Annotated in this window: 44 protein-coding genes and 1 pseudogene; 36 read left to right on the plus strand and 9 right to left on the minus strand. The window is 48.4% G+C overall.

Annotated elements, in window-relative coordinates:
• Window positions 1-240: 240 nt before the first annotated feature.
• Together AC6B99_RS32195 and AC6B99_RS32200 are read left to right on the plus strand one after the other, a co-directional pair.
• Window positions 241-1,155: a phosphotransferase gene (locus tag AC6B99_RS32195; protein WP_430164622.1), complete on the plus strand. Its 915-nt coding sequence runs from the start codon at window positions 241-243 to the stop codon at window positions 1,153-1,155.
• 557 nt (window positions 1,156-1,712) lie between these two features.
• A pseudogene (locus AC6B99_RS32200) lies at window positions 1,713-3,170 on the plus strand (IS110 family transposase).
• Between the two features lie 210 nt (window positions 3,171-3,380).
• Here AC6B99_RS32200 and AC6B99_RS32205 read toward each other — a convergent pair.
• Window positions 3,381-3,782 carry a VOC family protein gene (locus AC6B99_RS32205; RefSeq protein ID WP_056043101.1) on the minus strand — a complete coding sequence of 134 codons (402 nt, stop codon included), beginning with the start codon at window positions 3,780-3,782 and terminating at the stop codon, window positions 3,381-3,383.
• A gap of 358 nt (window positions 3,783-4,140) precedes the next feature.
• Between AC6B99_RS32205 and AC6B99_RS32210 the strand changes: the two genes are divergently transcribed.
• From AC6B99_RS32210 to AC6B99_RS32245, 8 genes are all read left to right on the plus strand, one after another.
• On the plus strand, window positions 4,141-5,058 hold the full coding sequence (locus tag AC6B99_RS32210) for a proline dehydrogenase family protein (RefSeq protein WP_056043105.1): 918 nt from the start codon (window positions 4,141-4,143) through the stop codon (window positions 5,056-5,058).
• 47 nt (window positions 5,059-5,105) lie between these two features.
• Window positions 5,106-6,302 (plus strand): ornithine--oxo-acid transaminase, encoded by a 1,197-nt coding sequence (locus AC6B99_RS32215; protein WP_056043107.1) that lies wholly within the window; start codon window positions 5,106-5,108, stop codon window positions 6,300-6,302.
• Window positions 6,303-6,353: 51 nt separating this feature from the next.
• Complete coding sequence (gene pruA / locus AC6B99_RS32220) at window positions 6,354-7,904, plus strand: L-glutamate gamma-semialdehyde dehydrogenase (RefSeq protein ID WP_496665078.1); 1,551 nt, start codon at window positions 6,354-6,356, stop codon at window positions 7,902-7,904.
• 50 nt (window positions 7,905-7,954) lie between these two features.
• Complete coding sequence (gene rocF / locus AC6B99_RS32225) at window positions 7,955-8,872, plus strand: arginase (protein ID WP_496665079.1); 918 nt, start codon at window positions 7,955-7,957, stop codon at window positions 8,870-8,872.
• A gap of 182 nt (window positions 8,873-9,054) precedes the next feature.
• Window positions 9,055-9,201, plus strand: coding sequence for a hypothetical protein (locus tag AC6B99_RS32230; protein ID WP_155973632.1), 147 nt, complete (start codon window positions 9,055-9,057; stop codon window positions 9,199-9,201).
• 123 nt (window positions 9,202-9,324) lie between these two features.
• A complete protein-coding gene (locus AC6B99_RS32235; protein WP_235533341.1) occupies window positions 9,325-10,023 on the plus strand; it encodes an MOSC domain-containing protein in 699 nt (232 codons plus the stop codon).
• Window positions 10,024-10,090: 67 nt separating this feature from the next.
• Complete coding sequence (locus tag AC6B99_RS32240) at window positions 10,091-10,687, plus strand: MSMEG_1061 family FMN-dependent PPOX-type flavoprotein (protein ID WP_496665080.1); 597 nt, start codon at window positions 10,091-10,093, stop codon at window positions 10,685-10,687.
• A 27-nt stretch (window positions 10,688-10,714) separates the two neighbouring features.
• Window positions 10,715-11,014, plus strand: a complete 300-nt coding sequence (locus AC6B99_RS32245; protein WP_430158676.1) for a MazG nucleotide pyrophosphohydrolase domain-containing protein — start codon at window positions 10,715-10,717, stop codon at window positions 11,012-11,014.
• Between the two features lie 16 nt (window positions 11,015-11,030).
• Here AC6B99_RS32245 and AC6B99_RS32250 read toward each other — a convergent pair whose 3' ends face one another.
• The 5 genes from AC6B99_RS32250 to mnmL all read right to left on the minus strand — a co-directional run bounded on the left by AC6B99_RS32250 (window position 11,031) and on the right by mnmL (window position 15,211).
• Complete coding sequence (locus AC6B99_RS32250; protein WP_496665081.1) at window positions 11,031-11,453, minus strand: DUF1801 domain-containing protein; 423 nt, start codon at window positions 11,451-11,453, stop codon at window positions 11,031-11,033.
• Window positions 11,454-11,476: 23 nt separating this feature from the next.
• Entirely contained in the window at window positions 11,477-12,007 is a 531-nt protein-coding gene (locus AC6B99_RS32255; protein ID WP_496665082.1) for a hypothetical protein, read from the minus strand.
• Between the two features lie 631 nt (window positions 12,008-12,638).
• Window positions 12,639-13,610, minus strand: coding sequence for a type I phosphomannose isomerase catalytic subunit (locus tag AC6B99_RS32260; RefSeq protein ID WP_430158667.1), 972 nt, complete (start codon window positions 13,608-13,610; stop codon window positions 12,639-12,641).
• Between the two features lie 37 nt (window positions 13,611-13,647).
• Complete coding sequence (gene mnmM, locus AC6B99_RS32265; protein WP_056043128.1) at window positions 13,648-14,238, minus strand: tRNA 5-(aminomethyl)-2-thiouridylate-methyltransferase MnmM; 591 nt, start codon at window positions 14,236-14,238, stop codon at window positions 13,648-13,650.
• Window position 14,239: 1 nt separating this feature from the next.
• Entirely contained in the window at window positions 14,240-15,211 is a 972-nt protein-coding gene (gene mnmL / locus AC6B99_RS32270) for a tRNA modification radical SAM protein MnmL/YtqA (RefSeq protein WP_056043131.1), read from the minus strand.
• Window positions 15,212-15,625: 414 nt separating this feature from the next.
• Between mnmL and AC6B99_RS32275 the strand changes: the two genes are divergently transcribed.
• Window positions 15,626-15,832 carry a hypothetical protein gene (locus AC6B99_RS32275; protein ID WP_056043134.1) on the plus strand — a complete coding sequence of 69 codons (207 nt, stop codon included), beginning with the start codon at window positions 15,626-15,628 and terminating at the stop codon, window positions 15,830-15,832.
• Window positions 15,833-16,001: 169 nt separating this feature from the next.
• Window positions 16,002-16,754 (plus strand): tRNA (guanosine(46)-N7)-methyltransferase TrmB, encoded by a 753-nt coding sequence (trmB, locus tag AC6B99_RS32280; RefSeq protein WP_056043137.1) that lies wholly within the window; start codon window positions 16,002-16,004, stop codon window positions 16,752-16,754.
• A gap of 65 nt (window positions 16,755-16,819) precedes the next feature.
• Here trmB and AC6B99_RS32285 read toward each other — a convergent pair whose 3' ends face one another.
• The gene (locus tag AC6B99_RS32285; RefSeq protein ID WP_494857646.1) at window positions 16,820-17,380 is read right to left on the minus strand and encodes a phosphatase PAP2 family protein; all 561 of its coding nucleotides are present in this window, start codon (window positions 17,378-17,380) and stop codon (window positions 16,820-16,822) included.
• 191 nt (window positions 17,381-17,571) lie between these two features.
• Here AC6B99_RS32285 and AC6B99_RS32290 point away from each other — a divergent pair, with 191 nt between their 5' ends.
• The 6 genes from AC6B99_RS32290 (at window position 17,572) to AC6B99_RS32315 (ending at window position 22,412) form a co-directional block, all read left to right on the plus strand.
• A complete protein-coding gene (locus tag AC6B99_RS32290; protein ID WP_496665083.1) occupies window positions 17,572-18,753 on the plus strand; it encodes a glycosyltransferase family 4 protein in 1,182 nt (393 codons plus the stop codon).
• Window positions 18,754-19,092: 339 nt separating this feature from the next.
• The gene (locus AC6B99_RS32295; protein ID WP_056043145.1) at window positions 19,093-20,331 is read left to right on the plus strand and encodes a glycosyltransferase family 2 protein; all 1,239 of its coding nucleotides are present in this window, start codon (window positions 19,093-19,095) and stop codon (window positions 20,329-20,331) included.
• A gap of 315 nt (window positions 20,332-20,646) precedes the next feature.
• Complete coding sequence (infC, locus tag AC6B99_RS32300; RefSeq protein ID WP_081419163.1) at window positions 20,647-21,228, plus strand: translation initiation factor IF-3; 582 nt, start codon at window positions 20,647-20,649, stop codon at window positions 21,226-21,228.
• A 20-nt stretch (window positions 21,229-21,248) separates the two neighbouring features.
• Window positions 21,249-21,449 (plus strand): 50S ribosomal protein L35, encoded by a 201-nt coding sequence (gene rpmI / locus AC6B99_RS32305; protein ID WP_046232963.1) that lies wholly within the window; start codon window positions 21,249-21,251, stop codon window positions 21,447-21,449.
• Between the two features lie 50 nt (window positions 21,450-21,499).
• Window positions 21,500-21,859 carry a 50S ribosomal protein L20 gene (gene rplT / locus AC6B99_RS32310; RefSeq protein ID WP_046232964.1) on the plus strand — a complete coding sequence of 120 codons (360 nt, stop codon included), beginning with the start codon at window positions 21,500-21,502 and terminating at the stop codon, window positions 21,857-21,859.
• Window positions 21,860-22,052: 193 nt separating this feature from the next.
• Window positions 22,053-22,412 carry a hypothetical protein gene (locus AC6B99_RS32315; protein ID WP_056043147.1) on the plus strand — a complete coding sequence of 120 codons (360 nt, stop codon included), beginning with the start codon at window positions 22,053-22,055 and terminating at the stop codon, window positions 22,410-22,412.
• Window positions 22,413-22,445: 33 nt separating this feature from the next.
• Here AC6B99_RS32315 and AC6B99_RS32320 read toward each other — a convergent pair whose 3' ends face one another.
• Window positions 22,446-22,892: a GNAT family N-acetyltransferase gene (locus AC6B99_RS32320; protein WP_056043150.1), complete on the minus strand. Its 447-nt coding sequence runs from the start codon at window positions 22,890-22,892 to the stop codon at window positions 22,446-22,448.
• 508 nt (window positions 22,893-23,400) lie between these two features.
• Between AC6B99_RS32320 and ilvB the strand changes: the two genes are divergently transcribed.
• The 18 genes from ilvB (at window position 23,401) to AC6B99_RS32410 (ending at window position 45,144) form a co-directional block, all read left to right on the plus strand.
• Window positions 23,401-25,146 carry a biosynthetic-type acetolactate synthase large subunit gene (gene ilvB, locus AC6B99_RS32325; protein ID WP_496665084.1) on the plus strand — a complete coding sequence of 582 codons (1,746 nt, stop codon included), beginning with the start codon at window positions 23,401-23,403 and terminating at the stop codon, window positions 25,144-25,146.
• On the plus strand, window positions 25,143-25,628 hold the full coding sequence (gene ilvN, locus AC6B99_RS32330; protein ID WP_056043157.1) for an acetolactate synthase small subunit: 486 nt from the start codon (window positions 25,143-25,145) through the stop codon (window positions 25,626-25,628). Before ilvB ends, ilvN begins: the two co-directional genes overlap by 4 nt.
• 339 nt (window positions 25,629-25,967) lie before the next feature.
• Window positions 25,968-26,960: a ketol-acid reductoisomerase gene (gene ilvC, locus AC6B99_RS32335; RefSeq protein ID WP_056043160.1), complete on the plus strand. Its 993-nt coding sequence runs from the start codon at window positions 25,968-25,970 to the stop codon at window positions 26,958-26,960.
• A gap of 176 nt (window positions 26,961-27,136) precedes the next feature.
• A complete protein-coding gene (locus AC6B99_RS32340; protein WP_496665085.1) occupies window positions 27,137-28,681 on the plus strand; it encodes a 2-isopropylmalate synthase in 1,545 nt (514 codons plus the stop codon).
• A 194-nt stretch (window positions 28,682-28,875) separates the two neighbouring features.
• On the plus strand, window positions 28,876-29,958 hold the full coding sequence (gene leuB / locus AC6B99_RS32345; protein ID WP_056043166.1) for a 3-isopropylmalate dehydrogenase: 1,083 nt from the start codon (window positions 28,876-28,878) through the stop codon (window positions 29,956-29,958).
• Window positions 29,959-30,101: 143 nt separating this feature from the next.
• A complete protein-coding gene (locus AC6B99_RS32350) occupies window positions 30,102-30,647 on the plus strand; it encodes a peroxiredoxin (protein WP_056043169.1) in 546 nt (181 codons plus the stop codon).
• Window positions 30,648-30,819: 172 nt separating this feature from the next.
• Window positions 30,820-31,236 (plus strand): hypothetical protein, encoded by a 417-nt coding sequence (locus AC6B99_RS32355; RefSeq protein ID WP_056043172.1) that lies wholly within the window; start codon window positions 30,820-30,822, stop codon window positions 31,234-31,236.
• Window positions 31,237-31,359: 123 nt separating this feature from the next.
• Window positions 31,360-32,208 (plus strand): RNA polymerase sigma factor SigI, encoded by an 849-nt coding sequence (gene sigI, locus AC6B99_RS32360; protein ID WP_496665086.1) that lies wholly within the window; start codon window positions 31,360-31,362, stop codon window positions 32,206-32,208.
• Entirely contained in the window at window positions 32,205-33,632 is a 1,428-nt protein-coding gene (locus tag AC6B99_RS32365; protein ID WP_496665087.1) for an anti-sigma factor domain-containing protein, read from the plus strand. The genes sigI and AC6B99_RS32365 overlap by 4 nt, the downstream gene beginning before the upstream one ends.
• A gap of 132 nt (window positions 33,633-33,764) precedes the next feature.
• Entirely contained in the window at window positions 33,765-35,144 is a 1,380-nt protein-coding gene (locus tag AC6B99_RS32370) for an ATP-binding protein (RefSeq protein WP_056043177.1), read from the plus strand.
• Window positions 35,145-35,225: 81 nt separating this feature from the next.
• Entirely contained in the window at window positions 35,226-36,746 is a 1,521-nt protein-coding gene (locus AC6B99_RS32375) for a leucyl aminopeptidase (protein WP_496665091.1), read from the plus strand.
• A gap of 210 nt (window positions 36,747-36,956) precedes the next feature.
• On the plus strand, window positions 36,957-38,312 hold the full coding sequence (locus AC6B99_RS32380; protein WP_496665088.1) for an MFS transporter: 1,356 nt from the start codon (window positions 36,957-36,959) through the stop codon (window positions 38,310-38,312).
• A 174-nt stretch (window positions 38,313-38,486) separates the two neighbouring features.
• Complete coding sequence (locus tag AC6B99_RS32385) at window positions 38,487-40,319, plus strand: PAS domain S-box protein (protein WP_494857668.1); 1,833 nt, start codon at window positions 38,487-38,489, stop codon at window positions 40,317-40,319.
• 203 nt (window positions 40,320-40,522) lie between these two features.
• A complete protein-coding gene (locus AC6B99_RS32390) occupies window positions 40,523-41,539 on the plus strand; it encodes an AraC family transcriptional regulator (RefSeq protein ID WP_496665089.1) in 1,017 nt (338 codons plus the stop codon).
• Window positions 41,540-41,726: 187 nt separating this feature from the next.
• A complete protein-coding gene (locus AC6B99_RS32395) occupies window positions 41,727-42,521 on the plus strand; it encodes an SDR family NAD(P)-dependent oxidoreductase (protein ID WP_494878621.1) in 795 nt (264 codons plus the stop codon).
• A gap of 166 nt (window positions 42,522-42,687) precedes the next feature.
• On the plus strand, window positions 42,688-43,560 hold the full coding sequence (locus AC6B99_RS32400) for a DMT family transporter (RefSeq protein WP_496665090.1): 873 nt from the start codon (window positions 42,688-42,690) through the stop codon (window positions 43,558-43,560).
• Between the two features lie 142 nt (window positions 43,561-43,702).
• Complete coding sequence (locus AC6B99_RS32405; protein WP_056043197.1) at window positions 43,703-44,683, plus strand: aldo/keto reductase; 981 nt, start codon at window positions 43,703-43,705, stop codon at window positions 44,681-44,683.
• Between the two features lie 74 nt (window positions 44,684-44,757).
• Window positions 44,758-45,144, plus strand: coding sequence for a MerR family transcriptional regulator (locus tag AC6B99_RS32410; protein WP_056043200.1), 387 nt, complete (start codon window positions 44,758-44,760; stop codon window positions 45,142-45,144).
• A 101-nt stretch (window positions 45,145-45,245) separates the two neighbouring features.
• On the opposite strand, the gene AC6B99_RS32415 is transcribed toward AC6B99_RS32410, so the two are convergent.
• On the minus strand, window positions 45,246-45,361 hold a 116-nt coding region (locus AC6B99_RS32415; protein WP_496665092.1), incomplete at its 5' end, for a hypothetical protein.

The raw sequence follows: 45,361 nt of genomic DNA on the forward strand, positions 1-45,361 counted from the left end.
AGAGCGACCTCCTTATGATGGCTAAAGGGCTATGACCCGTGACTACCCCATCTTACTGGAGGCGCTCGTTTTTATGCAAAACGCAAAATTAACGCTCTACAGGAATCCTAACGGGAAGGATAGAGGAACAGACGGTAAGGTTGTTCTCGAACAGAAGAACAAATTAATGATATGATGTTGTAAATGGAACAGGCTAGTCGAGCCTATTTTCTATTTTCGTGAGGGAGTCGATAAATGGGTATGGGAAGTACGAATCAATGGGATGCGGAATGGGAAGTATCAGAAGAATTAGCTCATAAATTAATAAGCAGTCAGTTTCCACAGTTAGCTTCACAAAGCGTACAAAAACTAGGATACGGCTGGGATAATACTGTTTTTCTTGTTGGGGCCGAATATGTATTTCGCTTTCCAAGAAGAGAAGTTGCAATTAATAGTTTAAGGATGGAAGGAAAGGTACTACCTAAGCTTAAAGATTATTGTTCCATTGCATATTCGATACCGCTATTTTTTGGGGAAGGGGATTATAATTATCCTGCGCCTTTCCTAGGCTACCCCTATTTATCAGGAAAGTTTCCAATCGGATTAACTGACAAGCAACGTGCGTTATCAGCAACAACGCTCGCGCAATTTTTAAAAAGCTTACATGCATTCCCTGTGCAAATTGCCCAAGAAAATGGAGTTCAACATGACCACAGAAATTTGATTGATATTGCAATGCGTAAAGAAAAGTTGCATAGATTCATTTCCAACCTTGCCCTTCATTTTAGTGAAGAAGAGTATCGTGAATTATCGAACTATTTGGAACAGCTTGGGACTGAAAAAGTGAACCCCAAAAACGTATTCCTCCATGGAGACCTTCATTTTAAAAATATGCTGGTAGACGAGAATGGAATAGTTTCAGGGATTATCGACTGGGGCGATATCAATATCGGACATCCTGCTTGCGACTTGAATGTCGCGTATAGCTTTTTGCCTCCGGATGCACGTTCAGACTTTTTCAAAGAATATGGGGATGTCGATGAAGAAACGAAGATATTAGCTCGATTAATAGCCATATACATTCCCATTTTGATCATGATGCAGGCAATTGATTATAAAGATGAAAAGTTGGTTGCTGAAGCAAAAGCGATCATAAAACGTGCTCTCGCTGATTAAGAAATGTCATTCCGCTAACGGATACGTTAGTACAATATATTGGCTTTTATTACTTTTGAGCAACATGCTAAAATATATTAGTACCAGTTAACCTCTGAGTCTAATGTGGAGCTTAGAAAGACTTCTATAAAGTATTTGTGGTAACTGGTACGATATTTAGAAGGAATTAGCCCCCTAATAGGCGTATATATAATTGTGCAGTGACCTCTCAGGGAACAACCGCCCAGAATAGGTTTGGAGCCGGCAGGACATCCTCCTGGACTTCTTTAACAGAAATGAGGCGCTCCAAGTTTTTGGCGCTGCACATTTGATGATTATTCAACCTGTCGAAATGACAGGTTTTTTTGCGTAGATTAACAAAGAACTTAACAGAGAAATAAGGAAATTGTTTCCTTATGTCGAAAGAACTTAACAGAAGCCCTTTAAAGTTATTGAGGCGGATTCTCGACCTCTCAGTTTATTTTGGGTATAGCACCGAATCTAAAACCTGACATGCTACATTGGGCCCATTACGGAGCTCTTAAGAAAACTTGGTTAATCTGGTGCAAATGATTCGAATAGGTGATCATAAGTTGGATAATTTTATGCTTACGGATATGAGCATTAATGAAGGTCAAGAAAACTCTAGAGCCTTCTATCCCTTCTATGTTGGAATTGATATCGGTTCGGATTTCCATGTTGCTGCTTGAATTCCTTTTGAAAAGTTCCGCAGTGAGAAGGAATGGAAACGCAGTAAAACAATGAAGTTCAACTCGGATAGCCAAGGAATTACAAAGTTTATCCATGCTTTAGAAGATATTCAGGCACAATTCGGGTATAAACCCCAGGATTTCTTTATATTACTGGAGCCAACTGGTGGACATTATTCATATCTTGTAGTTCGAGTTTTATTAGATCGAGGCTATTCTATATATCAGGTTGAAAATAAAGCTGTAAAAGATTTTCGTGAACGCCAGCTAGGACTTAATGAAAAATCCGATGAAATTAATGCTAGAATCATGGCCTATATGGGATGGCACAAAACCCTTCATCCTGATATGCGTTCGGTGCGAATTGTTCGTCCTGCAAGTGCAGAGCAGGTTTTGTACCGCACATTAACTAGGGATCGCTGGTTACTTACTACTCAATTAACGAGACGTAAGAATCAAGTCCAGCAATTATTTTCTGTAACCAATCCTGAACTTAAACGAGCTTTTAAAAAAACCGGGGCGTTAAGTGTCCTCAAATTGGCTCTGAAGTATCCTACATCGCAGGAAATGGCCAAGGTAACTCAGGATGAACTTAGGCAAACTCTAATAACTATTGGTGCAAAAACTACTGCTACGAAAGCCTCTACGACCTTGGCGGAATTGTTACCCAACACATTAGCCTTGAACATTCCACACCTAGCTGAACGGCAAACGTGGCTAATTGAAGAAGCTTTGCGTATAGATGAAGCGATAAAAAGCATGGATAAACAGATTTCCTCCCTGCTTTATGGTGATAAAGAAAAAGGATACAAACCGCATCCTTATACAAAAATACTTATGTCATTCCCTATCATGAGTGAATCTATGGCCTGTACATTTATCGGCGCTATTGGTGATATTGAACGCTTCTCAACATATTTAGAGCTTAAAAAATACCTTGGTGTAGCCGCTGAGAATAAAATCTCGGGCACATCTGTTTTTAAAAGTAGGCAGACATACGAGGGTGTTAGAGATACTCGTAGAGTTCTATTCTTAATGACTTTACTGTTAATATCTCCAAAAATAAGTGAAAATAGTTTTCGTGTTTACTATAAACGATTAGTTGATCGAGGGATGGCGAAGAGAAAAGCAATAGGTCATGTATGCGGTAAGATAGCCCAAGTTTTATACTCATGCCTTAAAAACAACGAACCGTATGATCCGTTCAAACACGCGAGCAAAATGGGAGTAATCCTTGATGGCGATAAAGTAAGATTAAAGATCCCAGCTAATTTAGAAGATTACGAACGCCAAGCGGATGAGTTAGCTGATGACGATGTCTTATAAACGACGTATCGTACACTGCCTTAGTATAGAACATAAATAGCCCATTGCCTTGTAAATTGGAAACTAAGGAACTTCCAGTTTACGGTGATGGGCCCACTGAATTTTTATAAGCACTACACTACATTAGACTCGCCGCAGTGATCGGAAGTCGGTCTATATGCGGTGCAAAAAAACGCCGGTGACCTTAAGCAGGTGACCGGCGTTTCCCTATTAGCTTTTTGGCATTTTGCTTTCATCCATGTACAGCAGGTTCCAGCGGTGGCCGTCCAGGTCGGCAAATGCTGCGCCGTACATCCAGCCGTCATTTTCACTAGGCTTGCTAAAGATGCTTCCTCCAGCTAACTCTACTTTTTGAATAAAGGCATCTACTTCGTCTCTGCTTTTAGCGCCAATGGAAAATATGACTTCTGCGCTTTGGGAAGTATCTGCTTTTTTTGAACCTGTAAATTTCTCAAACGCCGCATCCGGGAACAGCAAAATCGTTGTTTGGCCTATGGCAAGCTTGGCTCTCTCGTTACCAACGCTCGCCGCATGGAATCCAATCTCATTGAAAAAGGTAGTTGACCTCTCAACATCTTTGACCGGCAGGTTAATCCAAATCTCCTGTGACATGAGCGTAGCCTCCTGTAATATATTTTAAACTACTCCTACTATACTCTACCTCTGGCAGCAGAAGCGAATCAAGGCTACCGCTGTTTCTATTTTCAATCCAGTCTAATACAACATTTTCAATACACACCAATAAGCTTCGTTATGCTCGGCACAGCTCCGAGTTTTTTATTATATCCGGAAAGATTTTTCGAATAACGGAAAAACAAGGACGTTCATCAAGCTTTTGTTTTAATGATGGATTTATTGCCTGTCTGCATTCATACCTTATTTCATAAGCACATTTCGCCTATGCCACAGTCGGAGCCTGCTGCCATTCAAGAAAGAAGCGGCAGGACATTGCCTAGAAGGAGGGGAACGCATGGCGGTCATGCGTGACATGCTGTTGTATTTGTCCAAAAACCGATTAGCCAATCGGATGGCGCAGCGCTTTGGGCTTCGCCTTGGCGCAGAACGCTTCGTAGCGGGAGAGACGCTTGCCGCAGCGATGAAGAAGGTAGCCGCGCTTAACGAGAGCGGCCTCGTCGTGACGCTTGACCATCTTGGCGAATTTACCCGAAGCGAGCAGGAAGCGAAGGAATCCGCCGAAGAGGTTGTGAAAGGGCTGCAAGCTATTGCGAGCGCCGGGGCCGCCGCCAACGTTTCCGTGAAGCTGACGCAGCTCGGGCTGGATATTTCTTATCCGCTATGCCTTAGCCATATGCGAATGATCGTATCGGAGGCGAAACGGCTGGATAGCTTCGTGCGCATCGATATGGAGGATTACGCCCGCAATGAGCCGTCGATCCAAATGTATGAGCAGCTGCGCGCAGAGTTCGGCCATCATATCGGCATTGTCCTGCAGGCTTATTTATTCAAAACCGAAGCGGATATGGAGCGGCTGAGCATTTTGAAGCCGAACTACCGATTGGTAAAAGGCGCCTACAAAGAGCCGCCAGAGGTCGCTTTCCCTGACAAAGCGGATGTAGATCACAATTTTATCCATCTCATTAAAAAACAGCTGGAAAACGGCCATTATGCCGCTGTCGCAACCCATGATGATGCGATTATTGAATGGGTAAAGGGTTATGTCAAGGAGCAGGCAATACCGATGACGCGGTTTGAATTTCAAATGCTGTACGGCATTCGCACAGCGCTCCAGCAGCAGCTCGTTGAAGAGGGCTACAAGGTGCGGGTCTATGTGCCGTACGGAACAGATTGGTATGGCTACTTTATGCGGCGGCTGGCCGAACGGCCGGAAAATGTCTCTTTTGTGCTCAAATCCATGTTCAAACGATAGGCTGAGCTGAGAAAGAAATAGCCATCAGGCTGGAAAGAGGGATGGTCATGAAGGAGCAGGCTAATACGATTGAGCAGACCGAGCGGCTTGGCGCGCATAACTATCATCCGCTGCCGATTGTAATCGCCAAGGCGGAAGGCGTGTGGGTCGAGGACCCGGATGGAAAGCGTTACATGGATATGCTCAGCGGGTATTCGGCGCTCAATCAAGGGCATCGGCATCCGCGAATTATAGAAGCTTTGAAGAACCAAGCGGATCTGGTCACGCTGACGTCGCGAGCTTTTTATAATGAGCCGTTTGGGGAATTGCTTGCGCTGCTGACAGATTTAACGGGCAAAAATATGCTGCTGCCGATGAATACCGGTGTGGAAGCGGTAGAGACGGCGGTGAAGGCGGCCCGCAGATATGGCTACCGGGTAAAGGGCATTCCGTCGGGCCAAGCGGACATTATTGTGTGCGCCGGCAATTTTCACGGTCGGACGCTGACCGTTACGTCTTTCTCTTCCGAGCTTTCGTATCGGGAAGACTTTGGCCCGTTTACACCGGGCTTCACCATTATTCCCTATGGCGATATTGCGGCGCTGGAAGCGGCCATTACCCCGAATACGGCTGCGTTTCTCGTCGAGCCGATTCAAGGGGAAGCTGGCATCATTATTCCGCCGGAAGGTTATTTGCGCCAGGCTGCCGCTTTGTGCCATCAGCATCAGGTGCTGCTGATGGCAGACGAGATTCAGACGGGGTTTGGCCGTACGGGCAAGCGCTTCGCCTGTGATTGGGAAGCGGTCACGCCGGATGTTTACATTATGGGCAAAGCGCTTGGCGGCGGCGTGCTGCCTGTGTCAGCGGTAGCGGCGGACAGCAGCATTTTGGGCGTGTTTGAGCCGGGCTCGCATGGCTCAACTTTTGGCGGCAATCCGCTGGCGAGCGCCGTAGCAGTCGCAGCGCTCCGTGTAACCGAGGATGAGCGCCTCGCGGAAAGATCGCTGACACTGGGCGAGCGGCTGCTTACCAAGCTGCGCGAAATCAAGCATCACGACATTGTGGAGGTGCGCGGCAGGGGGCTTTTTATTGCGATCGAGCTGAAAGGAGCGGCGCGGCCCTACTGTGAGAAGCTAAAGGAAGCCGGCCTGCTATGCAAGGAAACGCATGAAAAGGTAATCCGGCTTGCGCCGCCGCTGATCATTTCCGAAGACGAGCTGGCATGGGCGGCTCAGCGTATAGCGGATGTTTTTCAAGCGATGTGACCCGACTTATCCAAATCATCTATTTTAAGAGGAGAAGGGTGGAGCTTTCCTATGATTACTTATGTACCGGAGCCATTTACCGATTTTACGATCGAGGCGAACAGCGAGGCGCTTGCAGCAGCCATTAGCCAAGTGCAGCAGCAGCTGGGCCATGTTTATCCGCTTATTATCGGCGGCAGCAGGGTCATGACAGAGGAAATGCAAAGCTCCATCAATCCTTCCAGCACGAGCGAGGTCGTGGGGCGGGTATCGAAGGCAAATGCAGAGCAAGCAGAGCAGGCGATCGCAAGCGCCTATGAGACGTTTAAGTCGTGGTCCAAGGTGCCTGTGGCGCATCGGGCGAGATTGCTGTTTAAGGCAGCAGCAATTTTGCGCCGCCGCAAGCATGAGTTTAACGCCTGGCTCATGATTGAGGCGGGCAAGACGCGCGGGGAAGCAGATGCTGATACGGCGGAAGCGATTGATTTTCTCGAATATTATGCGCGGCAAATGCTGGAGATGAGTGAAACGGCAGCGAAAAAGCTGGTCGTTCGGCGCGGCGAAGATAACGATCTGCAATATATTCCGCTTGGCGTCGGTGTCGTCATTCCGCCGTGGAACTTTCCGCTGGCGATTATGGCGGGCATGACGACGGCGGCGGTAGTGGCGGGCAACACGGTAGTGCTGAAGCCGGCAAGCACAACGCCTGTGATCGCGTACAAGTTCGTCGAGGTGCTGGAGCAGGCGGGCATGCCGGCTGGCGTCGTCCAGTTTTTACCTGGGAGCGGCGCGGAAATTGGCGATTTGCTCGTGACGCATCCGCTGACGCGCTTCATTTCCTTCACGGGTTCTCGGGAAGTCGGACTGCGAATATTCGAGCTGTCTGCCAAAACATCGCCGGGCCAAGTTTGGCTAAAACGGTTTGTCGGCGAGCTGGGCGGCAAAGATGCCATCGTTGTTGATAGCGAAGCGGATCTGGAAGCAGCGGCGCAGGCGATTGTCGCTTCGGCATTCAGCTTTTCCGGGCAAAAATGCTCTGCCTGCTCCCGGGCCATCGTCCACGAGGCTGTCTATGACGCGGTATTAAAACGCTGCACCGAGCTGACGGAGGCGCTGACCGTCGGCAATACGGTGGACTTTAGCAACTATACAGGGCCAGTCATTGATTCGAATGCGTACCGCAAAATTTGCGAATATATCGAAACGGGCAGCAAGGAAGGGAGGCTTGTGACCGGAGGGCAAAAGGCGGAAGGCGATGGCTATTTCATTCAGCCTACGATTATTGCTGATCTCAAGCCTGATGCTGTACTGATGCAGGAGGAGGTTTTTGGCCCGGTGCTCGGCTTCTGCAAAGCTTCATCTTATGAAGAGGCGCTTGAGATTGCCAACAACACGGAATATGGACTCACAGGTGCGGTATTTTCGACGAACCGCGTTAAGCTGGAGCTGGCGCGCGAGCAGTTCCATGTCGGCAATCTTTATTTTAATCGAAAATGTACAGGAGCCATCGTCGGTGTCCATCCTTTCGGCGGCTTCAATATGTCGGGAACGGATTCCAAAGCCGGGGGGCCGGATTATTTGCTGCAATTTACACAGCTTAAGCTGATTTCGGAGCAGCTGTAAATAGCTGAAGCAGGTGATAATCAAGCCCAGCAGGTAAAGGAGGATGGCTTATGCTGCCGATTAGCCAAACGGATATTTCAATTATCGGTGTCCCGATTGATCTGGGGGCAGACCGCCGCGGCGTCGATATGGGCCCAAGTGCCATTCGCTGCGCGGGTATTGAGCAGAAGCTGGAGCAGCTCGGCTATATGGTGCATGATTTGGGCGATGTGGCTGTGCGCCGCCCTGCATCGCGTCCCGAACCAGGCGAGAAGCTGAAATATGTAGATGAGCTCGTTAGAGTCAATAGCAAGCTGGCGGACAAAACGGCCGAGGAGCTGGGGAAAGGGCGGTTTCCGCTTATTTTGGGCGGCGACCACAGCATTGCCATTGGCACGATAAAAGGGGTGCAGCGCCATATTCCGCGCCTTGGCGTGTTATGGTTCGATGCGCATTGTGATGCCAACACAGCGGATACTACGCCGTCGGGCAATATTCACGGCATGTCGCTGGCGGTTAGTCTCGGCTATGGCAGCCGGCGCCTGCTTGGAGTAGGAGGCGGTGGTGGCAAACGCGAGCCGATCCGCCCGGAGGATGTCGTCATTATCGGGGCCCGCTCGATTGATCCGGGCGAGAAGGCTTTGCTGCGCAAGCTTGGCGTCCGCGTCTATACGATGCATGATATTGATCGGCGAGGCATGGACCAGGTAATGGAGGAAACGCTTGAGCGGCTTGCGGCAGCAGATGGCGTCCATTTGAGCTTCGATTTGGACGGTCTTGACCCGAATGATGCCCCGGGTGTCGGTACGCCAATTATCGGCGGAGTCAGCTATCGGGAAAGCCATCTTGCGATGGAGATGCTGGCCGAATCGAAGCGGCTTGTATCCGCGGAGTTTGTTGAGGTGAATCCGGTACTCGATTACCGCAACAAAACAGCTCATACAGCAGTCGAGCTGATCGGTTCTGTTTTCGGTGAGCAAATTATGTAGCTCGGCAGCAAGTCCGGCATAAACAGCAGAAACACAAGGAGGCTGCTTCCGTGTCCAGTAGCCATCTGGCAGCGGAAGCCGCCTCCTTGTGATGATTATCGTTATTCTTATAGACATTAAGTGTAGGGTCATACAATCATGTAGGCGCATCCGAGGTGTATGGATAGAGTACAATTAATGAGTTGAATGCCTCTTCCGCAGTGCTTGCTGCTGCGTATCCCGAGCTGGTGGAGCCAAGCATCGCCGGCCATTCCATTAATGGAATAAGCCGATTGGAGCTTCGGCACTTGCGTATTTTTGCTGGAAATTATGTGCTGAACCGTCCATAATAGAAGGACTGGATTATGCATTTTATATGATAAAGCGATAGATATCGATGGCTACAGGTGGAATGAAGGCTGGCTGGATGGTCGAAAGGGCGGCGTCTGATCAGCAGACAGGAGGGAAGCATAGTGGTAGCGGGTTCAATTAAATCGATCAATATTGGGATGCCTCAGCAGGTACCCTATTTGAAGAAAGAGGTTTTAACGGGCATTCATAAGCATCCTGTCCAGGATGCTGTTAAGCTTACTGCCGTCTGCTTCGAGGGAGACGGCCAAGCGGATTTGGTCCATCATGGCGGGGAGGATAAGGCGGTGTGCGTGTATCCTTTTGAGCATTATGCCTATTGGGAGACGCAGGGCTTGCCGATGAACTTCGGCGCCTTTGGCGAAAATCTTACGACGCAGGGCATCGTTGAGGAGAATATCCATATTGGCGATACTTTCCAGCTTGGGACGGCAATTGTGCAGGTAAGCCAGCCTCGTCAGCCCTGCTTCAAGCTGTCCGTCAAATACGGCTTGCCCGAGCTTCCGCTGCAGGTGCAGCAGACCGGCTATACCGGGTATTATTTTCGAGTGCTCAAGGAAGGTGTCGTTTCGCCTTCGGACTCTTTAATATGCATAAGCAAGCATCCGGCAGCGTTGTCGATTTCTTACGCGAATCAAATTATGCATGTGGAGAAAACGAATCAGGAGGGCATGGAGCGGCTGCTTGCCGCGCCAGAGCTGTCCAGCAGCTGGAGGGCGACTTTCACAAAACGTCTGGCCGGGCTGGAGACGGATACAACGGAGCGGCTATCGGGCCAAGCGGCGAATAAGCAAGCCGATTAAGTTGAACGATTGACTAGGGTATGCATGCTATATAGCAAAGCAATCAAAAACGAGGAGGTAGACCTGCATGACCCATTTATTGTGGCAGGAAGATAAAGTGACGACCGCGGAAGAGCTGAGAAGCATGATGACCGAGCCTTCCGAAGCTGTCGTGAAAAAAACGATTTCCATTATCGATTCGCATGCCGCCAATTACTTGTCGATGTCGCCGCTCTTTTTTCTAGCGACCTCGAATGCGGCTGGTGTAGGCGATGTTTCCCCGCGCGGGGATGAGGCCGGCTTTGTTAAGGTGCTTAATGAGAAGCAAATCGCATTCCCGGATCGTCCGGGCAATAGAAGAATGGACTCCTTGCTGAATGTGATTGAAAATCCGCAAATCGGCATGATTTTTATTATTCCGGGGCTTGATGAAGTGATGCGGGTGAATGGACGTGCGAGCATTACGCGTAATGTTGCATTTATCAGCAGCATGGATTGGAATGGCAAGACGAGCGGCCTTGCCGTTGTCGTTGAAGTCGAGGAATGCTTCATCCACTGCCCACGGGCGTTTAAGCAGGCCGGATTATGGTCGCATGAGCAGTGGCCTTCCAAGGAGCAGCTGCCATCCGTTCAAGATTTGTTCAAAGCCCATCTTGAAATTAACGGCTTCCCGGTTAAAAAATAATTTTAGACAACGAAGGCAGGTACAGTCATGCAATTATCTGAAATGCAAAAGCATGTGAAGGAATTCAGCACTGCTCATGGGTTTGACGAATCAACGATTGAGCAAAGGGCGCTTTATTTAGTTACAGAGGTGGGGGAGACGGTAAAAGAGCTGCTGCATCTTTCCTACCACCCCGACCATGAGAAGAAGGAAGAAATCAAAGACCGTTTGGGCCTGGAAATGTACGATATTGTGTGGAATATTTGCGACCTTGCCAATAAGCTGGATATAGATTTGGAGCAGGCTTTTTCGAAAAAGATCGAAATCAACAAAACTCGCACCTGGTAATGGCGATTCGCTATTTCTAAAAATTCGGATACGTCTCTTTAAGAAACTGGATGGACTGGTGGATCAACGCCTTTAAGACGTCCGTATCTATGTCGGCCACTTTATTGATGTAGACGCATGCCTTGCCCGCTGTATGTTTTCCGAGCTGTAGCAGCAGTACCTCTCGATGCGTGTCGCCTGTGGCAAAATACAGGCTGATCTTGGCTTTTCTTGGGGAAAAGCCAACTAGAGGTGCATCCCCGGCATGCCCTGATTCATATTGGTAATGATACGACCCGAAGCCGATAATGCTGGGCCCCCACATTTTTGCGGGAAGCCCTGTAGTTTCGGTGAAAAGGTCGAGCAGCTTATATGCGTCTTCCCGTTTTTTAATATTTTCGACTTCTTCAATAAATGCGATGACGCTGTTGTCGGTTTCCTTCGTTTTTAGCTCGTACATGTTAAATGCCTCCGATCGCTCATCTAGTGGTTGTAAATTCGTCTATAGGACTCGCGGAATGGGGTTCCGTCCCCTTCGATCACGCTAATCAAGTAGTCGCCAAATTCCTCCTGATACTGAAAATGCAAATTAGCTCCCGTATTTAAAAAGGCAATGATCATATCGTGGTCCTTGCAAATTTCGATGATCTGCAGGCCATTTTGCGGGGCATAAAGCTTAAAGCTTTCCCAAAAATGAATCTCATATTCCTTTATTATTTCCTCTTTGCTGATGCGTGAGCTGCGGTTAATAAATTTAAGATTTTCCCCGATCAATGCCAGACTGTCATCATAAAAAATTTCCAAAAGCCAGTTTTTAAACTCAAATCCTAAAATGGTGCCGGTTATGGCGCTGTGGCTTTCCTTGCTGCTGCATTTCATCAATAAATCATGGAAGCCGCTGTTTTTATGGGCGGGAAGGTTGAAAAAACCTTTGTGCTTCAAATAATCTTCGATCGAAAAATCGATACTCTCCATCTCCATATAAGAGGAGGGCGAGAGCGTAGAATTAATCATTCGTTTGTTCCCAAACCGACTTGTTAGTTCGCTTATAAGGAAATCATCATGGGCTTTGGAATAGTGAAAAATGAGGCGCAATCCGTTGTCGAGTATGGCTTTTCTGCTGTTTTTTGTTTGTGTGCATGTGTGGATAGCTAAACGATGCTGGGCCGCATAACGCTCAAAATCATGCCAAAAATGAATGTCGCATATGTTTGCTATTTTATGAGAGTTCTTGATTCGGGCCAGCCTCTTAAAGTCGATAAGCGAGCCATAATATTGGTCATGAACATAGATTAGGGATAAGTCGAAGTGGCGAAATTCAAAATCCAATACTGTACTTTGCCCGCTTCTTACGCTTGCCTGGCAGGCAATTAGCAGCTCATGAAAGGTTAAATGTCCGTTTTCGGGTATTTCGATAAATCCGCCATGTTTTATAAAGGCATGCAGTTCAGCGTACTTATGATTATTTTCTCCTAAGTGAATAGGTAACACCTCTCTTATATGTAAAGCGAGTCTCCCTATAAATTATACATGATCAAGGAATGTGAACGCATGCTCCGATATGCCCTATACAAATAAAACAGGGACGCGATTTGCTCGCATCCCTGTTGTCTATTCCTTTATGTCCTTGCCCCTGAAAAAATCCTTACGCAGGAACAACGCTGCGAATGACGGTCAGGCTGCCGTCCAGCTCATAGCCGCCAAGGCTTGCTGGAAGCAAGTAAGCTTGGCCTGCAGCGAGTGCGAGCTCGCCATCTGCCCATTTCAGCTTGCCGCTGCCTTCGGCAACGATCAGGATGACGAAGCTTGTAGCAGGCGTTTCATAAGCTGCTGCGGAGCGGATGATTCCTTTTTCCACAATAAAATAAGGAGATGAGGCAATGGTCAGCCACTGGCCATCAGCAACGCCTTCGGTAGTCATGCGGCTTGCTCCAGCGCCGTCATAAGCAATGACGTTCAGCGAGTCCTCGATATGCAGATCGCGCAGCTCGCCATCAAGACCAAGACGGTCATAATCATACAGGCGGTAAGTCGTATCGGAGTTTTGCTGAATTTCGGCAACGACTACGCCAGCGCACAGCGCATGGACGGTTCCTGCCGGTATGTAAAAGGCGTCGCCTGCTTGAACGGGAACCTCTTGCAGCGTATCCATAATGCGTCCTTCAGCAATTGCAGCTTCCATAGCGCCGCGGTCTACGCCGTCCTTCAAGCCGTAAATAATCGTTGCGCCTGGCTTGGCATCAAGGATGTACCACATTTCGGTTTTGCCAAGCTCGCCTTCAGGCAATCCTTCGTACGTGTCGGTCGGGTGAACCTGAATCGACAGGTCATCATTGCAATCGAGCAGCTTGATGAGAAGCGGGAAGCGGCCATTTTTTTCGGAGAAGCCTTTCGTGCCGAACCACTCGCGGCCATAAGCTTCGCGAATTTCGTCGAGGCCTTTGCCAGCAAGCTCGCCATTAATAACCTTCGTCGTGCCATTCGGATGGTCGCCGATCATCCAGCCTTCGCCAATCGAGCCTTCCGGCAGCGTAAGCCCAAACTGCTCAAGCGCACGGCCTCCCCAAATACGTTCCTTCATCTCTGGTTGAAATTGCAGTGGATATGGTTTAGTCATTACAGTATCTCTCCCTAAGTTAAGTAGTTTAAGCTTTTCATTTGGCTTTTTTCTCTACGCCAAGCAAATATGGTGCAGCTTTCTTATGAAGCTGACGGTACAGCATAGTGGAGGCAGCCTCATCAGGCAGTGCTTCAACCCATTGCTGTACGGCAGCCGCTTCCTCCGCGCCGCCCGGATGACCGGGATAGACGACGCATGTAATGATGCCGCCAGGACGAAGCAGAGCAAGCGCTGCTTCCAGCGCGGCAATTGTAGTCGATGGCTGCGTAATAAGCGACTCATCGCCTCCAGGCAAAAAGCCGAGATTAAACATCACTCCGGCAATATTGCCATGAAGTGCGGTTGGCAGGCCATCCGCCATATGCTCGTGGCTTTGGAGCAAAAGCTGCGTCTCCGCGAGCTTTTCCTTGCCGCTTGCACGTATTGCATCCAGCCGCTCCCGCGTCCGGTCGAGCGCCGCCTGCTGGATGTCGAAGGCAAATACGCTGCCGCGTTCGCCGACGAGACGGGCGAGGGCTAGCGTGTCAACGCCGCCGCCTGACGTGGCATCGATGACGGCATCACCGGGCTGTGCCCGTTCGGCCATCCAGCGATGCGCCATGCTGAGAACCGATAAAAATCCCATGCTAGCTGTTCACCCACAGCTTTCCTTGCCAAGTGCCACGCTTACGCAGCTCATCATCAATTGCATTGAGCACTTCCCATTTCTTGAGGCTCCACATTGGGCCGATGAGCAGGTCGCGCGGCGCATCTCCAGTGAGGCGATGGACGATCATCTCTGGCGGCAAAAACTCCAGCGTGTCGCCAATGAGCTTGACGTATTCGTCCTTCTCCAGAAAGCGCAGCAGTCCAGCCTCATATTGGCGAACCATTGGCGTCTTGCGCATGAGATGGAGCAGATGGATTTTGATGCCCTGTACATCCATGGCGGCAACTGCGCGTCCGGTGTCCAGCATCATTTCATGCGTTTCCTGCGGCAGTCCATAAATAATATGGGCGCAGACGCGGATGCCGCGCGCACGCAAGCGTTTTACCGCGTCAACATAGCAGGCGGTATCATGCGCCCGGTTAATCAGCTCTGAGGTCGATTCATGCACCGTCTGAAGTCCCATTTCGATCCAGAGGTAGGTGCGCTCATTGAGCTCTGCCAAATAATCGACGACATCGTCCGGCAGACAGTCGGGGCGGGTTGCAATCGACAGGCCGACAACGCCGGGCTGCTGTAAAATCACTTCGTAATATTCGCGAAGCTCCTCTACGGGTGCGTAAGTGTTCGTATAGGCCTGAAAGTAGCCGATATACTGGGCATCGGGCCATTTTTGATGCTGGCGGTCGCGAATGTTGTTGAACTGGGTAATGAGATCATCCCGCCGGCTCCCGGCAAAGTCGCCTGATCCGCGCGCGCTGCAGAAGGTGCAGCCGCCCTTGGCAATGGATCCATCGCGGTTCGGGCAAGTAAATCCGGCATCTAGCATGACCTTGAACACTTTGCCCCCGAATTGCTCGCGCATCTCGTAGTTCCATGTATGAAATCTTTTATCGCCCCATAGCTGGGGTTCATTGGCTGATTCTAATGCTGTTGCTTTTAATGAATTCATTCCGTTCTCCTTCTCTTATAAAAAGGGTGGTGAAAAAATCGGAGCGGAGTGAAAGGTTTGAATCGGAGAAGCATATACTTAAGCTTTCCGCAGGAAAGCCGCTTCATAAGCCAAACCTTTCACGCAGTGCAGATTCTTTTTGACCGCCATTTATTCGCTCCCTCTATTTTAACGAAAAAACAGGCGGAAAGCCACGCCCGATTATAGGTTGAATGTAAACGTTTCCACTATGCGGAAAACTGGAAATTATTTTTGAGAAAACAGAAAATAGGCTTGCTATACCTTACATGATCTGTTATATTAAAAGTGTGAAATGGCAACAAAAAAACCTAACATAGCTAATTCGTAGCGATTGTCATACAATGTCGTTTGTCTGGAAATAATGAGTTATATTAAACGATGAGGTGATGTCTAATGAGCCAGCAAACTAGAATTCCACATGGCGATGAGAAAGTAACGGTAGAATTGACAGTTAAAGAGCTGATGGCGCTGAGCGGTGTCAGATTCCACAATAATCATCATGTTGAAGTATCTGCGCGCAAGAAGTTGAATGAAGCGCTGGAAGAAACTTATGAAATCGATAAATCCAGTGCTCCGATTGATTATCGCTTGCTGATCTGAGCTGCTCTATAATTAGTAGAAGAACCGCGGGGGCGGCCACCCTGCGGTTCTTTTTTTTGGCTATCGGCTTTACAAGAAGGGCGATCTTAGGCACAATAAGGACTAGCTTATATGCGGGAGTTGCCCACAATTCGGGCGCGCCCGCAATTAAATGGAGGATTCAAATACAATGCGATTAAGAGGAAGAAAAGGAATTCGTGAAAGCCTGGAGGCACAGCCTGAGCTTGTTGTTTTGGATGCTGCCCCGCTTAAAGGGAAATGGCGCGATTTTTTCGGCAATGATAACCCGATTTATGTGGAGCTTGGCATGGGCAAGGGCCGTTTCATCAGCCATATGAGCGCGCGCAATCCGCATATTAATTTTATTGGCGTAGATATGTATGATGAGCTGATTCGCCGTGCAGGCGAGAAGGCACATGCGATTTGGGCAGAGCAGGGAGTTAGCCATCCGCCTAATTTGGCGCTGCTGCGCGCGAATATCGAGCAGATCGAGACGATGTTTGAGCCGGGCGAGCTTGAGCGCATTCATCTGAATTTCAGCGATCCTTGGCCAAAAGCGAAGCATGCCCGCCGCAGGCTGACGCATCCGCGTTTTCTGGCGAAGTATGGTCAATTGCTGAACGAGCGCGGAGAAATTCATTTTAAGACCGATTCGATGTCGCTGTTTGAGTTCTCATTGAACAGCTTTACGGAGATGGAGCTTCAGCTTCGGAACATTTCCTTGCATTTGCATAAGGATGAGCCGCGCGAGGAGCTTGTATTTACTGAATATGAGATGAAATTTATGGACAAGGGCCAGCCGATCTACCGTCTGGAAGCTGTAATCGGCTCAGCGGCGCTGGCGAAATTCCGCGAAAACAAGCTGGCGAATGCCCAGCGTGAAGCGGAGCAAAGCGATCAGGACGAAGAAACAGAAGACTAGCCTTTCAAACCATTAATCAACGATCCCCGCAGTAAAAAAACGGGCAAAAGCCAAATACAGCTAGGTTACATGGTAGTAACCCAGCTGTATTGTACGGCGAATGCCGTGACCGTGCCTATAAATGCGCCGACAATAACGTCGGAAGGATAATGCAGCCCCAAGTACATCCTCGACCAGCCTACCGAAACGCCTATAACCGCAGCAATTGGGACGGTAATAACCAGCAGGACGCCGCTCGTAAGCACAATTGGGATGAGCCAGGCGAATATCGCTGTCGTATGTCCAGATGGGAATGACGAATCGACAAGCGGCTTGCGACTGGTGGTCAACCCCTCCAGCGCTTGATACGGGCGCAGCCTTTTGAACCAGCGTTTGACCACAAAAACGGGGAAATGGCTAATGACGACGGTTATGAAGCATTGCCAGCCTGTTGCGTTCCATGGTGATGGAGCGATCAAAGCAAATAGCAGAGAACTGGTCAGGGTAAACGTCGCACCACCCATATGTGTAATGACGCTGAGCCATTTTCCAAGCCAGCGGTGCAGGCGCTTATGTCCACGCCGGCTGTTCGCCCAGACAATGAGCTGCTGCTCGCGCACTCTCAGCCATCCTAACAATTGTTTCATTCAAATCCTCCTGTATAAGTGTGGCGGTTTTCCACTCTAAAGATAGTACCATGTTTTGAGCCCCTGTACGCATACAATTTGTAAAAATCCAGATTAATGTTCCGTTCATACTGTGTTGATTACCCGATAACATACCTTCCTTACAATAATAGCCGATAGCATTCAAGAGTAAAGGCGAAGGAGGCGTATGAATGAGACTCGCGCTTTTTACCGATACCTATGAGCCGGAACGAAATGGCGTTGCCCGTTCTCTTGGCCGCTGGAAAGCCTATTTGCAGCGCAGGGGGGTGGAGTGTCTGGTGCTGGCGCCGGAGCGCTCGATATTTGACTCCAAGGCTGCTATGCAGGCAAGCTCTGTAGAACGTTTTGCCAGCCTGCCGTTTTTTCTATACCCCGAGTGCCGTCTGGCGCTGCCGAATCCGCTGCATCTCCGCCATGCCCTGCATGAATTTAATCCCACCCTCATCCATGTAGCTACCCCATTCAACCTTGGCTTATGTGGCATTCATTATGCCCGCAAGCATCAAATTCCACTGATCGCATCGTATCACACCAATTTTGATCAATATTTGCCGTTTTATAATTTGCAATGGATGGTAAAGATGTTAAGTAGGTATATGGAATGGTTTCATCACGACTGTAAAAAGATATTTGTGCCTTCCACATCTACACTGCAGGACTTGACTAGGAAAGGATGGGGTGCGGAGCGGCTTTCGGTGTGGAGCCGGGGTATAGACACAAGCTTGTTTCATCCCGGGGTTAACCGGGAGCAATTGCTGGCGCAGCATGGCATAAAACATGAATGTTTTGTCGTTTTTTATGCAGGAAGGCTTGCTCCAGAGAAAGATGTCGAAACAGCAATTGAGGCTTTCTCCTTATTCCAAAAACAAACAAATGCACAGGTTAAGCTGGTGCTGGCTGGTGACGGTCCTTCGTCAGAGGCGCTGCAGCAGCAATGCGCAAGAAGCGGCGTAGCTGCAACCTTCCTTGGCTTTCAAACGTCAGAGGAGCTGCAGAGGTGGTACGCTGCTGCTGATCTTTTCCTCTTTCCGTCGGCGACGGAAACGTTCGGCAATGTTGTGCTTGAGGCGATGGCATGCGGCACACCTGTCCTTTGTGCGAACAAGGGCGGCGTGCTTGATTCCGTCTCCCACGGACTAAACGGAGTGTTATGCGAGGCGGGAAGCCCGGCAAGCTTTGCTGCTGCACTTGCGCTTCTGCACGAGCATGAGGAATGCAGAAGAAGTTTGGGCATTAGCGCAAGATTGTTCAGTCTTCGTAAGTCTTGGGATGCAATTTTTGATGGGCTTCTCGCGGAATGCGAGCGGCAATCCGCAAAGGGGCGTTCACCAGTCAGTCACATTATGAGATAAATTTAACGGAAACATTTTCGCGTTTTTTATCGTAAGTAAGGACAGAAGTGCTAAAAATTCAGCAAATGGATGAAAATAAGGGTGACGCGCCGCAAAAGGAGGTAATGCAGTCATTGGTTAACCATGGTAGCGCTTTTCCGGCTGGAAAACGCTCAATTGAGCTTTTGACAAAAGGAAGCAATGTGTGGAGAATCAAGTAAGGTCAGGGACGCTTTCAGAAAAGCGCCCGTAAACAAGAGAGATATAAAATAACCGCCTGAACGATGAACGCATGCTTGGTCGGCTGCGCCAATCAATTTGGCAAATCAAAAAAAGGGGTCTCAAGGGGGCAGTACCTAAATGTTCAATTCGATTATGTTTGTTGTGCAAATTTTATTTGCAGTGCTTGGCCTGTATCAATTGTTTCTGACGTTTTTTGGATGGCATCGCAAAAAAGAGGATTTGTCGCATAAGCCGCAAAAGTCTTTCGCTTTGCTAATCGCCGCTCATAACGAAGAGCAAGTAGTTGGAGCTTTAATCGAGAATTTGCAAAAAATGAAATACCCGCGCGAGCTGTACGATATTTTCGTCATCTGCGACAACTGCACCGACGGAACAGTCGATGTTGTAAAAAGCTATGACGGCGTATATGCCTGCGTAAGAGAAAATCCGAACCAACGCGGTAAAGGCTTCGCGGTGGAATGGATGCTTAAAGAGCTGTGGCAAATGCCGCGCAGCTATGATGGCGTTGCGATTTTCGATGCTGACAATCTCGTGGCAACGGACTTCCTGCAATATATGAACAATGATCTGTGCAATGGCTTCCAGGTTGTACAAGGTTATCTGGATACGAAAAACCCGAATGACTCTTGGGTCAGCTCGGCGAATGCAATCAACTATTGGTTCTGTAACCGTCTATGGCAGCTGCCACGTACGAACCTGGGGCTTGCGAACTTCCTCGGCGGTACGGGCATGGTGTTCGATTCCAAGCTGCTGCAGGAAATGGGCTGGGGAGCTACGAGCCTTGTCGAGGATTTGGAATTTACCGTTCGCTGCATTAAGCGGGGCATTTACCCGAAATTCAACTTTGAAGCTAAAGTATTCGACGAAAAGCCGATTACGTTTCAGGCTTCTGCCCGCCAGCGCCTGCGCTGGATGCAAGGCCATTTTGATGTAACGCGCAAGCATATGCTACCGCTGTTGTGGCAGGGCATCAAGGATCGCAGCTGGACAAAGATCGACGCTGCGCTGTATGTCTTTAATGCTTACAATTATCTCGCGGGCTTCTGTATAGCCGCTATCGTTTGGGGCGACATCTTCCTGTCGGGAGGAGAACGGGTAACATCCGTGTACAATATGCTGCCGATTTGGGTGTCTATCCCTTATATGCTTTACATTTTCATTCAAATTCCGTTGTCTATGCATTTGGCTAAAGTCAACTGGAAGCTGTACCTGCGCATTCCGACGTTTTTGCTTTTCACCCTGTCATGGTGGCCAATTACGGTTCATGCCTTCTTTACACAAAACAACAAGAAGTGGAGCCATACGCAGCATACTCGCGTCATCCGCTTGGAGGAAGTACAGAGCAAGCAGCTTTAAAGATGAATTTGTGAATAAGCTGCCGCGACGCCGACGGATCATTGTTTCAGCTTTAGCTGCTCTTGAACAATGATTTCGTCTGCTGCGCGCGGTTACCCACATTTTGATTTTAAAAGTGTTGACACTGAACTTTCGGTTGTGATATAGTAAGTCGGTAGTGTTTAGGAAACAATTTATGAAATACTGTAACGCACAAGCAGAAGCACCCGCTTCTCACCTTTCGGCTCGCGCTGACCGGTTTGCGATAATCGACTAAGCTTATCTTTTGTGTCTCCTTGTGGGATGTAGGGAATAGCAGCAAACAACGGTTATGGGATGCGGGTTCAATTGAGCCTGTATCCCTTTTATTATGCAAGTATACTCTTTTGGAGGTGGCACGTTATTAGCAGAGAACATCAAATCAATGATGAAATCCGGGCCAGAGAAGTACGTTTAGTTGGTGCGGAAGGCGAGCAAATCGGTATTAAACCCATTCGTGATGCCTTGCAAATGGCCATAGACTTAAACCTGGATCTGGTGAACGTAGCGCCGACGGCTAAACCGCCGGTATGCCGGATTATGGATTACGGTAAATTCCGCTATGAGCAGCAAAAGAAAGAAAAAGAAGCCCGGAAAAACCAAAAGATCGTTGATCTTAAGGAAGTTTGGTTCCGTGCAAACATTGATGAGCACGATTATCAAACGAAATACCGCAATGTTGTAAAGTTTTTGGGTGAAGGCGATAAAGTTAAAGCTTCTGTCCGGTTCCGCGGTCGTGAAATTGCGCACGCGTCGCTTGGTCAAAAGATCTTGGATCGTCTCGCTCAAGAGGTTGCCGAAATATGCAGCGTAGAACGCGCTCCTAAGCTGGAAGGCCGGAGCATGATTATGATTTTGGCACCAAAAAGCAACACTTAATTTAAGGGAGGATAATTGACATGCCTAAAATGAAAACACACAGCAGTCTGAAAGACCGTTTCAAAATTACGGGTACTGGTAAAGTAAAGCGTTATAAAGCTTACAAAAACCACTTGCTTTCCCACAAATCCGGACGCCAGAAGCGCGTTCTTGCTGGTCAACCACTGATGGCTGCTGGCGACGTTAAACGCCTGCAACAAGGTCTTAACAATCTTAAATAAGCACATTTTGCAATAAATACTAATTAGAAACTTTCAGGAGGTCAACACTCATGGCAAGAGTTAAAGGCGGATTTGTCCGCACTCGTCGTCGCAAAAGAATTTTGAAACTGGCAAAAGGTTATTTCGGTTCGAAGCATCGCCTGTTTAAAACAGCGAAGGAGCAAGTAGGCAAGTCCTTAATGTATGCTTACCGCGACCGTCGCAACAAAAAACGTGACATCCGCAGACTGTGGATCGTTCGTATCAATGCAGCAGCTCGTATCAACGGACTGTCGTACAGCAAATTCATGTACGGTTTGAAACTTGCTGGCGTTGAAGTAAACCGCAAAATCCTTGCTGACTTGGCTGTTAACGATATTGCTTCGTTCAACTCCCTTGCTGGCGTGGCTAAACAAAAAATCAACGCTTAGTAACTGAAGCGTTATAGATGAGGCTGTCCCTTAGGGGGCAGCCTCATTATGATTTCTATGACTTTTTTCATTTCTGGTTCCGACTGGAGTGGCGTACATTTTAGCGTCCAATTCCGGCAGCAGAGGACAAACAAACAGGCGGCTACCTCTTTCCTGAATAAACTAAAGCACAACGGGAAAGGAGGGATTTTGCATGGGTAACATTACCAAAGAGCAGGCGCGTAAGCTCGCGGGCAAATCCATCTATGCAGTGCGCAAGGACGGCTCTGTCGTCACGGGCAAGCTCGTTCGCATCCAGGGCAACAAGCTGACGCTTGCACCAATTGGCAAGGACAAGGGCAAGTCGGTCAAAACAAAAGCGCTGCTGCCCCTAGTTTTGTTTGATTTGCTGGCAATCGGTACGCTTCCATTCTTCGGAGCTGGCTTCGGCGGCGGCTATGGAGGCGGCTACGGTGGAGGATATGGCGGTGGTTACGGAGGCGGATATGGTGGCGGCTACGGCGGAGGCCAATGCTGTCAGAACCAAGGCTACAACTACGGCGGCTACTACTAAGTATTTAGCGGCATAGGGCTGCTGATTTCAGCCTCAACTAAGCCCTTTAATCATTTCGTAGCAGCGAAGCTCGGGATAATATCGAATCGCTTGATATCCGAGCTTCGTATAAAAATGGCGGGCCTTGTCGTTGATTTGATCGACGAACAGGCGGCCCATCGTACAGGAAGCTGCCAAGCCATAGGCTTCGGCTGCTGCCATCAGCTTTGTGCCGCAATGGCGGTTGCGATGCTCGGGGTGTACGGCAAGCATGGAGAACATCAAAATGTCGTGGGCTTTTTCAAAATGAATAAAGCCATAGGGCGTGGCTGTTTTTCCTGCTGCCGCAACATAGGTTACGCCGCGGCGAAGGCGCAGGGGCAGCTCGCGTATAACTGTGGCATCATGTTGATGAGTCGTCCATGAGAGTGGCATAAGCTCTGACTTGATGAGCCTGATGATTTCTTCATCGTCGGTACGGGCGTTGCGCTCTCGTATCATTAGGATCATTCCTGACTGCATGAGTTTGCCGAATGCTGGCTATTCTAATATATGAAGCGGGGCTTTGCCGCGCGCCCTATTTTTGCTAAAATGCTGTTGCGGTTTCTTCTTGACTAACGAATGATGTCAGCTTATAATAAAGAAAGTCTTATTCAAACATATGTCATCAGCAATGATGAGGACGAAGTGTTAAGGGCTCTTTTGTTCAGAGAGCGGATGGATCAGCTGCAACCATCGCCAAAACCCCTTTTCTACGAGCTCACCTCGGAGCTGTTTTCCTGAAAAGCACGTCAAGTGGTTATTAGGGAAAATCGCAGGGCACGCGTTACAGTGCTAAAGGTATGGACGGTCAGTGCGCACACGTTCTTACCTGTGGAGGTTATACATCGCAAGATGTGTAACGAATTTGGGTGGTACCACGGAAGTTAAACCTTTCGTCCCTCGATGCTTCTTCTAGAAGCAGGAGGAGCGAAAGGTTTTTTTGTTGTTTTCGAGAGGAGGATGACCGATGGTCACGCAAAATGCAACACTGAAGTCAAAAGAAGAATTAATGGAGAAGCTGAGGCAGCCAGAAGTAATTACGGGTTCTGAAATTTTACTTCGCAGCTTGGTGCTGGAAGGCGTCGATTGCGTATTCGGGTATCCGGGTGGCGCAGTGTTGTACATTTACGATGCGATGCACGGTTTCTCTGATTTCAACCACGTGCTTACCCGCCATGAGCAAGGCGCAATTCACGCAGCCGATGGTTATGCTCGCGCAAGCGGCAAAGTAGGGGTTTGTATTGCAACCTCCGGCCCTGGTGCGACAAACCTGGTAACGGGCATTGCTACCGCTTATATGGATTCGGTTCCGTTGGTTGTCATTACCGGTAATGTCATCTCGAGCCTGATTGGAACCGATGCGTTCCAAGAAGCTGATATTACAGGCATTACAATGCCAATTACGAAGCACAGCTATCTGGTACGGGATGTCAATGATTTGGCCCGTACGATTCATGAAGCATTCCATATTGCTAATACAGGACGCAAGGGACCTGTTCTAATTGATATACCGAAAGACATTTCCGCTAACAAAACGCTGTTCAAGCCGGTAACGGAAGTCAGCATTCGCGGATATAACCCAACTGTATCGCCGAACAAGCTGCAGGTGGACAAAATGATTAAAGCGATCACGGAAGCGGAGCGTCCGCTAATTCTTGCAGGCGGCGGCGTTATTTACTCCGGCGCGCATGAAGAGCTGCATGAATTCGTGAAGAAAACCGATATTCCGATTACGACAACGCTGCTCGGTCTTGGGGCATTCCCAAGCGGAGATGACTTGTTCCTCGGCATGCCGGGTATGCACGGCACGTATACAGCGAACAAATCGATTCAGAAGGCAGATTTGCTGATCAATATCGGCGCGCGGTTTGATGACCGAGTAACGGGCAAGCTGTCTGGGTTTGCACCGCATGCGAAGATCATTCATATCGATATCGATCCTGCCGAAATCGGCAAAAACGTGCCAACTGACATTCCGATTGTAGGCGATGTGAAGACGGTGCTGCAAATTGCGAATTTGCAAGCCAAGCGTGCAGATAAAGCAGATGCATGGCGTGCGGAGCTGCTGGCTTCGAAAGCGCAATATCCGTTCAGATACAAGGATTCGGAAGATGAGCTGAAGCCGCAATGGGTCGTGGAAATGCTGCATGAGACGACGAATGGCGATGCCATTGTAACGACAGACGTTGGCCAGCATCAAATGTGGGCAGCGCAGTTCTACAAGTTCAACAAGCCGCGCTCGTGGGTAACCTCTGGCGGACTTGGAACGATGGGCTTTGGTTTCCCATCGGCAATCGGCGCTCAAATGGCGAACCCTGACCGCCTTGTTATTTCAATCAACGGCGATGGCGGCATGCAGATGTGTGCGCAGGAGCTGGCGATTTGTGCAATCAACAACATTCCGGTCAAGGTTGTTATTTTGAACAATCAGGTGCTAGGAATGGTGCGCCAGTGGCAGGAGCTGATTTACGATAATCGCTACAGCCACATTGACCTTTCGGGCAGCCCGGACTTTGTGAAGCTGGCGGAAGCATATGGTGTGAAAGGCTTCCGCGCGACGAACAAGGAAGAAGCAAAAGCAGTATGGGAAGAGGCAATGAATCACCCTGGTCCTGCAGTTGTGGAGTTTGTCGTTCGCAAAGAAGAAAATGTATACCCGATGGTCGCACAAGGTAGCACGATCGACGAAATGATCATGGGGGATGCGGAATGAAGAAACATACAATCGCAGTAATCGTTAACGACCAGCCTGGCGTTTTGCAGCGTGTGTCCGGTTTGTTCGGCCGCCGCGGCTTCAATATTGAGAGCATCACAGTGGGGACGAGCGAAGAGGTTGGCCTGTCCCGCATGGTCATCGTCACAACAGGCGATGAGCAGACGCTTGAGCAGATTACGAAGCAGCTTTATAAGCTTATTGATGTAATCAAAGTCATTCATCTTAGCTCGAACCCTATTGTTGCCCGCGAGCTGGCGCTTATTAAAGTAAGCGCCGAGCCAGCGGTGCGTCCGGAAATTTTCGGCGTAGTCGAAACATTCCGCGCAGCAGTTGTAGACATCGGCACTCATTCCGTTATGGTACAGGTTGTTGGCGATACCGAGAAAATCGACGCAATGGTTGAATTGCTGACGCCCTATGGTATTCGCGAGCTGTCCCGTACCGGTGTAACGGCGCTGAACCGCGGCAACAGCCGCTAACGTTCGATCGCAAGCTTTTTTTCGAATTCTAAGAAAGTATAAGTTTCATCCTTATATCCGCTTAGAATTCTAGGGCAAAGCTCTTCGCACGTTCCAGAAGGACGACGAAGTCGTTTTTGCTTGAAATATAGGAAAGTATATGATTTCGTCATACTTTCTCTATATTTCTCGGACTGAAACGCGCCGCGCCGCCAAAGGACGGCGACAGCCGTCTCACCTTGAAAATATGGATTTACCCCGCTTTGAGCGGGAGTTTAAGCGGAGAACCGCGGCTATTCGCGTCATTCTCTACTTAAACACCCGTTCAAAAGGGTCAAAATAAAGGAGGCAATTATTCACATGGCAGTTACATTGTATTATGAAAAAGACGCTGATCAAAGCGTACTTCAAGGTAAAACGATCGCAGTAATCGGTTACGGAAGCCAAGGCCACGCACAAGCGCAAAACCTTCGCGACAGCGGACTTAAAGTTATCATCGGTCTTCGACCTGGTAAATCCGCTGACACAGCTAAAAAAGACGGTTTCGAAGTATTGACCGTTGCTGAAGCAACTAAAGTAGCAGACGTTGTTCAAATCCTGCTGCCTGACGAAACACAAGCACAAGTATACAACGAGGAAATCGCACCGAACCTGAAAAAAGGCGCGGCTCTGATGTTCTCCCACGGCTTCAACATTCACTTTGGCCAAATCAAGCCAAGCAAAGATACAGACGTATTCCTGGTTGCTCCTAAATCGCCAGGCCACATGGTTCGCCGTACGTATGAAGAAGGCTTTGGCGTACCGGGCTTGATCGCAATCGAGCAAGATGCTTCCGGCAACGCAAAAGCAATCGGTCTTGCTTATGCTAAAGGTATCGGCTGTACTCGTGCAGGCGTTATCGAAACAACTTTCAAAGAAGAAACAGAAACCGATCTTTTCGGTGAGCAAGCAGTTCTTTGCGGCGGCGCATCCGCGCTTGTACAAGCTGGTTTTGAAACGCTTGTTGAAGCTGGCTATGCTCCAGAAATGGCTTACTTCGAGTGCTTGCACGAGCTGAAGCTGATCGTTGACATGATGTACGAAGGCGGCATCTCCTCGATGCGCGATTCCATCTCCAACACAGCTGAATACGGCGACTATGTAACGGGTCCTCGCATTGTAACAGCTGAAACGAAAAAAGAAATGAAGCGCGTATTGGAAGATATCCAATCCGGCCGTTTCGCTCGCGATTTCATCCTGGAAAACAAATCAGGACAAGCGATGATGAACGCTACTCGCCGCAACGAGGCAGCTCATCCAATCGAGCAAACAGGCAAGCAGCTTCGTGAGCTTATGCACTGGATCAAGAAGTAATATTTTTTAACTAGGGCGTATCTTCAAATAGGTGTTTAACCTTGCGGGGATGCGCCCCCATAGCATGAAGCGATGAAGAAATAATCCCGGTTCACCGGCGGATGAGCTGCGCGCAGGCGCAGTCTTAGAGCTGTCCGTGCGTACCGGGATCATTCTGTTCCCGGAGGTGCAAGGAAATGCGTAAAATTTATATTTTTGACACAACATTGCGTGATGGGGAGCAGTCTCCAGGCGTCAACCTGAACACGAAGGAAAAGGTGGAAATCGCCCTCCAACTGGAAAAGCTGGGTGTGGATCGGATTGAAGCTGGTTTTCCTGCGGCATCTCCCGGCGATTTGGCAGCGGTTAATGCGGTAGCGACAGCTATCAAAAATGCAACGATTATCGGCCTGTCGCGCTCGCGCGAGCAGGATATTGACGCGGTGCGTGAAGCGCTTAAAGGCGCGCAGGACCCGTGCATCCATCTATTCCTGGCGACAAGCCCAATTCACCGCAAGCACAAGCTGCGGATGGAGAAGGAGCAAGTGCTGGAAACAGCAGAGCGCGCTATTCGTTATGCGAAGAAATATTTTGATAAAGTCGAATTCTCGCCTGAAGATGCTGGGCGCACAGAGCTTGATTTCCTTTGCGAAGTAACGGATATGGCGATTCGCGCGGGAGCGACAGTCGTTAATATTCCGGATACCGTCGGTTATTTGAATCCGCAGGAATTCGGCAACATCTTCAAAACGCTGAAGCAAAACGTTCCGAACATCGAAACGATCCAGCTCAGCGCGCATTGCCATGATGATCTGGGCATGGCAACAGCCAATGCACTGTCTGCTATACTTAACGGCGCAGATCAAGTAGAGGGTACGATTAACGGTATCGGCGAACGCGCCGGAAACACGGCAATCGAGGAAATTGCCCTTGCGCTTGCGACGCGTGCCGATTATTTCGGCGCAACGACGACGCTGAACCTGAAAGAAATTGCCAAGACGAGCCGCCTGGTCAGCAAGCTGACAGGCATGGTGGTGCCAGGCAATAAAGCGATTGTGGGCGCCAACGCCTTCGCGCATGAGTCCGGCATTCATCAGGATGGCATGCTCAAGGAAAAAACGACGTATGAAATCATTTCGCCCGATACCATCGGTTTGAAAGAGTCTTCGCTCGTACTTGGCAAGCACTCCGGTCGTCACGCATTCCGCGAGAAGCTGATCGACATGGGCTATGAGCTGGATGAAGAAGCGGTTAACGTGGCCTTCTCCAAGTTCAAAAACTTGGCTGACCGCAAAAAGAATGTCACCGACGAAGATATTCGTGCCTTTCTGGAAGAAAAGCTCGTGGACACGCCGGAAGTATTTACGCTTGAGACAATTCAAGTGAGCTACGGTAACCAATCAACGCCTAGCGCTTCGGTTATTATCCGCCAAGCGGATGGAAGCGTTAGCGAAGGAACAGCGGAAGGCAATGGCTCTGTTGACGCGATTTACAATGCGATCGATAAAGTGACTTCTGAAGCTGTAGAGCTTGAGGATTATTCGATTAAATCAGTATCCCAAGGCAAGGATGCGCTTGGCGAGGTGCATGTTGTACTGAACCAAAATGAAGTATCTGCGCAGGGCCGCGGCCTTAGCACCGATATTTTGGAAGCGAGCGCACGCGCCTACATCGATGCGCTCAACCGCCTAATTGAGAAACGCAAATCGCCAGGACGTCGCGATAAAATGAGCTTGATTTAGTTAGCTTAGGGGGAGCGGAAGCTCCTCCTTTATTACGTTCTGCCGAGCCATATGCGTATTCAATAGCCTTTATAAGCATTGCCTATAAAGACCATAGATTTTATATCTTTGTTTTCAGCTCTGAAATATGGTACAAATGATAACAGAATGAGAATAGCTCATCCGAGCTCAAAAATAAGGAGTGTTACACAACAATGTCAGAAGTTAAAAAAATTGCAGTAGTTGCCGGCGACGGTATTGGTCCAGAGGTCGTAGGCGAAGCGCTTAAAGTATTGAAAAAAGTAGAAGAGCTTTACGGCTATCAGTTCGAAACCGAGCACGGCCTGTTCGGCGGTATTGCAATCGATCAAAAAGGAACACCATTGCCGCAAGAGACGCTTGATCTTTGTAAAAATGCTGACGCTGTATTGCTCGGTGCTGTTGGCGGTCCGAAATGGGACAACAACTCGAAGGAGCTTCGCCCTGAGACTGGCCTTCTCGGCATTCGCAAAGCGCTGGGCCTGTTCTCCAACATTCGTCCGGCAACTGTATTTGACTGCTTGAAGGAAGCTTCTACGCTTAAACCAGAAGTGCTGGAAGGCACTGACCTGATCGTTGTGCGCGAGCTGACAGGCGGCATTTACTTCGGCGAGAAATTCCGTCGTGAAGGTGCTGGCGGCGAAGAAGCGGTTGATACTTGCGTATACAATGTACAAGAGATTGAGCGTATCGTTCGCCAAGCGTTTGATATTGCGATGACTCGCAGCAAGCGTCTGGCTTCCGTAGATAAAGCAAACGTGCTGGAAACTTCCCGCCTGTGGCGCGAAGTCGTTAACCGGATTGCTCCTGAATACCCAGAGGTTGAGCTGGAGCATGTGCTTGTCGACAACTGCGCAATGCAATTGCTGCGCCGTCCATCGAGCTTTGACGTTATCGTAACGGAAAATATGTTTGGCGATATTTTGAGCGATGAAGCAGCGATGCTGACAGGTTCCATTGGCATGCTTTCCTCCGCTTCCCTAGGCGAAGGCAGCTTCGGCCTTTACGAGCCGGTACACGGTTCCGCTCCTGACATTGCTGGACAAGGCATCTCGAACCCAATCGCAACGATTTTGTCGGTTGCACTGATGTTCCGTCTGACTTTCGGCTACCACGATGCAGCGCAAGCGATTGAAGATGCTGTTAAAGAAGTGCTGGATGCAGGACACCGTACAGGCGATATCGCGGTAGACAAGAGCAAAGCTATCGGCACATCGGCAATGGGCGATTTGATCATTGCAGCGCTGAAAAAAGCTTAATTATAATAATTATAAAAAAATATTGAATACAATCTTGACTTCAATATAATCTAGTGATAATATTTATCAATAGATAGCGATAGTCACCGATGTTCACGCATCGATACATGCTCATCATTAAAACTCAAGGAGGATTTCAAATTATGGCAGAACGTTTGGTAGGTTACCCAGCTCCAGATTTCACAGCAGAAACAGCAATCGGTGATGGTTCCGGTTTCGGCAAAGCATCCCTTGCAGACTACAAAGGCAAATGGTTGGTTTTGTTCTTCTATCCACTTGACTTCACTTTTGTTTGCCCAACTGAAATTACAGCTTTGAGCCTTGCTGCTGATGAGTTCAAGAAGCTTAATACTGAAATTCTTGGTGTGAGCGTAGACAGCCAGCACAGCCACAAAGCATGGATTAATACATCCGTTAACGATAATGGTCTTGGCAAGCTTGAGTTCCCTCTTGCTGCTGATATTACGAAAAAAATCGCTAAAGATTATGGCGTTCTGATTGAAGAAGAAGGTATCGCGCTTCGCGGTCTGTTCATCATCGATCCAGAAGGCGAAGTGAAATACCAAGTCGTTAACCATAACGATGTTGGCCGCAGCGTAGACGAAACGCTTCGCGTATTGCAAGCTTTGCAATCCGGCGGACTTTGCCCAATGAACTGGAAGCCAGGTCAGCAAACGCTGTCTGTTTAATCCAAATTTGCTTCTCTTTAGCAGAAGCTAAGACAAAGAGCCCGTGCCAAATATTGGCATGGGCTTTTCTATTACGAAAAAAGCAGGAATTGTACGTGTGTAAAGCGAATAAGTTTATGTCAAACGAAACGTGCTTGCTGCGAACTGGCAACAGCTAAGGAGGTCGTCGTCGATGAGTTTTTGTTGTGGAGCTAGTATGATTGGTACCAAAGGGACATTAAAGCATTTTCGGACACATATCCATAACGTGCCTATTTTGTTCTGCCCGGTATGCAACCGTGTGGAGATTCACCACTTGGTAGAAAATGAGTATGAAATATTGGCTGAATACGCACATGGAGACGGCGCCGCTGAGGTTGATTTTCAGGAGTATGTGGAGCAAGAAGGCAAGGACCTTCGGGAAAATTGCGTAAATCATGAAAGTGAAGATCCGATGGATGTCGTACTGAGCCAAATTGACATATCACTTGATTTGCTCAGCTTTGCGAACCAAATTAACGACATCGCATGGCAAGGTGAATTAAAGAAGCGTCTGGTTATTTTAAGCAGCCGGCGCAATAAGCTTAAAGAGCGGCGAACATCAGTCTAAAATGAATCATTTTATGAAATGTGGCCTCCGTTTGGGGGCTTTTTCATTTTTCTCATAAATTTCGGGGCCTACCCCCTCAAGCGACACAGATTGACCGAAACCTATGAATGAGAGGTGGAACGGTTGCTACTTGTATTATTCAAGCGTTTCTTGCGGAAAACCGTGCCCACCGACACCGTAGAAACGAAAGCGAAGGAATCATTATTAAAAAATACGAAATCCATGCAATCCCTGACGCCGGAGCAGACGGTTCTGCAAATTCAGCAAGGAGACGAGCTGCTGCGGGAGAGGTTCATTGCAAGCTATAAGCCATACATTGCAAAAGTGACAAGCCGCTTCTGCAAACGTTATGTCAATGCGAGCAGGGATGATGAATATAGCGTGGCCTTAATCGCCTTTAACGAGGCCATTAGCCAATTTTCGCCGGAATCCGGGAGATCGTTTCTTGGTTTTGCCGAGACGGTCATCAGACGCCGTCTAATTGACTATGTGCGCCGTGAGCAGCGTCATCTATCCTCGGTTCCATATAGCACGTTCGAGCGTTTAGACGATGAGGAGCAGCTTTACAATCCTGTTGAGCTGAAGCAGGCGCTGGCTGCATATGAATTGAACAGTACGGCGGATGAACGCCGGCTGGAGATGGGCGAATTTAATCAGGAGCTGCTGAAATATGGCGTTTCGTTCGCTGAACTGGTCGACGCGTCGCCGAAGCATGCGGATTCACGCAAAATGCTGATGCGAACAGCAGCGATATTAGCAGAGGATGCGGCGATGTTTGGCCAATTAAAGCTGACAGGCAAGCTGCCGGTCAAAGCATTGACGGAGGCGAGCGGCTTGTCCCGCAAGACGATTGAACGCAATCGTAAATATATGATTGCTATTGCATGTATTTTACGGGGCACGTACCCGTTTTTGAAAGATTACCTGGACCTGGATGATTGGCAGCGAGAAGCGAGCAAGGAGGCAGAATGATGAACCGTGGCGTCGTAATGCAGATACAAAAGAATAGGGCAATTGTGCTGACGGCGGATGGCAGATTCATCAATTCCGTGCTTCCTCGCAACGTTAAAGTTGGCGATGAAATTGTGATTCAGCAGGAGGAGAGGCCGAGGCGCAGGAGGCCAAAAGCACTGCTGTGGAGAACCGGAGTGGCTGCGGCTATCGTACTGCTTATTTTGCCAGTGCTGCTGTATGTTCAGAGCGGCAAGCATCCAGTAGTCGCTTATTTCAGCATGGACATCAATCCAAGCATTGAAATCGGCATTGACAGCCGCGAGCAGGTGCAGGAGCTGCATGCGTTCAATGAGGCGGGCAAGCAGGTCATCGCTGGAGTGTCCTACAAAAATAAATCGCTTGCGCTGGTCACATCGGCTATTATGCAAAAAATTGCGGGCATGCACTATTTTGACGATAAGATGCAGGATATTGTAGTGACGAGCGTAGTCGTTGGCGGTGATGACCCGCAGATGGACGTATTATTTTCGACTAAGCTTAATAAGGCTTTGACAGATATGGTGGCGGACGGATATATGCAGGCGGCTGTAGAAATTATGACGCTGTCTGCGCCGGTAGAGCTGCGGGATGCAGCGGAAGCGTACGGGCTGTCGTCGGGCAAGATGGCGGTTTATTTGATGGCCAAGGATGAAGGTTATGATCTTGAGCTGGAAAACTTCCAGCAGCATTCCATCAGCAGGATAACCGAGCCGCTTGGCGGAGTGAAAACGATTATGAAGCATGCTGATAAAACGACCAAAGAAAGCCTGAGAAGCTTGCTTGAGGCGGAAGCAAAGCAAGAAGCTGTGCAATCCTCCGCTCCGGTTGTGGACAATGCGCCTGCTAAGCCTGCAGCCTCTCCGACTTCTGCGCCTGTTCTTATAAGCTCAGTGACGGATGGCGCGGCTTCTCCGAAGCCCGAGGAAACGGTATCGACGAAGCCTACATCAACTACTGGGGCGACTGTCCAAGAGACGCCAGCCAAACAGGAGGATAACGGAAAAAGCGGGCATCACGACAAGGACAAAGATAAGAATAAGGACAAGGATAAGAACAAGAACAAGGACAAGGACAAGGACAAAGACAAAGACAAAGACAAGAACAAGAACAAGAACAAGAACAAGAACAAGCATAAAAACGGACAAGAAAATAACGATAAGCAAGAAAATAACCAGGGAAACAAAAACGAAAATAAAGACAAAAGCAGTGGTAATAATAAAAAAGATGGCAGAAACAATAACCATAAAGATGGTGAAAACAAGGATTCGGGCAAAAATAAAGATAAAAGTAACGGGGGGAAGGCTGGCGATAAAAATAAATGGAAGACCATTTGGGAAGGTCAGCTCCATTTTAACTATCGAACAAACGTGGAAAATACATACGGCTGGCAGCGGTCAGCTTAGGATTCGTCCAATTCGTTGTAAAAATACCATTTTTCGACAAATATTCTCATTGACATGAAGGACATCCAAAATCTATGATGAGTATAGCTTGAATTAGCGTTGTCCATTGATGCTGCCGGGGGGGAGTAGAGGATGCAGATGATGCGAAAGCGTTATTTCCCGGCACTTGCCGAATACATACGAAGTGATAAGGAAAGTTCTCTTTATCAAGCAGCAGAGCTAGGCAAAGAGTTAACGGGAATCCAACTTGATGATGTCATTGCGATCCATGAGGATTGCATGCAGACATTAGTATCGAATGTGGACTCGGAAGAAGCAGTCAAATTGTACAATCGTTCGTTCATTTTTTTAATCGAATTTATGGTTGCTTATCGTTTTCATTTGCTGGCGAATCAAACCAATGATCAGAAGTTTACGGAAATGAGGGAAATGCTGCTCCGTTCCAATCGTTCATTTGAAATGGTCAAAAATAAGTATGAAAATGTGCTGCAGCATATGGACAGCGGCATCGCATTGTTTGACAGTGAAGGCATTTTGTCATTCATTAATTTGCAAATGGCGAAGCACCTAGACATTCCCCGCAAAACGCTGGTGGGCTGCAATTTGCCTGAAATTTTGCGGCATCCGCAGCTTAGCCGGTATACCCGGAAAATGATTTTAAGGCTGTACAAGGAAATGCTGCTTAGGCGCATGCGGAGTTATGAGTTTCAGGATAGGGATGGCAATCATTTGCTCGTAACGGTCACCTACGGCGATCAGCTTGAAGGTGATTTTCTATTCAGCGTCAAAGATGTGTCGGAGTATAAGCAGATTGAACAAACGGCATTACAAAATGACAAGCTAGCCATGCTTGGCCGAATTGCGGCTGCCATCGCACATGAAATTCGCAATCCGCTGACGTCGATACGCGGATTTATCCAGCTGCTGCGCCCGTATTTGCTGCAAATGGGCAAGGAGGAATATGCCCGAATCATTTTAGCCGAAATTGATCGTGCGAATGATATTATTTACGAGTTTCTAAACTCGTCCAAGCCGTCAGCTCCATTAAAGAAAGCGTTTTCCATTAATTTACTACTTAAAGAAGTTGCGCTGCTTACGGAGAGCGAGGCGCTTATGCGCAATTGCCAGATCGAGCTGCAGCTCGAAGGGGATGAATATGCGCTCGTCGCTTCGATCGACATGAAGCAGATTAAGCAGGTCATTCTCAACATTGTGAAAAATTCGCTCGATGCGGTAGCGGAGCGGGAAAGCGATGATATCGGCATTATTGAGCTGTCAACGAGAGCTGATGGCTCTTATGTGGAGATTACGATGAAGGATAATGGGAAGGGAATGGATAAGGCGACATTAGCTCGATTATTTGATCCTTTTTTTACGACCAAGGAAGAAGGGACAGGCCTTGGCTTATCCGTCAGTTATCGGATCATCCGCAATCATGGCGGCTCTATTCGCGTCGAAAGCGTCGTAGGAAGCGGCACATCATTCATTATTTATTTGCCATTAGCGGAATAAATGATTAAAATCGGGGGTATGCCCCCCGATTTTTTTTCATCTTTATGGCGGGAGGCGCTAAAAGGAGAGGAATGATTGACCATGAGTACATTATTTACATATGGAACGCCAGGTGCTGAACCAATAGATGCAGTCGTTCGTTTCATTAGCCCGCGTGAGCTTAGCGATGCTTCAGCCGAATGGCTGCTGCCGCAAATTGACCAGGCTATTCGCAGCCTGTCTCTCAAAGGGCTGTTCAAGGGAGAGGCGGAGCAGGCTCACGTCATTCAGACGCTCGGCTTGTATCCTGCTGCCGAGCATGTAATAGTGGTTGGCTATGAGGAGCAATCCGGCGCAGACGGCTTGCGTCTAGCGGCTGCAACAGCGGCCAAAGCCTTGAAGCGCATAAAAGCGCAGTCCGTACATGTTTTGCTGCCGCTATCTGCGGTGGAAGCAGAAGGGCTTTCCCAGCAGCAAGCGGCTCAGGCGCTTACTGAAGGGCTGAAGCTGGCGGTGCATGACCGCCTGCCAGAGAAACGCGAAGCGAAGACGCGTTATGCGATCGGTAAAGTGTATTTCTCCATCGCAGGAAATGAAGCGCAAGGTGCTGCATCTAATTCCAGCGAGCAATGGATCGCTGGAATTACACGCGGCGTTGCCTGTGCCGATGGCGTAATCAGCGCCCGTGATTTGACGAATATAGCGGGCAATAAGCTCGTGCCTGAAGGTCTGGCTACGTATGCCGAGGAGCTTGCCCGCCAGTATGATTTTGACATTGAAATAATTGATGAGTGGACAGCAGCCGAGCAGGGCATGGGCGGCTTGCTTGGGGTCGGTCAAGGCAGCATCAACCCGCCGCGTATGATTGTGCTGCATTATAAGGGTGCGCCAGGCGAGCAAGCGGCTTGGGGCTTAATTGGCAAAGGCATCACCTTTGATACAGGCGGCATTTCGCTCAAGCGGGCGCCTGGCATGGAGGAGATGATTGCCGATATGGGCGGCGCTGCGGCAGTGCTTGGCGCAATGCAGGCTGTTGGCGAGCTTAAGCCGGCGGTGAACATTATTGCGGTCATTCCATCGGCGGAAAACATGCCATCGGATCGCGCACTGAAGCCGGGCGATGTCATTACGATGATGAACGGCCTGACGGTGGAAGTGGTGAATACGGATGCCGAAGGCAGGCTGGTGCTTGGCGACGGACTCACGACAGCGATTCGCCGCGGGGCAACGAAGCTGATTGATGTCGCGACGCTGACAGGAGCGGTGTCGGTAGCGCTCGGCTCGCAAGCGACGGGAGCGGTGACGAATCATGATGGGCTCATGCAGCAGGTGCGTGAGGCATCTGAGCGTGCTGGCGAGCGAGTATGGCAGCTTCCGGCTTATCCGGAATACAAGAAGCAAATTCGGAGTGAAGCGGCAGATTTGAAAAACAGCGGCGGCCGTGAAGCGGGCACCATTACGGGCGGATTGTTCATCGGCGCATTCGCTGAGGATCTGCCTTGGGTTCATCTCGATATTGCGGGCGTGTCGTTCCGCGAGTCGGCGAAGGCACTGGAGCCGAAAGGCGGCACAGGCGTTATGGTACGTACGCTTGTCGAGCTCATGTACGCAGCAAAGGCGTAAAACATAGCGAAGCTGGTATCGGCTGATAGATGACCAGCAAGTAATGCTTTTAATCAAAGCAACGACCGCAGCAGAGGGCTATCCTCGGCTGCGGTCGTTGCTTCTCTTTTTCCATCTTTCTACATACCAAAAAAATAAATAGCATAACCAACTACGTAAATGTTACTATATATAAAAAATAAAGCAGTGGATGAGGAGTTTTGAAGCAGCATGAATAACGGAGAAGCGGGCCTTAAAAAAGAAGGTCTGGTCATATTAATACTTAGCTTTGCTTTAACGTTGGTCGTTATGAATACAATGATGTTTAATCTGGCGCTGCCGGATGTGGAGAAGCAATTTTCCCTCACAGCGATTGCGACCTCATGGATTGTTACGGGTTATTCCATTATGTTCGCGATTGCTTCGATTACGTACAGCAGGCTTTCGGATTTTATACCGATGAAGCTACTGTTTCTCATTGCCCTTTCTTCCCTTGGCGTGGCGTCGATTTTAGGCTTTTTCAGCAACAGCTTTATATTGCTAATGGCTGCACGTCTTATTCAAGCAACGGGAGCAGGAGCGATTGCCGCGCTTGGCATCGTGCTCGTTACACGGTTTATTCCCGCTGACCGCCGCGGCCGGGCGATGGCGCTTATTATGTCCGCAACCTCGCTAGGGCTTGGACTTGGTCCGGTTATCGGCGGTGTGATCGTCGAATATTTGGGCTGGCATTATTTATTTGCGGTTACTGCAATAATGATTTTGCTCATTCCTATGTTCTATAAAATGATTCCGGCTGAAAGCCGCAAAAGCGGCTCGTTCGACGTAGCGGGCGCGCTGCTGATTGGCATTGGAACGACAGGCCTGCTGCTCGCCTTGACGAGCAAAAGCCTGATCGCCTTAATCGTCGGTGTGGTCGCGGTTGCCTTGTTCTGGTGGCGAATTCACAAGGCGAAGGACCCCTTCGTCCAGCCGGATTTGTTCCGCAATAAGCCATACATGCTGCTTGGCATGCTGGGCGTTACTTCGTATATGAACAACTTTGCCGCATTATTTCTCGTTCCACAGGTGCTCGCTGGCGTGTATCATTTAACGCCTGCCCAGTCCGGCTTAATCGTATTTCCCGGCTCGCTGGCAACGATGGTTGCCTCAAGATATATTGGCAGTACCATTGACCGGCTAGGCAATCGTTTCTTTATCCGTCTGGCTCCGGTCGGCCTATTTGCCGCCTCACTCGCGCTCGCATTCAGCGCTGTACATTCCTATTGGGCAATTCTCATGATCTATATGCTGCTTAGTGTTAGTTTCTCTGCCTTAACGAGCAGCGTGTCTAATGAAATGTCGAGGCTGCTGCCGCAAAAGGAAATTGGAGCGGGAATGGGATTATTCCAGCTTGCCCAGTTTTTCAGTGGCGCATTGACTGCCGCCTTGATAGGCACCGCCATTGTATGGCAGGCACAGCTGGCTAAATCTGAGGCGTTCAATCATATTTTATGGGGCATGTCCGTTATTGTGCTGGGCACGGTCATCAGTTCGCTACTATACACACGCAGTGCTGCTCGCCAAGCTTCCCGCCAAGCTGCGTAATACGTGTCGTGAAACCTGTCGCGGATTTCTAATTTTTTATAAAAGAGTTAACGTCTTACAGGGATGAATATATTTATTTTCCAATAAATCTGGATGCGCTAGCAGGGAAGTTAACAACCCATGTTGAATTTACAACTCATGAGGACGGAATAGGGCTGAAAGTGGAGGGTTCGGATGAGCGACTATGTAAGTGCGGACTTGTATCATACCTATATGAACTCCATTTGGGAAGAGACAACAGATGGTATTGTTATTGTCGATTTGCAGCGTATCGTGCTGGATGTTAATCCAGCTTTTGAGCAGATGTACGGCTGGACGAAGGAGGAGCTGGTAGGCAGGAAGCTCCCCGTTGGCCCGGCCCATCTCTATAAGGAGTTTGCCAGGCTTTACGATCAGGTGATTGAGGGCAAGAAGGTAGCCGCAGCGGAATACCCAAAGCTGTGCAAGAACGGCAAGCATCTGCATGTGAGCATTACCTTATCCGCTGTTCGCGACAGCAGCGGCAAGACGACCGGAATCGTTGCTATTGAGCGGGATATTACGAAACGCAAGCAGACCGAGAAGGCGCTTCGGGAGACGGAGCAGCTATACAGCCACCTGACGCAAAATGTGCTAGCCGGCGTTTTTGTGAGGCAGGATCGTAAAATCGTTTATATTAACTCGTATATGTCCGCCATGCTCGGCTACACGAGAGAGGAATTTGTTACGCTGCGTACCGCCGACTACATTGATGCGATTGAGCTGTTCACCATTAAGCGGCAGGTGGCGGAAATTTTGATCAAAAAGCGTGAGCCCCGCTATACCGTTACCGTACGCGGCAAGAAGAAGGATGGCGGCTTCGTCTATTTGGAAGTCAATCTCTCGCTCATTATGTACAAAGGCAGAACGGCGATGCTAGGCTCAGCCAAGGATGTGACCTCATCGGTTGCACTTGAGCGTTCCTTGCGGGAAAGTGCCGAGATGTACCAGCGTGTCATGAAGCTGCTGCCCGAGCCGATTGTGCTTAGCGACCATGGGAAAATTATTTACGCCAACAATTCGGCAATCAAGCTCGTTCAGGCCGATGACAAAAACGAAGTAATTGGACATTCGGTATTTGAATATATTCATTCTGACCATCATGAGGATTCGCTTAGGAAGATGGATCTGATTATGTTTGATGAAGAGCCGAGCCAGTTTGAGGAGCGGCAAATTATTTGCAGGGATGGGCAGACGATAGATGTTGAAATGTCGAGCATCCGCATTAACAACTATATGGGCAAGCGGGTTATTTTAACGGTAATCCGGGATTTGACCGATCGCAAGCGATCTGAGGATATGCTGGTGCGTTCCGAGAAGCTGTCGGTTATTGGCCAGCTTGCTGCGGGCGTTGCCCATGAAATTCGCAATCCGCTAACGGCGCTCAAAGGTTTCACGCAATTGCTCAAAACCAAAAACGAAGGTTATGGCTCCTATCTCGATATTATGTCCAACGAGCTGGATCGAATTAATTTAATCGTAAATGAATTTATGACTTTGGCGAAGCCGCATTTTACCAGATTCAACGATGAGAATTTGGTACATATTTTGCGCGGCGTTATTTCGGTGCTGGAAACACAGGCGATAATGACGAACGTGGATATTGAGACGCAGGTGGAAGACTGCTTAATGATCATTCATGCAGATGCCAATCAGCTCAAGCAGGTATTCATTAATGTCATCAAAAATGCGATCGAGGCAATGCCTGACGGCGGTCGCGTTACGATTGCGATTCGCTCAAACTTTCCTGATAGCGTTTGCTTGACGATTCGCGATGAGGGGATCGGAATGACCGACTCCATTATCGGGAAAATCGGGCAGCCCTTTATTACGACAAAGGAAAAAGGCACGGGCCTTGGGCTGATGATCAGCTCCAGAATTATTGAGGCCCATCATGGTACTCTACATATCGTTAGTCGACATGGCGAAGGCACGGAAGTGCAAATTACGCTGCCGCTGGCTAAGCCTGCAATGACAGAATTAAATTAATTTTGCCCTGTTCCCTCATTTACCTTCATCCCAGTAGCGTATCCATTTTAGAGTGAAAAGCCTTCAGTTTCGCGCCTACCCGCGAAGTGCTGAAGGTTTTTATCTATTTGTGTGCGAAACGGGCAAATTAGACTGATCAGACTTAAATGTTGTTAAATGTACTTAAGATAGAATGAATAAGCAGCAAAAGGAGTGTCACATAGATGAAGGCTCATTTCGCAGATCGCATTAAAATCCCGCCTGGATTTTGGGAAGGATTGCGTCAACTAGGGATCGCCGCCCACGACGCAGCTCGCAAAGCACGGCTGCCGCTCACCATTATTACTGAGCCAGCAGTCACTACCGCCCAATACTTCGCGATTTGGCAGGCTTATTCCGAACTTATTGGTGAAACCGCCATAGGGATCATCAAGCTTGCGACTGTCTTTGACACAGCGAAGTATCCACCAACTGTCTTAGCCACTTACCACGCTCGTAATTACCGTGACGCTCTGAACCGCATGGCCCGCTACAAACAGCTATGTCCCCCAGAAAGCTTACAGATTACGGAGGAGGGCGAGCACTGTACAATCGAACTAGGATGGCTGAATACCGAACAACCTGGCCCTTCGATGCTGGTTGGTATTACGCTGGCCTTTCTTCTGGAGCTTGGGCGCCGGGGCACGGGCCAGCCTTTGACGGCGAAGTTCGTCGAATTTTCACACCCAATGGGCGATTTACAAGCCCTTGAAGCTTATTTCGGATGCCCGGTACAGATAGGGGCAAAAGGCAACCGATTGATACTGCATCGAAGCGATCTGGAGCTCCCTTTTGTCACATACAACGAAGAGCTGCTGGAAATTCTGACGCCTGCTTTGGACCGATCGCTCAATGACCAGCAGCGCAGCCGTTCAATGGCCGATACGGTCAAATGGATCATAAAACGCAGCCTCACAGGAGGGCAGGTCGACATTCAGGCAGTGGCGAAGGAAATAAGCATGAGCGATCGTACGCTGCAGCGCCGGCTTACTGAAGAAAACACGAGCTTCAAGCATCTATTGACACAAGCTAGACATGAGCAGGCACGACAGTACTTGGCAAACCCCTCGCTCGTTATTAAAGAAGTGGCTTTCTTGATTGGCTATGAGGACCAGAACTCGTTCTACCGCGCCTTTCGACATTGGGAAGGAGATACGCCCTCCAATTGGCGCAAGAAACAGTTAGGTGCAAACTCGCTATAAGATGGACGGCAACGATGTACTGCGTTTTATGATTTGGCGTATGAAACAAGACCTTTGGCGCAACAGGCTAGTTACTGAGCAGGCCGGACAAGGTAATATAAGTACTATTCCGAGCAATGGACTGTTGGATAAATGACTGCTAATAATCTTGCCAATACGTTAAGTAAATGAAACGGAGAAATGTATGATGGAAATGGGATTAACCAATAAAACAGCTTTAGTTACAGGATCAACGAAAGGCATAGGCAAAGCCATTGCCATGGAACTTGCCAAAGAAGGCGTTCATGTCCTTATTAATGGACGAAATCATGATGAGGTAGAACAAACAGTACGCGAAATAAAGTCGGAATTTCCTGCTACCTCTCCTCAAAATGCTGCAGCTGATATTGTGGATAGTGGGCAAAGGGAAGCTTTATTTGAAAAATATCCCGAAATTGATATTCTGGTTAATAATACGGGCATATATGAAATCATGAAATATGAGGATGTCGACGACGACGTATGGGAAAAATATTTCCGTACGAATGTTCTTGCCGCAAACGGCTTAACAAAATTTTATTTGCCTAAAATGTTGAAAAATAATGATGGCCGCATTATTTTTATTGCAAGTGAAGAAGCCATGATGCCATCTGGACTAATGCCACAGTATGGAATGACAAAGTCCATGCTGTTATCCTTGGCAAAAAGCTTATCTAAATTAACGATAGGAACAGAGGTTACAGTCAATACGATTATGCCCGGACCGACACTTTCTGAAAAAGTGCATCAAATCATCGAGGGCATGTACTCCGATGAAGACATGGCTTTTTCAGAAAAAGAGCAAAAATTTATGGCTGCAAACCTGCCTCAATCGGAAATACAGCGATTTATCAGGCCTGTTGAAATAGGAAGACTAGCCGCATTTGTATGCAGTCCTTATGCATCCGCATTTAAAGGCTCTCCCATCCGTATGGATGGAGGTATGGTGCCGACTATTTTTTAATCTTGTTTTCGTGTAAAATAAAACTATTCTTTTGAAAGTGAGCTGAAGATGGATGATGTGGTCGCCACTTTTTGAAAATGATGTACCTGTAGTTATTCTCCCTTAACGGCAGAAAACTACAACTCCGTTAAGGGCAGGAATGTTCTGGATAAACGGAGGGTACTCAATGAAAAACACTTGGTTAGGTTCTTTGTATTTAGCGCTCGCAGCTAGCATTTGGGGCGGGATGTATGTTGTAGTGAAACATGTGGTAGACATTGTGCCACCACTTGAATTAGTATGGATTCGCTATGTCATTGCTTTTTTTGCATTGCTGATTATTGGCGTTGCAACCAAACAATCATGGCATATTGAAAGACGAGACTTGCTGTTAATCTTCCTAATTGGACTTATTGGAAATACAATTTCCATCCTGACTCAAGAAGTGGGTACGATGCTTTCTACAGCCCAAATGGGTGCGATTATTACGTCAACGACACCTGCATTCATGGTACTGTTTGCGCGTATCCTCTTAAAAGAAAAAATAACGTTTAAAAAGGCAAGCTCGATTATTTTAGCATCCATCGGTGTCGGCATTATTGTCGGAAAATCCGAAATTGATCCATCTATTCAACTTGGTGGGGTATCCCTGCTTATTGCAGCGCTTACATGGGCGCTTATGTCTGTTCTTATTAAACGGGTACCCGGGCAATATTCACAAATTGTCATAACGTGCTATACAACACTAGCAGCCATAGTTTTACTTACACCTTTTACAATAAGCCGGTTGCCTGAGCTTGATTTTCAAGCCATGCTGCATCCATCGATTTGGGGCGGCCTTTTGTACTTGGGGGTTATTTCGACAGCATGCGCCTTTTTATTATGGAATCGTGGACTGCAAATGCTCAATGCTTCAAGTGGCGGATTGTTTTTCTTTTTCCAACCTATTGTCGGCACTTTTTTAGGGTGGTTATTGCTAGGCGAGCAAATTGGTTTGTCTTTTTGGATAGGTACGATATTGATTTTTATCGGTGTACTATTCGTTATTCGAGATGAATGAGCATTGAAAAAAAGTTGGTCGGCGTCATTTGCCGATCAGCTTTTTTTATACATGTCATTTGATCGCTTGACTTGGAGTTAACTCCAGAGGGTAAACTACATTCGAAGGCAATCGTACTTAACCGAAAGCGAGGAACGATCTAATGGAATATGTGAAACTTGGAAATACGGGCTTGGATGTATCTCGGCTTTGTCTTGGCTGTATGAGCTTTGGTGTAGCAGAACGTTGGGTTCATCCATGGGTGCTTGATGAAGAGCGCAGTCGTCCTATTATAAAAAAAGCGCTGGAGCTGGGAATTAATTTTTTTGATACAGCAAATGTGTATGCAGATGGAACAAGCGAGGAAATCGTTGGACGGGCTCTAAAGGATTATGCGAACCGTGATGAAATTGTGCTCGCAACCAAGGTGCATTTCCGCATGCATGAAGGGCCGAATGGTGCGGGGCTTTCCCGGAAAGCCATTATGAGCGAAATAGACAAGAGCCTTAAGCGATTGGGAACGGATTATGTAGACCTTTATCAAATTCATCGTTGGGACTATAATACCCCTATTGAAGAAACGATGGAAGCTTTGCATGATGTCGTGAAGGCTGGAAAAGCAAGATACATTGGCGCTTCCGCTATGTATGCATGGCAGTTCCAGAAGGCGCTGTATACAGCTGAGAAAAATGGATGGACCAAATTTGTGTCCATGCAAAATCATATGAATCTCATCTACCGTGAAGAGGAAAGGGAGATGCTGCCGCTTTGCAAGGAAGAAAAAATCGGTGTCATTCCTTACAGTCCGCTGGCATCAGGAAGATTGACGCGTGATTGGTCGGAAACGACGCACCGCTCCGAAACCGATCAAGTGCAGAAATCGAAATACGATGCGACTGCGGATACGGATCGAGTGATTGTGGAGCGCGTTGCAGCAATCGCTGAAAAACGTGGCGTTCCCCGTGCTCAAATCGCACTTGCCTGGGTAGCGCAGAAGGAAACGGTAACAGGTCCAATTGTCGGTGCTTCGAAAATATCCCATCTCGAGGACGCTGCAGCTTCGCTTTCAATTAAGCTAACACCTGAAGAAGTAGCATCGCTGGAGGAGCCGTATGTTCCTCATCCGGTAATTGGCGCCGTATAATAGGAAGATAGGACAAGAACGCCCTGACCATTTCCTTGGGCGTTCTTTATTTTAAATGTGGTGGTGACACGAGCATGTTTATAGCAGAAGTAAGTGAAAAATATGATTTGTCACAGGATACGCTTCGCTACTATGAACGAATTGGGCTTATTCCGCGAGTGAACCGCAATAAAAGCGGGCTCAGAGACTACACCGAAGAAGATTGCCGGTGGGTTGAATTTGTTAAGTGTATGCGAGGCGTCGGTCTGCCTGTTGAGGTATTGATTGAGTACGTTGGGCTGTTTCAACAGGGTGATGAAACGAAAGAGGCCAGAAAAGAACTCCTAATCGAGCAGCGGAAGCTGCTTAGAGCAAGAATGGAAGATATGCATAAGGTGCTTGAACGCATGGATGATAAGATCGAAAGATATGAGCAGACCATCGTGAAAAAAGAAAAAACACTAAATCGAGCTCAAGATTAGAGCATATAGGCAAACGAGAGTCGGCCTGCTGCTGCTTCTTACTTAGCCCCTTATGCGGGGCCAATCTCTTCAGATGATTTAAGGCAGGGGGAGCACAGCATTCAATTGTTGCAGAGACCGCTGTTGCAGAGACCGCTGTTGCAGAGACCGCTGTTGCAGAGACCGCTGTTGCAGAGACCGCTGTTGCAGAGACCGCTGTTGCAGAGACCGCTGTTGC

This window comes from Paenibacillus liaoningensis (assembly GCF_059609455.1).

Bases quoted from the DNA above. Each gene is read 5' to 3' on its own strand.
- AC6B99_RS32195 (WP_430164622.1), top strand. From the start codon at position 241: ATGGGAAGTACGAATCAATGGGATGCGGAATGGGAAGTATCAGAAGAA.
- AC6B99_RS32205 (WP_056043101.1), bottom strand. From the start codon at position 3,782: ATGTCACAGGAGATTTGGATTAACCTGCCGGTCAAAGATGTTGAGAGG.
- AC6B99_RS32210 (WP_056043105.1), top strand. From the start codon at position 4,141: ATGGCGGTCATGCGTGACATGCTGTTGTATTTGTCCAAAAACCGATTA.
- AC6B99_RS32215 (WP_056043107.1), top strand. From the start codon at position 5,106: ATGAAGGAGCAGGCTAATACGATTGAGCAGACCGAGCGGCTTGGCGCG.
- pruA (WP_496665078.1), top strand. From the start codon at position 6,354: ATGATTACTTATGTACCGGAGCCATTTACCGATTTTACGATCGAGGCG.
- rocF (WP_496665079.1), top strand. From the start codon at position 7,955: ATGCTGCCGATTAGCCAAACGGATATTTCAATTATCGGTGTCCCGATT.
- AC6B99_RS32240 (WP_496665080.1), top strand. From the start codon at position 10,091: ATGACCCATTTATTGTGGCAGGAAGATAAAGTGACGACCGCGGAAGAG.
- AC6B99_RS32245 (WP_430158676.1), top strand. From the start codon at position 10,715: ATGCAATTATCTGAAATGCAAAAGCATGTGAAGGAATTCAGCACTGCT.
- AC6B99_RS32250 (WP_496665081.1), bottom strand. From the start codon at position 11,453: ATGTACGAGCTAAAAACGAAGGAAACCGACAACAGCGTCATCGCATTT.
- AC6B99_RS32255 (WP_496665082.1), bottom strand. From the start codon at position 12,007: ATGATTAATTCTACGCTCTCGCCCTCCTCTTATATGGAGATGGAGAGT.
- AC6B99_RS32260 (WP_430158667.1), bottom strand. From the start codon at position 13,610: ATGACTAAACCATATCCACTGCAATTTCAACCAGAGATGAAGGAACGT.
- mnmM (WP_056043128.1), bottom strand. From the start codon at position 14,238: ATGGGATTTTTATCGGTTCTCAGCATGGCGCATCGCTGGATGGCCGAA.
- mnmL (WP_056043131.1), bottom strand. From the start codon at position 15,211: ATGAATTCATTAAAAGCAACAGCATTAGAATCAGCCAATGAACCCCAG.
- AC6B99_RS32275 (WP_056043134.1), top strand. From the start codon at position 15,626: ATGAGCCAGCAAACTAGAATTCCACATGGCGATGAGAAAGTAACGGTA.
- trmB (WP_056043137.1), top strand. From the start codon at position 16,002: ATGCGATTAAGAGGAAGAAAAGGAATTCGTGAAAGCCTGGAGGCACAG.
- AC6B99_RS32285 (WP_494857646.1), bottom strand. From the start codon at position 17,380: ATGAAACAATTGTTAGGATGGCTGAGAGTGCGCGAGCAGCAGCTCATT.
- AC6B99_RS32290 (WP_496665083.1), top strand. From the start codon at position 17,572: ATGAGACTCGCGCTTTTTACCGATACCTATGAGCCGGAACGAAATGGC.
- AC6B99_RS32295 (WP_056043145.1), top strand. From the start codon at position 19,093: ATGTTCAATTCGATTATGTTTGTTGTGCAAATTTTATTTGCAGTGCTT.
- infC (WP_081419163.1), top strand. From the start codon at position 20,647: ATGCGGGTTCAATTGAGCCTGTATCCCTTTTATTATGCAAGTATACTC.
- rpmI (WP_046232963.1), top strand. From the start codon at position 21,249: ATGCCTAAAATGAAAACACACAGCAGTCTGAAAGACCGTTTCAAAATT.
- rplT (WP_046232964.1), top strand. From the start codon at position 21,500: ATGGCAAGAGTTAAAGGCGGATTTGTCCGCACTCGTCGTCGCAAAAGA.
- AC6B99_RS32315 (WP_056043147.1), top strand. From the start codon at position 22,053: ATGGGTAACATTACCAAAGAGCAGGCGCGTAAGCTCGCGGGCAAATCC.
- AC6B99_RS32320 (WP_056043150.1), bottom strand. From the start codon at position 22,892: ATGATACGAGAGCGCAACGCCCGTACCGACGATGAAGAAATCATCAGG.
- ilvB (WP_496665084.1), top strand. From the start codon at position 23,401: ATGGTCACGCAAAATGCAACACTGAAGTCAAAAGAAGAATTAATGGAG.
- ilvN (WP_056043157.1), top strand. From the start codon at position 25,143: ATGAAGAAACATACAATCGCAGTAATCGTTAACGACCAGCCTGGCGTT.
- ilvC (WP_056043160.1), top strand. From the start codon at position 25,968: ATGGCAGTTACATTGTATTATGAAAAAGACGCTGATCAAAGCGTACTT.
- AC6B99_RS32340 (WP_496665085.1), top strand. From the start codon at position 27,137: ATGCGTAAAATTTATATTTTTGACACAACATTGCGTGATGGGGAGCAG.
- leuB (WP_056043166.1), top strand. From the start codon at position 28,876: ATGTCAGAAGTTAAAAAAATTGCAGTAGTTGCCGGCGACGGTATTGGT.
- AC6B99_RS32350 (WP_056043169.1), top strand. From the start codon at position 30,102: ATGGCAGAACGTTTGGTAGGTTACCCAGCTCCAGATTTCACAGCAGAA.
- AC6B99_RS32355 (WP_056043172.1), top strand. From the start codon at position 30,820: ATGAGTTTTTGTTGTGGAGCTAGTATGATTGGTACCAAAGGGACATTA.
- AC6B99_RS32365 (WP_496665087.1), top strand. From the start codon at position 32,205: ATGATGAACCGTGGCGTCGTAATGCAGATACAAAAGAATAGGGCAATT.
- AC6B99_RS32370 (WP_056043177.1), top strand. From the start codon at position 33,765: ATGCAGATGATGCGAAAGCGTTATTTCCCGGCACTTGCCGAATACATA.
- AC6B99_RS32375 (WP_496665091.1), top strand. From the start codon at position 35,226: ATGAGTACATTATTTACATATGGAACGCCAGGTGCTGAACCAATAGAT.
- AC6B99_RS32380 (WP_496665088.1), top strand. From the start codon at position 36,957: ATGAATAACGGAGAAGCGGGCCTTAAAAAAGAAGGTCTGGTCATATTA.
- AC6B99_RS32385 (WP_494857668.1), top strand. From the start codon at position 38,487: ATGAGCGACTATGTAAGTGCGGACTTGTATCATACCTATATGAACTCC.
- AC6B99_RS32390 (WP_496665089.1), top strand. From the start codon at position 40,523: ATGAAGGCTCATTTCGCAGATCGCATTAAAATCCCGCCTGGATTTTGG.
- AC6B99_RS32395 (WP_494878621.1), top strand. From the start codon at position 41,727: ATGGAAATGGGATTAACCAATAAAACAGCTTTAGTTACAGGATCAACG.
- AC6B99_RS32400 (WP_496665090.1), top strand. From the start codon at position 42,688: ATGAAAAACACTTGGTTAGGTTCTTTGTATTTAGCGCTCGCAGCTAGC.
- AC6B99_RS32405 (WP_056043197.1), top strand. From the start codon at position 43,703: ATGGAATATGTGAAACTTGGAAATACGGGCTTGGATGTATCTCGGCTT.
- AC6B99_RS32410 (WP_056043200.1), top strand. From the start codon at position 44,758: ATGTTTATAGCAGAAGTAAGTGAAAAATATGATTTGTCACAGGATACG.